The organism is Rhodocaloribacter sp., assembly GCF_056451265.1.
In genome coordinates, this window is record NZ_JBWOPL010000119.1 from 1 (window position 1) to 47,259 (window position 47,259).

At 65.2% G+C, this 47,259-nt stretch carries 41 protein-coding genes and 1 pseudogene; 31 read left to right on the top strand and 11 right to left on the bottom strand.

Annotated elements, in window-relative coordinates; translation table 11 throughout:
• The 6 genes from AC1HIY_RS17250 to AC1HIY_RS17275 form a co-directional block, all read left to right on the top strand.
• The coding region (locus AC1HIY_RS17250; RefSeq protein ID WP_479578039.1) for a sulfotransferase domain-containing protein at window positions 1–900 on the top strand (900 nt) is incomplete at its 5' end.
• A gap of 30 nt (window positions 901–930) precedes the next feature.
• Complete coding sequence (locus tag AC1HIY_RS17255) at window positions 931–2,220, top strand: glycosyltransferase family 4 protein (RefSeq protein ID WP_479578040.1); 1,290 nt, start codon at window positions 931–933, stop codon at window positions 2,218–2,220.
• A gap of 148 nt (window positions 2,221–2,368) precedes the next feature.
• Entirely contained in the window at window positions 2,369–3,379 is a 1,011-nt protein-coding gene (locus AC1HIY_RS17260) for an NAD-dependent epimerase/dehydratase family protein (RefSeq protein ID WP_479578041.1), read from the top strand.
• A gap of 62 nt (window positions 3,380–3,441) precedes the next feature.
• The gene (locus AC1HIY_RS17265) at window positions 3,442–4,851 is read left to right on the top strand and encodes a sugar transferase (protein ID WP_479578042.1); all 1,410 of its coding nucleotides are present in this window, start codon (window positions 3,442–3,444) and stop codon (window positions 4,849–4,851) included.
• A 91-nt stretch (window positions 4,852–4,942) separates the two neighbouring features.
• Window positions 4,943–5,878 carry a class I SAM-dependent methyltransferase gene (locus AC1HIY_RS17270; protein ID WP_479578043.1) on the top strand — a complete coding sequence of 312 codons (936 nt, stop codon included), beginning with the start codon at window positions 4,943–4,945 and terminating at the stop codon, window positions 5,876–5,878.
• A gap of 159 nt (window positions 5,879–6,037) precedes the next feature.
• A complete protein-coding gene (locus AC1HIY_RS17275) occupies window positions 6,038–7,033 on the top strand; it encodes an NAD-dependent epimerase/dehydratase family protein (protein WP_479578044.1) in 996 nt (331 codons plus the stop codon).
• Window positions 7,034–7,091: 58 nt separating this feature from the next.
• Here AC1HIY_RS17275 and AC1HIY_RS17280 read toward each other — a convergent pair whose 3' ends face one another.
• The 3 genes from AC1HIY_RS17280 to AC1HIY_RS17290 form a co-directional block, all read right to left on the bottom strand.
• A complete protein-coding gene (locus AC1HIY_RS17280; RefSeq protein ID WP_479578045.1) occupies window positions 7,092–8,270 on the bottom strand; it encodes a nucleotidyltransferase domain-containing protein in 1,179 nt (392 codons plus the stop codon).
• A complete protein-coding gene (locus tag AC1HIY_RS17285; RefSeq protein ID WP_479578046.1) occupies window positions 8,254–9,156 on the bottom strand; it encodes a hypothetical protein in 903 nt (300 codons plus the stop codon). Before AC1HIY_RS17285 ends, AC1HIY_RS17280 begins: the two co-directional genes overlap by 17 nt.
• Window positions 9,157–9,241: 85 nt before the next feature.
• A complete protein-coding gene (locus AC1HIY_RS17290; protein ID WP_479578047.1) occupies window positions 9,242–9,433 on the bottom strand; it encodes a hypothetical protein in 192 nt (63 codons plus the stop codon).
• A 466-nt stretch (window positions 9,434–9,899) separates the two neighbouring features.
• Here AC1HIY_RS17290 and xrtX point away from each other — a divergent pair, with 466 nt between their 5' ends.
• Window positions 9,900–10,454, top strand: a complete 555-nt coding sequence (gene xrtX, locus AC1HIY_RS17295; protein WP_479578048.1) for an exosortase X — start codon at window positions 9,900–9,902, stop codon at window positions 10,452–10,454.
• Window positions 10,451–10,972, top strand: a complete 522-nt coding sequence (locus AC1HIY_RS17300) for a hypothetical protein (protein ID WP_479578049.1) — start codon at window positions 10,451–10,453, stop codon at window positions 10,970–10,972. The genes xrtX and AC1HIY_RS17300 overlap by 4 nt, the downstream gene beginning before the upstream one ends.
• 2 nt (window positions 10,973–10,974) lie before the next feature.
• Here the strand turns inward: AC1HIY_RS17300 and xseB are convergent, their stop codons facing one another.
• A complete protein-coding gene (gene xseB / locus AC1HIY_RS17305) occupies window positions 10,975–11,190 on the bottom strand; it encodes an exodeoxyribonuclease VII small subunit (protein ID WP_479578050.1) in 216 nt (71 codons plus the stop codon).
• A gap of 210 nt (window positions 11,191–11,400) precedes the next feature.
• Here xseB and AC1HIY_RS17310 point away from each other — a divergent pair, with 210 nt between their 5' ends.
• Window positions 11,401–12,177 carry an SDR family NAD(P)-dependent oxidoreductase gene (locus AC1HIY_RS17310; protein ID WP_479578051.1) on the top strand — a complete coding sequence of 259 codons (777 nt, stop codon included), beginning with the start codon at window positions 11,401–11,403 and terminating at the stop codon, window positions 12,175–12,177.
• A 9-nt stretch (window positions 12,178–12,186) separates the two neighbouring features.
• Here AC1HIY_RS17310 and AC1HIY_RS17315 read toward each other — a convergent pair whose 3' ends face one another.
• Window positions 12,187–13,245, bottom strand: coding sequence for a YjbQ family protein (locus AC1HIY_RS17315; RefSeq protein ID WP_479578052.1), 1,059 nt, complete (start codon window positions 13,243–13,245; stop codon window positions 12,187–12,189).
• A 202-nt stretch (window positions 13,246–13,447) separates the two neighbouring features.
• On the bottom strand, window positions 13,448–14,662 hold the full coding sequence (gene xseA, locus AC1HIY_RS17320) for an exodeoxyribonuclease VII large subunit (protein ID WP_479578053.1): 1,215 nt from the start codon (window positions 14,660–14,662) through the stop codon (window positions 13,448–13,450).
• A 445-nt stretch (window positions 14,663–15,107) separates the two neighbouring features.
• On the opposite strand from xseA, the gene AC1HIY_RS17325 reads away from it, so the two are divergent.
• The 5 genes from AC1HIY_RS17325 (at window position 15,108) to AC1HIY_RS17345 (ending at window position 22,034) form a co-directional block, all read left to right on the top strand.
• Complete coding sequence (locus AC1HIY_RS17325; protein ID WP_479578054.1) at window positions 15,108–18,029, top strand: SusC/RagA family TonB-linked outer membrane protein; 2,922 nt, start codon at window positions 15,108–15,110, stop codon at window positions 18,027–18,029.
• Between the two features lie 17 nt (window positions 18,030–18,046).
• Window positions 18,047–19,402, top strand: coding sequence for a RagB/SusD family nutrient uptake outer membrane protein (locus AC1HIY_RS17330; RefSeq protein WP_479578055.1), 1,356 nt, complete (start codon window positions 18,047–18,049; stop codon window positions 19,400–19,402).
• Window positions 19,403–19,681: 279 nt separating this feature from the next.
• Window positions 19,682–20,233 (top strand): low molecular weight protein-tyrosine-phosphatase, encoded by a 552-nt coding sequence (locus AC1HIY_RS17335; protein ID WP_479578057.1) that lies wholly within the window; start codon window positions 19,682–19,684, stop codon window positions 20,231–20,233.
• Window positions 20,230–21,105, top strand: a complete 876-nt coding sequence (locus AC1HIY_RS17340) for a fructosamine kinase family protein (protein WP_479578058.1) — start codon at window positions 20,230–20,232, stop codon at window positions 21,103–21,105. Before AC1HIY_RS17335 ends, AC1HIY_RS17340 begins: the two co-directional genes overlap by 4 nt.
• A 113-nt stretch (window positions 21,106–21,218) precedes the next feature.
• A complete protein-coding gene (locus AC1HIY_RS17345; RefSeq protein ID WP_479578059.1) occupies window positions 21,219–22,034 on the top strand; it encodes a carbon-nitrogen hydrolase family protein in 816 nt (271 codons plus the stop codon).
• Window positions 22,035–22,041: 7 nt separating this feature from the next.
• Here the strand turns inward: AC1HIY_RS17345 and AC1HIY_RS17350 are convergent, their stop codons facing one another.
• Window positions 22,042–22,722, bottom strand: coding sequence for an HAD hydrolase-like protein (locus AC1HIY_RS17350; protein WP_479578060.1), 681 nt, complete (start codon window positions 22,720–22,722; stop codon window positions 22,042–22,044).
• A gap of 291 nt (window positions 22,723–23,013) precedes the next feature.
• On the opposite strand from AC1HIY_RS17350, the gene polA reads away from it, so the two are divergent.
• From polA to AC1HIY_RS17375, 5 genes are all read left to right on the top strand, one after another.
• Window positions 23,014–25,812, top strand: coding sequence for a DNA polymerase I (polA, locus tag AC1HIY_RS17355; RefSeq protein ID WP_479578061.1), 2,799 nt, complete (start codon window positions 23,014–23,016; stop codon window positions 25,810–25,812).
• Window positions 25,813–26,041: 229 nt separating this feature from the next.
• Window positions 26,042–27,037 (top strand): acyl-ACP desaturase, encoded by a 996-nt coding sequence (locus tag AC1HIY_RS17360; protein WP_479578062.1) that lies wholly within the window; start codon window positions 26,042–26,044, stop codon window positions 27,035–27,037.
• Between the two features lie 93 nt (window positions 27,038–27,130).
• Complete coding sequence (gene crcB, locus AC1HIY_RS17365) at window positions 27,131–27,526, top strand: fluoride efflux transporter CrcB (protein ID WP_479578063.1); 396 nt, start codon at window positions 27,131–27,133, stop codon at window positions 27,524–27,526.
• A gap of 11 nt (window positions 27,527–27,537) precedes the next feature.
• Window positions 27,538–27,879: a DUF190 domain-containing protein gene (locus AC1HIY_RS17370; protein ID WP_479578064.1), complete on the top strand. Its 342-nt coding sequence runs from the start codon at window positions 27,538–27,540 to the stop codon at window positions 27,877–27,879.
• Window positions 27,876–28,913, top strand: a complete 1,038-nt coding sequence (locus AC1HIY_RS17375) for a hypothetical protein (protein ID WP_479578065.1) — start codon at window positions 27,876–27,878, stop codon at window positions 28,911–28,913. The genes AC1HIY_RS17370 and AC1HIY_RS17375 overlap by 4 nt, the downstream gene beginning before the upstream one ends.
• Window positions 28,914–28,928: 15 nt before the next feature.
• On the opposite strand, the gene AC1HIY_RS17380 is transcribed toward AC1HIY_RS17375, so the two are convergent.
• Complete coding sequence (locus tag AC1HIY_RS17380) at window positions 28,929–29,207, bottom strand: NifU N-terminal domain-containing protein (RefSeq protein ID WP_479578066.1); 279 nt, start codon at window positions 29,205–29,207, stop codon at window positions 28,929–28,931.
• A gap of 172 nt (window positions 29,208–29,379) precedes the next feature.
• Here AC1HIY_RS17380 and AC1HIY_RS17385 point away from each other — a divergent pair, with 172 nt between their 5' ends.
• The 12 genes from AC1HIY_RS17385 to AC1HIY_RS17440 all read left to right on the top strand — a co-directional run bounded on the left by AC1HIY_RS17385 (window position 29,380) and on the right by AC1HIY_RS17440 (window position 43,506).
• Entirely contained in the window at window positions 29,380–29,835 is a 456-nt protein-coding gene (locus tag AC1HIY_RS17385; RefSeq protein ID WP_479578067.1) for a phage holin family protein, read from the top strand.
• A 5-nt stretch (window positions 29,836–29,840) separates the two neighbouring features.
• Window positions 29,841–30,365, top strand: a complete 525-nt coding sequence (locus tag AC1HIY_RS17390; RefSeq protein WP_479578068.1) for a hypothetical protein — start codon at window positions 29,841–29,843, stop codon at window positions 30,363–30,365.
• A 108-nt stretch (window positions 30,366–30,473) separates the two neighbouring features.
• Entirely contained in the window at window positions 30,474–31,139 is a 666-nt protein-coding gene (locus tag AC1HIY_RS17395; RefSeq protein WP_479578069.1) for an adenylate kinase, read from the top strand.
• Window positions 31,136–32,146, top strand: coding sequence for a polyprenyl synthetase family protein (locus AC1HIY_RS17400; RefSeq protein WP_479578070.1), 1,011 nt, complete (start codon window positions 31,136–31,138; stop codon window positions 32,144–32,146). The genes AC1HIY_RS17395 and AC1HIY_RS17400 overlap by 4 nt, the downstream gene beginning before the upstream one ends.
• Before the next feature lie 156 nt (window positions 32,147–32,302).
• Window positions 32,303–32,572 (top strand): HPr family phosphocarrier protein, encoded by a 270-nt coding sequence (locus tag AC1HIY_RS17405; RefSeq protein WP_479578071.1) that lies wholly within the window; start codon window positions 32,303–32,305, stop codon window positions 32,570–32,572.
• Between the two features lie 29 nt (window positions 32,573–32,601).
• Window positions 32,602–34,485 carry a phosphoenolpyruvate--protein phosphotransferase gene (gene ptsP, locus AC1HIY_RS17410; RefSeq protein ID WP_479578072.1) on the top strand — a complete coding sequence of 628 codons (1,884 nt, stop codon included), beginning with the start codon at window positions 32,602–32,604 and terminating at the stop codon, window positions 34,483–34,485.
• Between the two features lie 163 nt (window positions 34,486–34,648).
• Window positions 34,649–36,946, top strand: a complete 2,298-nt coding sequence (locus tag AC1HIY_RS17415; protein WP_479578073.1) for a rhodanese-like domain-containing protein — start codon at window positions 34,649–34,651, stop codon at window positions 36,944–36,946.
• Window positions 36,947–37,236: 290 nt separating this feature from the next.
• Entirely contained in the window at window positions 37,237–40,197 is a 2,961-nt protein-coding gene (locus tag AC1HIY_RS17420) for a BamA/TamA family outer membrane protein (RefSeq protein WP_479578074.1), read from the top strand.
• Between the two features lie 19 nt (window positions 40,198–40,216).
• Entirely contained in the window at window positions 40,217–41,422 is a 1,206-nt protein-coding gene (locus AC1HIY_RS17425) for a PQQ-binding-like beta-propeller repeat protein (RefSeq protein ID WP_479578075.1), read from the top strand.
• A 77-nt stretch (window positions 41,423–41,499) separates the two neighbouring features.
• Window positions 41,500–42,285, top strand: a complete 786-nt coding sequence (locus tag AC1HIY_RS17430) for a PEGA domain-containing protein (protein ID WP_479578076.1) — start codon at window positions 41,500–41,502, stop codon at window positions 42,283–42,285.
• A gap of 169 nt (window positions 42,286–42,454) precedes the next feature.
• Window positions 42,455–42,922, top strand: coding sequence for a GatB/YqeY domain-containing protein (locus AC1HIY_RS17435; RefSeq protein WP_479578077.1), 468 nt, complete (start codon window positions 42,455–42,457; stop codon window positions 42,920–42,922).
• Between the two features lie 41 nt (window positions 42,923–42,963).
• The gene (locus tag AC1HIY_RS17440) at window positions 42,964–43,506 is read left to right on the top strand and encodes a CvpA family protein (protein ID WP_479578078.1); all 543 of its coding nucleotides are present in this window, start codon (window positions 42,964–42,966) and stop codon (window positions 43,504–43,506) included.
• Window positions 43,507–43,522: 16 nt separating this feature from the next.
• On the opposite strand, the gene AC1HIY_RS17445 is transcribed toward AC1HIY_RS17440, so the two are convergent.
• The 3 genes and pseudogenes from AC1HIY_RS17445 to AC1HIY_RS17455 all read right to left on the bottom strand — a co-directional run.
• Window positions 43,523–44,833, bottom strand: coding sequence for an NAD(P)-binding domain-containing protein (locus AC1HIY_RS17445; RefSeq protein ID WP_479578080.1), 1,311 nt, complete (start codon window positions 44,831–44,833; stop codon window positions 43,523–43,525).
• On the bottom strand, window positions 44,833–46,416 hold the full coding sequence (locus tag AC1HIY_RS17450) for a hypothetical protein (RefSeq protein ID WP_479578079.1): 1,584 nt from the start codon (window positions 46,414–46,416) through the stop codon (window positions 44,833–44,835). The genes AC1HIY_RS17445 and AC1HIY_RS17450 overlap by 1 nt, the downstream gene beginning before the upstream one ends.
• A 19-nt stretch (window positions 46,417–46,435) precedes the next feature.
• Window positions 46,436–47,259: pseudogene (locus AC1HIY_RS17455) on the bottom strand (hypothetical protein); the annotation flags it as partial.

Consider the following 47,259-nt stretch of genomic DNA (forward strand, 5'->3'; position numbering starts at 1 on the left):
GACAAAGCCAGGATCAAAGATCTCTCACGTGCCTATCTGCCGCCGGCTGCCGCGCGATTCCTTCGGCGCGCAACGTGCCGTGTGGACTACCGGCGGCAGATGCGCCGGTGCCGGGCGGCGTTCCTTCGCTATGGCGACCGGTATCCGCATCCGCTCCTGTTCGTGGCCGGGCTGCCGAAGAGCGGGACGACCTGGCTCAAGAAGATGCTCTCGAGCTATCCCGGCTTCCACGAAGTGATCGTGCCGGAGGCGACGCTGTATGAACTCGACACCGGGGGCAGTCACGACTTCGAGTTTCCCGACGACCTCTTCGAGCGCTTCGAAGGTCGGATGGCGGTGTTGAAGATGCATGCCCACGGCTCGCCGCACAATGCGCGGTTGCTTCGCGAGGCCGGTCTGCCCCACGTGGTGCTCTATCGCGACCTTCGGGACGTCGCCGTCAGCCACTATTTCTACGTGCGTCGAACGCCGTGGCACCCCGAGCATGCCCGGTATAGGCCGCTATCCGTCGAGGAAGGGCTGATGACCTTCGCGGAAACGCTGCTCCCCGCTTTCGTCGCCTGGGTGCGCTCGTGGCACGAGCACGGGGCCGGGGAGCGGCGACTCATCATCCGCTATGAAGACCTGGTGGCCGACACCGCGGGCGTCTTCGCAAACGTGGCGGCGCATTTCGGCCTCGACCACGCGCCCGAGACGATCCACGCCATCGTGGACGCACACCGCTTCGACCGCATGAGCGGCGGGCGGAGCGCCGGCACGCCGGACGCCGGGAGCTTTTTCCGCAAAGGCGTGGCGGGCGACTGGCGGAATCACTTCACCGAGCCCGTCAAAGCAGCCTTCAAGGAGCGGGGAGGCGATTTCTGGGTCGCTTTTGCGTACGAAAATGATGCGAACTGGTAAGGGCAACCCGCTGAAAGCACGGACGCGCGTATGGAGGGAGTGTTGAAGAAGCAGGCGAAACCGAGCGTGCGTTTCGTGGCGTTGCGGTACTATCCGAGCGTGCGCGCCACGGCGCAACATCTCGCGGATCTGGCCGAGGGGCTCGCGAGGAGGGGCTATGCGGTGGAGGTGCTCTGCGGCGCGGAGGACGACGTGCCGGGCGCGCCGAGACTGCCGAAGACGCAGGTGCACAACGGCGTCCGGATCCGCCGCGTGCGAACGACGGGCTTCAACCGCGCTTCGACCCTCGGGCGCGCCGTCAACACGCTGTCCTTTTACTGGAGCATCTTCTTCGCGCTCGTCCTGGGCCCGAGGTGCGATATGCTCGTCACCCTCACGGCTCCGCCCATGGTCAGCCTCATGGGCGCGTGTGCCCGGAAACTGCGCGGGCAACGCTTCGGCGTCTGGTCGCTCGACCTGCACCCCGAAGCCGAGATCGCCGTCGGCATGTTGCGGGAAGAGGGAGCGGCGGCGCGTTTCCTCCGGCGGATCGATCGGTTCATTCTCCGGCAGGCGGATTTCGTCGTCGACCTGGGACGGTGTATGCGGCAACGCCTGCTCGACAAAGGCGTGCGTGTCGAGCAACTGACGACCATCCCCGTCTGGAGCAAAAAAGAGGACATCGAGCCGGTTCCGCCCGAAGCGAACCCGCTCCCGGACCGGCTCGGCCTGCGCGATCGGTTCGTCGTGATGTATTCCGGCAACGCGGGCGTGCTCCATCGCTTCGAGGAGGTGCTGGAGGCGGTGCGCCGCCTGCGGGACCATCCGGAGATCGCGTTCCTGTTCGTGGGCGGGGGCGTGCGGCGGAAAGAGATCGAGGCTTTCGCGGAGAAGCACGCGCTTCCCAATTTCCGGTACCTGGACTATTTTCCCCGGGATCAGATCAAATACTCGCTGTCGATGGCCGACGTGCACCTGATCACGCTCAAGACCCGCGCGGCGGGCATCGCGGTGCCGAGCAAGCTCTACGGAGCGATGGCGGCGGCGAAACCGCTCATCATGGTCGGGCCCGAGGCTTCGGAGATCTCTCTGACGATCCGAGAGGTCGGTTGCGGCTACGTGATCGACCCCGAGCGCGTGGCGGACCCGGCGACGGCGCTGGAAGAAGCGATCCTGTCGCTGGTCGAGGATCGCGCGCGCGGCGAAGCGATGGGCGCGCGGGGGCGCGAGGCGTTCCTCCGGCAGTATGAGTGTGAGGTCGCCGTCGATCAGTGGAAAGCGCTCCTCGACGGGCTGCTCGTGTCTCGGGATACGCCGAAACCCGTGACCGCGGAGCGGTAGTGAAAAAAATGCGGGGAGATCAACACAGAAAAACCGATTCTCTTATTCGGTTCGAAATGCTATATTCGGCAGACAACTCTACTTTTCTCATGATGCACTCAGGCCCCGGAAGAAGGATGAGGGGCAGGGGCCGATTTCCTGGATTCACATGAAGTGGTTGATTACCGGCGGTTGCGGTTTCATTGGCATAAACCTGATCGACCGGCTCATGGCCGAGGGCGGTCACACGATCCGCGTGGTCGACAACCTTTCGGTCGGGAGCCGCGAGGACCTGGCCTCGGTGTGCGCCTTCGAAGCGCGCGCGGCGGAAGCCCTCGGCTCCCCGTCTGAGGCGCCGGATTCGGTCGAGCTGGTCGTTGGCGACATCCTCGACGAGCGGCTGGCGCTCGCGGCGGCTCGCGGCTTCGACGTGATCGTGCACCTCGCGGCGAACACGGGGGTGGCGCCCTCAGTCGAGGATCCCCGCGCCGATGCTCTGAACAACGTGTTCGGGACGCTGAATTACCTGGAGGCGGCGCGGCACGGGGGCGTTCGGCGCTTCGTGTTCGCTTCCAGCGGCGCGCCCGTCGGGGAGTGTGAGCCGCCGATCCACGAGGAACTCGCCCCGCATCCCGTCTCGCCGTACGGTGCGAGCAAGCTGGCGGGGGAAGGCTACTGTTCCGCGTACGCCCGCACCTTCGGCGTGGAGACCGTGGCGCTGCGCTTCGGGAACGTCTACGGCCCTCGGTCCTCGCACAAAAGCAGCGTCGTGGCCAGGTTCATCCGCCGCGCTCTCGACGGCGAACCCCTGGAGATCTACGGCGACGGGAGGCAGACGCGGGACTTCATCTTTGTGGAAGACCTGACCCGCGCCATCCGTCTGGCCGGCGAGCGGGAGGGCATCGGCGGGGAGGTGTTCCAGATCGCCACCAGCGCCGAGACGACGGTGAACGAACTCGTCGAAAAGCTCGTGCCGGTGCTGGAAGGCTTCGGGGTTCGGGGCGTCCGCGTCGATCACGGGCCGAAGCGCCTCGGGGACGTTATGCGCAATTTTTCAGATACCTCCAAGGCCAAAACGGCGCTGGGCTGGCAGGCGGAAGTCTCGTTGCCGGAAGGCCTGGCGAAAACGACGCAATGGTTCATGGAGCATTACCGACCCGTCCCGCACGCGGCCGGATAGTGGACCGGACGCCGTCATAAACTTGCGAATCGCAGCATGAACATAGATCGAATGGAAGAACGATGAAAACGTGGGCAACGAGCATACTGAAGCGGCGTCAGTTCGAATTGCTCCTCGGAGACGTTCTCATTTTCATCGTCAGCTTTGCCGGAGCGGTGCTGATTCGGTATGCCCAGGTTGATCTGTCTTTCGCCGAGTTCATCGGGCGCTCGTCGATCTGGATCGTCGCTCCGTTCATGTTGGTGCTCTATCTCGGCGCGTTCTACGTGCTGAACCTGTACAGCCTTCGCCCGGAGATCACCGCGTTCCGCCGGTTCTTCTTCATCCTCGGAGCCGCCGGGATCGTGTTGCTTTCGACGGCCGCCGTCATGTTCATCGCCGGGGGATATCCCATCGGGCGCGTCATCCTGATCATGCAGGCGCCGCTGATGGTGCTCGGCGCGTTTCTCTGGCGCAGTTATTTTTTCCGGAAGATCCTCCCGGTTCAGCGGCAGCGGCGTCTGGCCGTTATCGGCGTCGATGCGGCCGTGGGCGGGCTCGTCGAAGAGCTGGACTCGTTGCCGGTCCGCGAGTATGAGATCGCGCGGGTGTGGCAGGACGCCGCCGAGGCGCACCGGGGTTCGGGCGACGGCGCTCCGGGCGCGGCGACCCTGCCGTTGCACAGCCTGGACGCCGCGATGCGGGAGGTGGAGGCCGACGTGCTCGTCTGCTCCATCGACCGCAACACGCCGGAGGATCTCCTCTACGAGGCCCTTTGGCTCCGGCAGGACGGCGTGCAGGTGTACGACCTGCCCTCGTTCTTCAGTCAGTACTCGGGCCGCATCCCCGTCTCCACCATCGACACGTTCTGGGTGCTTCAGACGGTCAAGCATAACCGTCCGGGGACGGCGTCCGAGCGCATCCGGCGCGTCATCGACCTGACGGTGGGCACGCTCGGCTGTCTCCTCGCCGCCCCGATCATGCTGGCGACGGCTCTGGCCATCAAACTCGACTCGAAGGGGCCGGTGCTCTTCAAACAGGAACGCCTCGGCCTGCACGAAAAACCCTTCGTGCTGTACAAGTTTCGCTCGATGCGCCCGGACGCCGAAAAGCTCACCGGGCCCAAGTGGGCCGAGGAGGACGACCCCCGCATCACCCGCGTCGGGCGCTTTCTCCGGAAGAGTCGTCTCGATGAACTGCCGCAGCTCTACAACATCCTCAAGGGCGACATGACCATCGTCGGGACCCGCCCCATTCGAAGACATTTTGCCGACATTCTCGAAAAAGAGATCCCGTACTACCGGCTTCGTTTCAGCATCAAGCCCGGACTCACGGGCTGGCCCCAGGTGCAGCACGACTATGCGGGAACCGTCGAGGGACAGATCCGCAAGTTCGAGTACGAGCTCTTCTATCTCGCCAATCGCTCGCTGGTGCTCGATCTTTATATCATTCTCAAAACCGTCCAGGTGATGCTCTTCGGGCGCGGGCAATGAAGCCTCGCGAGAGGCGGGTCGCGGCGCCGCTACGCAGGATCAGGCGCACCCGCTGCTCCACCCCGGGGATTCCGAAAACCGATCGTATCCTATGTCCAGGTTCGCGCGAACACTCAAGAACAAGAGCAAGGGGATGCTGCGGAAGGTGTTTGAACTCGGCCAGTATGCCGGTGTCGATATCTTGCCCCGTCGCTTCTATTCCGAGATTCCCGTCATTCACCGGCTGAGGAAAACGGAGCACTGGAAGAAGCCGTATAGTATGATCGGCGTGGCGGGGACGGACGTGGATCGCCAGATGGATTTCGTCCGGGATTGTTGTTCGGCAGAACTCGTGCGGCATCAGCAGGAAATCGATGTGCACGGGGAGGCGTGCCGCAGGAACGGGGCGGGGGGATTCGGGCCCATCGAAGCCGACTTCCTCTTTTGCTTCGTGGCCAGGCGCCGGCCCCGGAACATCCTTCAGATCGGTTGCGGCGTTTCGACGGCCGTCTGTCTGATGGCTGCCGAGTGGGCGGGCTATCAGCCCGAGATCACTTGCATCGAGCCATATCCGAACGCTTTTTTACGAAGCGCTGCCGAAGAAGGGAAAATCGAGTTGATCCCGGAGAAAATAGAGTTGCTCGACCTGGACGTGGGCGCTTTGATGGGGGAGGGAGATCTGTTCTTTGTGGACTCGACGCATACGCTGGGGCCTGCGGGAGAAGTAAGCCGCATCATTCTGGAGATGTTGCCCCGCCTTGGCGGAGGCGTATGGGTGCACTTCCACGACATTACGTTCCCCTACGACTACTCGCCGAAGATTCTGACGTCCGCCCTGAACTTCTGGCATGAGAGCATCCTGCTCCATGCTTTTCTGGCGTACAACCCTCATTTCGACATCGCCGCTTCGATGTCGATGTTGCATTATGAACGCGCGAAAGAGCTCGGGGCCTGTCTGCCTAACTATCGGCCTCAGGGCAACGAGTTCGGGCTACCGACGACCCCGGGGCATTTCCCGACCTCCACGTATCTGCGAAAAGTCGACTAAGGGCGCCTGCCCCGTGAATCCTCAAAGGATCTCTTGATTTTCCGAAAAGGGCTTCGTAGCTATCCGTTTCGACAAAACGACCCATTTTCTCTCGCCGAGAGCGTTATTCCATCTGATAAACCTTTTTCGTACCACAGAACACAACCGGAGGACAATTTCATGCCATCAGAGCAAAGAGTGTTGGTGACGGGGGCCGGTGGCTTTATCGGTCATCACCTGGTGTCTTATCTGAAAAAGAAAGGCTACTGGGTGCGCGGCGTCGATATCAAAATGCCCGAATTTGGAGAGACCGAGGCGGACGAGTTCGAACTGCTCGACCTGCGCCGGTGGGACAACTGCCTGCAGGCCACGCGCGGCGTGGATCAGGTCTACGCGCTGGCCGCCGACATGGGCGGGATGGGCTTCATCTCGAAGTACCACGCGCAGATTCTCCACAACAACATCCTGATCAACACGCATACGCTGGAGGCGGCCCGCCTCAACGGCGTCAAGAAGTATCTCTACACGTCGTCGGCGTGCGTGTATCCGGAGTACAAGCAGACCGACGCCGACGTGAAGCCGCTCAAGGAAGAGGACGTCTTCCCGGCTCAGCCGCAGGATGCCTACGGCTGGGAGAAGCTCGTCACGGAGCAGATGTGTCTGCACTACCATGACGCCTACGGCATGGACACGCGCATCGTGCGGTTCCACAACATCTTCGGTCCGCTCGGCACGTGGGAAGGCGGGCGCGAGAAAGCCCCGGCGGCGCTCTGCCGAAAGGTCGCCTTCGCCAAGTTCACCGGCGACCCCGTGATCGAGATCTGGGGCGACGGCGAGCAGACCCGCTCCTTCTGCCACGTCGACGACTGCCTCGAAGGCATCTACCGCCTCATGCAGTCCGACTTCCACGACCCGATCAACCTCGGGCAGGATCGCATGGTCACGATCAACCAGCTGGCCGACATCATCGCGGAAGCTGCAGGGGTCGAGATCGAGAAGAAGCACGTCGAAGGCCCGCAGGGCGTGCGCGGACGGAACTCGGACAACACCTTGCTCCGCGAGGTGCTCGGCTGGGAGCCGGAAATCTCGCTCGAAGAGGGGCTGGCGGAAACGTATCGGTGGATCGAAGCGCAGGTGCGCGAGAAGTATTTCGCCGACGAGCCGGTGGCGGCCTGACCGCTCCGCACGTTTTTGCGCGACGCTTTGAACCGGCGTTGAGGAAGCCTCCCGGCCCTCAACGCCGGTTTTTTTTCGGAGCCCGGACGAGGCGGCGGACGAGGAGGACGACGAGCCGGAACGGGCGGAGGAGCGGGGCGAGGAAGCCGAGACGCCCGGGAAAGCGGGCGGCGTCCTTCGGCGTGGGCGCGAAGGCCAGACGGGCGGCGAAGAAGAGCTTCTCCCGGGGGGGTTCCCGAAGACGAAGCAGGAAAAGCGGAAGCTCCGGCGGCGGATCGCACGGCTCGGTGAAGAGGCGGCGACGGACCATCGCGGCGAGGCGGGGGAGGGTGCGGTCCGCGTCGAGGCGGGCGCGGACCTCCGGCGGCAGGGGAGCGTCGAGGAGGTCGCGGGCGAGGGCGAGCCCGAGAAGCACCGGGCGGCGGATGCCCCACGTCTCCGCGTTCGAAAAAAGCGCCTCCCATCCGACCGCTTCGCCGCGAACGACCTCGGCGACGTCGACGATCCACTTCAGCCGCACCCACTGGTTGTGCGCCCCGTGGAGCGACAGGACGGCGAGGCGGTCTTCGGGGCCGAGCGCGGCGACGGTCCGGCGGGCGAACGTCGTCTCGCGGAGGCGAGACCACAGGGGGGCGAGGGAAAACTTCCGCCACCCGTCGCTCGCCGAGACGACGCGCCACTGGACTTCGAGAAGGACGCCGGGATCGCGCTCGAACCGGTATTCCCGGCCCCTCGCGAGGGCGGCGGCTTCGTCGAGGCCGGAAGCTTCGGGGACGAACCGGAACCCGTGATCCGTGAGCAAGGCGCGGGCGCGGGGCGCATCCTCGGGATGGATGAGTACGTCGAGGTCGGAGAACGGGCGGAGGGCCAGGTTCCCGTAGACCGTGGCGGCGAGCACCGGGCCTTTGTACGGGAGCGCGGGGAGACCCTCGCGGCCGAAGAGGTCGAGCACGTCGAGCAGGACGCCGGCGAGCATGAGGTTGTGCCGGGCGATGCGCGCGGCGAGGCGGTGGAAGGTCTCGCGGACCGGTCGCGGGACGACGTCGAGGGCTCCAAGGTGTTCGCGCAGGAGGGGAAGCACGCCGTGGTGCGCCGCCGCCCCGATCAGTCGTTCCCAGTCCGGCTGCCGGTCTGCGAGGCGGCCGATTGCCTCGAAGGCCCGGGGGGAGAGGCGGGTGCGCGCGCAGGCGAGAAGGAGTGCGTCCTCCGGTGAGAGGGCGTCAGCGGCGGGCGGCATGGCGGAGGTCGTCTTCGATGAGGTCGAGCAGGCGCGGCAACTGGTCGAACGAGGCGCCGCGCACGAGCCGTCGCGCGGGGATGCGGCGCGCGAGCGCGCCGCTCTGCTCGAAGTGACGGGCTTCGTCGCCGGTGATGCGGAGCGATCGGGGCAGGTGCGCGTGGCGGATCAGTTCGACCAGGGCGTCGGCGGGCGCGAGCGGCGCGAGCGACGGGGCCCGGCCCGGTTCGAGCGCGTAGACCGCGAGGAGCCGCTGTGCGCGCGCCGCCACACGGGTCTCGACGGGATGGATGCGCTTGTCGAAGCCGGGATGGGCGCGCGGGAGATCGCCGGGCGGCCGGTCCAGGGCTTCGGCGGCATCGGGCCAGAGCTTGAGACGGGGCAGGCCGGGACGGAGCGTCACCACCGGGCCGGAGAGGTCGAGCGCGGCCACGTCGTCGCTCATGAAGCGGAAACCTCGCCGGTGAAGCGCCGCCGTCAGCGTCGATTTGCCCGCCCCCGACGCTCCGAGAAAGACCGCCGCGCCCGCTTCGGTGGCGACCGCGTTCCCGTGCAAGGTCAGCAGGCCGCGCCGCCGCAAAAAAAGCCCGAGCACGGACCCGACGAGCATCCGCCGAACCGCCGCCGGCGAAGCGCCGGGAACGGGGGCCACGGTGATGCGGTCCGCCTCGATGAGGAATGCGCCGAGGTCGGGGAAGCGGAGGCAGAGGTGCGTGTCCGTCACGCGGAAGGCCGTCTGCTCCCGGCCGGACATGCCCGATTCCGCATCCACCGGGCCCATGCGGAGACACAGGTCGGCGTGGGCGGGCGCCGCTTCGAGCAAGGGGAGTTCGGGGACGGGAAAATGCGAGCGGATGCTCAGGCCGTAAGCAGTATAATCGTGCACCGAAGGCGCCGGAGGATCGTGCGGAGACGGGAACGCAAGCGCCCGGAGGCTCCCGCGTCGGGAAAAAGGGAGATCGTGCGCGGCGCTAAATCGTGCGTGAACCGAAAAGGTCGCCGTATTTCGCAGTCGTCAGATCGCCGTACTCGGCCTTCGTGATCGTCGCCACGTCGCCGAGGTGGACGAGCCGGGGCGTGTGGTACGGCAGCTTCGAACCGGCGGAAACGGACGTTTCAGAACCGGGAAAGAGGTTTTTCTCGCTTGAATCGTGATTCGACATATCGTGTGCTCAGAAGTATGGAGGCGCGGGATGGCCGGCGAAAAAATGCGTGCGTGGCGGCGCCCCTCGAGAATTTTGCCGGACCAATCGTATCCGAGAAACTAATGCGCCGGGTCAAATTGTACAAGCCTCCCGACGAATTGGTTCATGGAGGGGGGGCGCGAGGGCCTCGCCGCCCGCCGTCCGGTCGTCCGCTCTCGGACGGGATCGGGAGAGGGCGCGTCGCCGACGACGAAGGGTTGCCTTGTCCCGCGGGAGAGGCAGCGTCGGTCCCTCTGCCGGATGCCGGGGACCTGAGCCCCGGGGCGCCGGGACGGCCGCAAGAACGCCCCGGACAGGCGACCCCGTTCGTTTCCATTCCGCTGCGAAAAGAAGTCCTCCCCGGCTCCATCGGGAAGAACATGGCGTCTGCTTTTTGAAAAATGGATGGTCTTCAATAACATGGAGCCCCGTCACAGGAACGTCTATGCGCGCATTTTTTCGACATCACCGGGCGATCGTCCTCTTCGTTGCGAAGATGCTGGCGGCGTATGCGGTGTGGTTTGCGCTGTATGACCTCTGGCTTTTGCCCGACGGACGCCTCGACGAAGCGCTCTCGCTCCACGCGGCTTCGGCGAGCCGGAGTTTGCTCGTGTGGCTCGGCTATGAGGCCAGCGTCTTCGGGCGCGTGGTGTGGATGGACGGAACCGCCGGGATCGAGGTGGTCAACGGGTGCAACGGGCTGGCCGTGATCGGGCTGTTTCTGGGCTTCGTGCTGGCGTTTCCGGGAGAGACTCGGCGGCGGCTCGCGTTCCTTCCTCTCGGCATCCTCACACTCTACCTCGTCAACGTGGGGCGTCTGGCCTTTCTGGTGCTCGTTCAGCATTATCGCCCCGAGTGGTTCGACCTCGTGCATCAGTTCGCCGCCACGGGCATCTATTACGTGGTCGTGTTCGGCCTGTGGGCGGCGTGGACGCATTTCGGCGCCGCGAAAGGGGCGGCGCGTCCGGAGACGGCGCGCATGACGGCGGTCCGGGCATGAGGCGGCTGCCGTCGTGGCTCGCGGGTGCGGCGGGTGCGCTCGCGTTCCTGGCCGTGTACTTCGGCGCGTGGCAGCCCGTGCGCGTGTGGCTGGCGCAGTCGGTGGCGGCCCCGGCGCTCGCTTCGGTGCAAACGGACCGCTCCCGGCGCTTCACGCTCGACGCCGGGCGTCATCCCCGTTCGGTCTACGTGCTCGACGCGAACGATCCGGCGGGGGAGGCGCGCGCGGTGTTTCATGCCCCGGCCGGCCGCGCCTTTCTGATCGCCGCACTCGCGCTCATCGCGCTCTTCCCGTTTCGCCCGTACTGGCTGTATCTCTGGGGCCTTCACCTCGCGCTCGGCGCGCTCTCATTCGCCGCCCTGCTTGCGGGCATCGGGTGGTCGGAGGCGGGCCTGGTCCTGCACACCTTCCTCGACCGCTACGTGACGCTCGCTGTGAGCATGGCCGCGCCGCTCGTCGCCTGGCCGGGCTTTCGTCGTCGGATCGGACGCGGAGGGGAAGGCCGTGGAGCGCGGTGAGGCTATTCGAGCGCGAGCTCCTGGACCCGAAGCTCGGCCGCGTCGAGGCGCTGGAGACAGTGCCGGGCGAGGAGGACCCCCTCCTCATAGAGCTGGAGCGACGCTTCGAGGTCGGGCGGATCTTGTTCGAGGACCTCGACGATCTCTTCGAGGCGGCGGACGGCCTGCTCGAAGGTCAGGTCTTCGGGAAGTTCGGGGGAGGCGGTTGATTCGGGCATGAGAGGAGCGGGTTGAGCGATCCGACGAAGGAACGGGGGAGAGGGCGCCGACTCAAGATAACGACGACGCGCTCAAAGTTTACGCGAAGATCGGAACGCGGGGTGGAAAAAGTCGCATCCGGTGAGTAGTTCCGATGTCTGGGGGGAAGGCCATCGACCAACGAACGGATGAACATGCTAATTTTTAACTTTTTAACGGGCTGACGCATTATGGATCTGAAGATAAAGGACAAGGTGGCTCTCGTGACGGGAGCGAGCCGGGGCATCGGGAAGCGCATCGCGGCGGGGCTGGCTGCCGAAGGGTGCCGTGTGGCGATCTGTGCGCGCGGGGAGGAAGCGCTTCGGGAGACGGCCGCCGAGATCGAAGCCGCCGGCGGGCAGGCGCTCGCCGTTCCGCTCGACGTCGCCGCCCCGGGAGCGGCGGAGCGGCTCGTGGAGGCGACCCTTCAGCGATGGGGACGGTTGGACATTCTCGTGGGCAACGTGGGCGGCAACCGGCGCAAACCGTTCGTCGAGACGACCGACGAGGACTGGGACGCCATCCTGGAGGTGAACCTGAAGGCGCACGTCCGCACGGCGCGCGCCGCCGTGCCGCACCTGCAAGCCGCCGGCAGCGGAGCCATCGTCTTCATCGCCTCCATCTTCGGTCGCGAAGCGGGCGGGCCGGGGCTCACCATCTACAACGCCACGAAGTCGGCCCTCATCAGCCTGGCGAAGATCATGGCGCTCGAACTTGCGCCCTCGAACATCCGCGTCAACACGGTCGCGCCCGGCTCGATCCGCTTTCCCGGCGGAAGCTGGGACCGCCGGTGCAAGGAAGACCCCGAGGGCATGGCGGCCTTCATTGCGCAAAACCTGCCGATGGGACGCTTCGGGACGGCGGAAGAGGTGGCCGACGTGGTGACGTTCCTCGTGTCCGAACGCGCGAGCTGGGTCTCGGGCGCGTGCATCAACGTGGACGGCGTGCAGTCGCGATCGCTGATCTGAACGGCGCCGCTATTCGAACCGGACGAACGTGGCGATGACGCGCCGCCGCTCGGCCTCCGCCTTGTGCCATTGCACGAGGATGGGACTCTGATACGTGCCCTGCACGATGGTCCCTTTGCCGGGCTCCTCGCGGTCGGTGACGAGCAGGCTCACGTTGCGTTTCATCCGGAGGAACCGCGAAGCCGGATAGCGGAGAAACTTGTCGATGATGCGTTCGAGGAGCGATTCGCTCAGCCCCATCGCGTCGATGAACTCGTTGACGAGGTGCACGAGGTCGTATTTTGCGTAGTTCTTCGCTTTCGAGGGGATCGAACGGGGATCGAGGAGCATGTTGCGGCCCTTCTCGGCCATGAAGCGCACGGGGTTGCGCAGCACTTCGGCGAGGTCGTGCCGCATGAGGAGCGTCTCGTACTCGTTGACCGTCAGCCCCGTGTGCCGCTCCTCGGGCGCGAGCCGGATGTCGATGCGCCCCTTCTCGATGCCGAGTGCGACGAGCCGCTCCTGCATCTGTTCATAGAGCCCGAGGCGCGCATCCCGGAAGTTGATCGAGTCGATGGGGTGGTTGGAGACGGGGATCTCGAACGACGTTTGCCCTGCGACGACCTCCCGGTTGAAGCCGATGACCGTCGTGCGCCGGCGCCGATGAGCCTCCCCGTTGGTGCCGTCGAGGTCGATGAAGTAGACCGGGCGTCCGGGCTTGTGGGTATACGTGACGCAGCTTTCGAGGCCGGATCCGATGAAGGTGAGGTGGGAATCTCCGTTGCGGGGTTCGTTCCGGCGCTGCTCCTCGCTCAGTTCCGAGCGGAGGTGCATCTGGTCGTGGTAGTAATCGGCGTTCGGGGGGAAGAGGCGCTGGAACGAGCGGACGTAGGCCTGGATCGCTTCGAGGTCGTGGTTGAGGCGTTCGCAGAGACCCTGTTCGAGATAGCCCGCCGTCGTGTGGTAGGAACAATAGAACGCTTTCGAGAAGGGATCGAGCAGGTCGCCGGTGCGTCGGGAGACGTCGATGATGGAGAAGCGGGCTTCCGGGGTCAGTTCGAGCGTGTGTTCGGAAGGGGAAGGCGTCATGGAAGAAAGGTCGTCGGACGACACTCAATGAATAGGGGACGAGGGCGAGAAGCTCATTCCTTATTTCAGCCTCGGCGTAATAGTCGCCTCATACAACGCCGGATGGCGAGGCGCGTTTCTGAATATCGAGTGAGGAATCGTAAAAAGCAACGCTCCGTCCCGGAAGGGCTTTTTTGAGGAGAAAAGCGCGTTTCGGGAACGGCTATTCCTCGATGACGGCCGCGCGTTCGCCGTCGTGGAAATGGAGCGTGACCGCGTCGCCCGCGTGAAGAGCGTGGGCCGAAGAGACGGCCATGCCGTCGCGGCGGACGAGGGCGTAGCCCTGTCGGAGGGGGCGGTGCGGGTCGAGGAGGGCCAGGCGGGCCGCCAGCGCCTCGACGTGCCGCCGTCGCTGCTCGGTGAGACGGGGCGGGCAGCGGTGGAGCCGCGCGAGGAGATCGTCGAGGCGCTGGCGGTGCTGTTGGAGCCGGTCGAGGGGACGGTTGAAAGCGTGCGAGCGGGTCCGGTGCGCGATCCATTGCCGCCGCTCGGTGATCCGCCGGAGCAGCGCCTCGCGCATCGCGGCGTGAAGCCCCCGGATCTCGTCGGCGACCTCTCGGCGGTCGGGCACGGCGATCTCCGCAGCCATCGACGGCGTGGCCGCCCGCACGTCGGCAACGAAGTCGGCGATGGTCACGTCCGTCTCGTGGCCCACGGCGCTGATGACGGGGATGTCCGAAGCGAAAAGGGCCCGGGCGACGACCTCTTCGTTGAAAGCCCAGAGGTCTTCCGCCGAGCCGCCGCCCCGGCCCACGATGAGCACGTCGGCACGGAACGGATCGCCGGGCGCCGCGGCGTTGAACGTCTCGACGGCCTCGGCGATCATCGCTGCCGCGCCGTGGCCCTGCACCTGCACCGGACACACCAGCACCCGCACGACCGGAAAGCGGCGCTCCAGGATCGAGAGGATGTCGTGAAGCGCCGCGCCGGCGCCCGACGTGATGATGCCGACCGTCTCGGGATAGCGGGGGAGCGGCTGCTTCCGGGCGGCATCGAAGAGGCCCTCGGCCGCGAGACGGCGCTTGCGTTCCTCAAAGGCTTTCTGAAGCGCGCCCTCGCCCGCGAGCTCCATCGCGTGGACGCTCATCTGAAGGTCGCCGCGCACCTCGTAGACCGTCACCTCACCCCGCACCCGGACGAGCATCCCGTCTTCCGGCCGGAAGAACACCGAACGGGCCCGCGCGCGCCACATCACGCAGCGAATCTGGGCCTCCCGGTCCTTCAGGGTGAAGTAGCAGTGCCCGGAGGCCGCCTGCTTGAAGTTGGAGAGTTCCCCCTCCACCCACACCTCGCGGAAATGCGATCGGACGAGGTCCTTGACGCGGCTGACCAGATCGATGACCCTGAGAATTGTTCTCGTTCCGGAGGACGGTTCCATAGCGAAAAAGAAGGGAAGGGGGCGCGGGAGGCCGTACGGATAAATAAAAAAGTCGGGGCGCCGGAAGGCTGAAACGTTTCAGGATGCTTGAAAAGAATCCCGTTCTTTCGCATGTTGGCGACGCATACCCCATTCATGGGGGCGTTCGTACCGCTCAAGGGAGGCTCTGTGCCATTGAGCAGGTACAAACGAAAGAAACGCTTTTCTTCGGCTTTTTTCTATACGCGACCCTATCTTCTACGTTCACCGGCGGCAGGAGCCCTGCAAAGGCGGGGGCTTCACGCCGGTTTGCGTATCGGAGCCGGGAGGTCCCTCCTCACCAGTCGACATGTATCTACGGCATGCCTTCTTCTACGCCTCCTCTCTGAGATGCATCGGAGCGCACACGTGGGCTTCGGCGCCTGGCCACGCTTGCCTATCACCACTCACACAAACTCAAAAAACGATGAGCTACAGGGACATGTATTCCCGGCTGGGAATGTGGCTGATCCTGGCGGTGTTCACCGCCGGGATTGCGCATGCCCAGACCGTCACGGGGACGGTGACCGCAAAGGACAACAACGACCCGATTCCCGGCGTCAACGTGTCGGTCAAAGGCACCACCATCGGCACCACGACCGATGTGGACGGCCGCTATTCGATCGAGCTTCCACCGGACAACCGAACGCTCGTCTTCTCCTTCATCGGGTTCCGCACGCTGGAGGCCGATGTGCCGCCCGGGCAGAACACGCTCGACGTGCAGATGGAAGAGGATGTGCTCGGGCTCGACGAGGTCGTCGTGACCGGGCTGGCGACGAGCGTCAAGCGCGCCAACCTGGCCAACGCCGTCGGAACGATCTCGTCGAAGGACCTCGTGCCGGCGCCTGCGCAGACGCTCGAACGGGCGCTCAGCGGCAAGATTGCGGGCCTGAGCATCAGCCAGAACACCGGCGCGCCCGGCGGCGGCATCAACGTGAACCTGCGCGGCACCTCCACCATCACCGGCTCGACGCAACCGCTCTACGTGATCGACGGCGTCATCGTCGACAACTCGGCGATACAGTCCGGCCTCGACCTCGTCACGGCGGCCACCGGCGCCGGGAGCTCCACCCCGCAGGGCCAACCGACGAACCGCATCGCGGACATCAATCCGAACGACATCGAGAGCATCGAGGTGCTCAAGGGCGCCAGCGCGGCGGCCATCTACGGCTCGAAGGCGACCAACGGCGTGGTGATCATCACCACCAAAAGAGGCACGCGCGGGCGCACGACGCTCAACGTGACGCAACAGGTCGGCTTCACCCATATCCTGCACAAGATCGGCACACGGCAATTCACGCCGGAGACCGCCGAGGCGCTCGTCCCGGGCGGGGCGCAACTGCTCCAGCAGAACGGCCAACTCGATTACGAAGACCTCCTCTACGGCGAGACCGGCCTGCTCAGCGAGACAACCGCCAACCTCTCGGGCGGCGACAAGGACACCCGCTATTACGTGGGCGTGCTGGCGCAAACCGAAGACGGCATCGTCAAGAACACCGGGTACGACAAGTATTCGGGACGGGTCAACGTCGAACAGCGCTTCGGGAAGCGACTCAAGGTCAACGTGAACACCCAGCTCGTGCGGAGCCGCTCGGACCGGAGCATCACCGGCAACGAGAACCAGGGCGCGACGACGCTCGGCTTCGCCTATGCCTTCACGCCGCCCTTCATCGACCTGCGCCCCGGTCCGGACGGCAAGTTCCCGCCGGGACCCGCAGGCTCGAATCCCTTGCACACGATCGAGGTGCTGAAGAACCGGGAGACGGTCAACCGGGGGATCGCCTCCTTGAATCTCACCTACAACCTCTTCCGCGCCGAGAACCAGAACCTCGACTTCGTCGTGCAGGGCGGAGGCGATTTCTATTCCGCCGAGCACAAGGTGGTCTCTCCTCCGGAGCTTCAGTTCGAGAAGGCGAAAGACCTGCCGGGCGTCTCCATCGCCGGAGAAACGACGAGCCTGAGCACGAACCTGTACCTCAACCTCGTGCATTTCTACAGCACCCCGTCGAACGTCACGTTCAGCACGACGGGCGGTTATCAGTACGAGACCCGCAACTTCAACAACGTGCTCGTTCAGGCCCAGGGGCTGGTGGTCACCCAGGAAAACATCGACCAGTCGTCGAGCCTCAATGGCTTCCAGACGCGCTTGATCCAGCGGGAACGGGGCGTCTTCTTCCAGGAAGAGGTCAACATTCAGGAGAAGTACTTCCTCACGGCAGGATTCCGCGCCGACGCCAGCAGCCGCATCGGGGACACGAGCAAGTTCTTCTTCTACCCCAAAGCCGCCGCTTCCGTGCGCCTCTCGGCGTTCGACTTCTGGAAGAGCGATTTCTTCCGGGAATTGAAGCTGCGCGCGGCCTTCGGGCGGACGGGCAACCTGCCGCTGGCGCGGGCGAAGTTCACCTCGCTCCAGGCCGAGAACATCGCGGGGCTGGGCGGGGTGCTCGTGCCCACGCTGGAGGGGAACCCGAACATCGACCCCGAGATCACGCAGGAGTTCGAAGCCGGCCTCGACGCCACGTTCTGGCAGGACAAGGCCACGCTCGAGTTCACCTACTACACGCAGGATATCACGGATCTCATTCTCCAGAACAACCTCCCGCCGTCCTCCGGCTTCTCGAACCAGTTCATCAACGCGGGCGACATGTCCACGCAGGGCATCGAGCTCAGCCTCGGCCTGACGCCGGTGCGCTCGTCGAAGTTCAGCTGGACCTCGCGCGTGAACTTCTTCAAGTCGTGGTCGGAGATCACGAAGCTCGAGGTCGACCCGTTTGAGACGGGCGGGTTTGCGCTGAGTCTGGGACAGTTCCAGATCGAAAAAGGCAAATCGCCGACGACGATCGTCGGGCTCGACGAGGCCGGCAACAAGGTCAAGTTCGGCGATGAAAACCCCGACTTCCAGCTCGGCTGGGTCAACGACGTCACCTACGGCAACTTCTCGCTGAGCTTCCTCTGGGACTGGAAGCAGGGCGGCGACGTGATCAACCTGGGGCTCTTCCTGACGGACCTCGGCGGCATCTCGCCGGATCTGGACACGCCGGAAGGACAGGCCCGCGCCGCCGGAAAAGGCGGCACCGGACGCTACGTCGAGGATGGAACCTACCTGAAGCTGCGCGAGGCGAGCCTCACCTACAATTTCTCGCGCGAGCAGGTCCAGCGCTGGTTCGGCGGGCAGGTGCAGAACCTGAGCGTGGGGGTTTCAGGACGCAACCTGATCATGATCACCGACTACTCCGGCTACGATCCGGAGGTGAGCCAGTTCGGCAACCTCGCCATCGGGCGTTCGGTGGACGTGCTTCCGTTCCCGTCCTCCCGGTTCTTCTATTTCAAAGTTTCCCTCGGATTTTAACCCTGGAGGCATAGATCATGAATCCTATCCAACCATCTTTCCAGACCCGCCGGCGTTCTTCGCTCGGTGCGTTCGGCCTCTTGCTGAGCACACTGGCGTTCGTCGCCGTGGCGGGGTGCGACAGCCTCGACGTGGCGGATCCCAACGCGCCCAGCCCGGACGCGGTCAGTATCCAGAGCCTGGTCTCGGGCGTCGAAGGCGCCATGCGGGCCGACATGAACGTGTACCTGCAGGTGACGGGCATCTTCGGGCGTGAGGCGTATTACTTCGAGCCCGCCGACCCGCGCTATACGGGCGAGCTGTTCACCGGCCCGCTCGATCCGGGCGGCTTTCTGCTGACCCGGCCCTGGCGCTCGCGCTATCGCACCATCCGCAACGCCACCATCCTCCTCGACCGCGCCGATGAACTCCAGGGCGCCGAACGCGCCGGGGTGGAGGGCTTCGCCAAAGCCATCATCGGCTATCAGCTCCTGCTGAACCTGAACTACCTCGACGACAACGGCATCAAGATCGAGTTCTCGGAAGACGTCGCCACGCCTTTCGTGGGCAAACAGCAGGCGTACGCCGAGATCGAGCGCTACTTCAACGAGTCCCTGAGCGCACTGAGCAATGCGGGCGGGGCGTTTTCGTTCAGCCTCACCTCCGAGGGCTTCGGAGGCTTCGACACCCCGGCTACCTTTGCGCAGTTCGTGCGAGGGCTCCAGGCGCGGGTGGCGCTCTATCAGGAGAAGTGGCAGGCGGCCCTCGATGCGCTCAGCGGCTCGTTCGTCGACGCCGATGCGCCGATGGACCTCGGCGTCTATCACGCCTACAGCACCGGCTCGGGCGATCGCCTCAACCCGGTCTTCGAAGTGCCGACGGCCCCCTCGGTGAAGCTCCGCGCCCACCCGGACGTGAAGACCTTCGCCGAGCCCGGCGATCAACGCTACCTCTCGAAGGTGCTCGACCGCAGCGACGACCCGGACTTCAACCCGAGTCCTCCGGCGGCCAACGGCCTCGTGAGCCCGCTCGTGATCACCCTCGCCCAGAGCTCGACGGACCGCTTCCCGATCATGAGGAACGAAGAACTGTTGCTGATCCGCGCCGAGGCCAACTTCCGCCTGGGCAATATGGCCGCCGCCGAAGCCGACGTCAATGCCGTGCGCGCCGCCGCCGGCCTCGCGCCGGTGACGCTCTCGCCCGATACGGCCCTCGATCAGATCCTTCACGAGCGGATGTACTCGCTCCTCGTCGAAGGACACCGGTGGATCGACCTCCGCCGCACGGGACGGCTCGGCACGCTGCCCACCGATCAGGTCGGGACCCCGCCGCAACCCGGCAAAATCTTCGACAAGTGGCCCCGGCCCATCGATGAAATCCCCGAAGGGGGGTGATCGACACGGCGCGGTTGAGCCGCTCGAAAGCAGACGATTACCGAAAGACGGGCTCTCTCTTCATCGAGGGAGCCCGTCGCTTTTGGCGAGCGTTCGCGAAAAAAATGTCAGAAGCGTCGGACCGTGGCACAAACCGGAGACTGTCCCGTATCTGAGGCGCACACTTTCTTTCGCGAGGGCCGGGTTCGTGCGCGAGGCTCCCTCTTCCGGGGGGCCGCCGCCTGCCGCCGCCACTTTTCTCCGGGAAACGGCCCCCGCTCCATGCCAGCGGTTCGATGAATGACTCCCTCTCCCGAAAAAATCAAAGTTCTCTTCGTCTGTCTCGGGAATATCTGCCGCAGCCCTCTGGCGGAAGGCGTTTTTCGCCACACGGTGGAGGAACGGGGCATGGCCCGGCATTTCGAGATCGACTCGGCCGGCACGGGCAGCTGGCACGTCGGCGAACCGCCGGACCGGCGCATGAGCGCGACGGCCCGGCGGCACGGCGTCTCCCTCGACGGCCAGCGCGCCCGGCAGTTCTCCCGCCGAGACCTCGCGCAGTGCGATCACATCTTCGTCATGGACAAGGACAACCTCCAGGACGTGCTCTTCCTCGATCACGACGGATCGCTCGGGCACAAGGTGCGGCTCTTCCGGGAGTTCGACCCCGAACCGGGCGACTTTCAGGTTCCGGACCCGTATTACGGAGGACCGCAGGGTTTCGAGAAGGTGTTTCAGATCGTCAAGCGCACCTCGCAGAAGCTGCTCGAAGCGCTCGCGGATGAATATGACCTGGATCGGAAAAACGACTCCGGTGCGCGGCCGGAGCGGACGGACCCGAAGGACGAATGACGCTCCCCGCTCTCCTCACCGAAGCGCTTCAAGCCCGGCTCTCCACCCCCCTGCGCGCGTGTGTGCCCGTGGGCGGCGGATGCATCGCGCGGGCGTGCCGGCTGGAAACCGACGCCGGGCGCTTCTTCCTGAAATGGGGGGATGCCGCGGTGGCGCGCACCTTTCGGGCCGAGGCGCGGGGACTGCAGGCGCTCCGGTCGGCCGGAAGCCCGCTCCGCGTGCCCGAGGTGCACGCGGCTGAGGAAGCGACGGCGGGCGGGCCGGGGTTTCTCCTCCTGGAATGGATCGAGGCCGGAGAGAAAGGGCCGCGATTCTGGGAACGCTTCGGACGCGGGCTTGCGGCCCTTCACGCGTGCACGGCCGAGCGCTTCGGCTTCGAGACGGACAACTTCATCGGGCGCACGCCGCAGCCAAACACGCCGATGGCGGAATGGCCCGCCTTCTTCCGCGCCCGCCGGCTCGAACCGCAGGCGGAGAGGGCCCGCGCCGCCGGTCGATGGCCCCGCGCGTGGGACGCTCCCTTCGACGCACTCTGCGCCCGTCTCGACGCGCTCCTGCCGCGCCGTCCGGCCCCGTCCCTGCTGCATGGCGACCTGTGGAGCGGCAACTTCATGGTCACGCGCGACGGCGCCGCCGCCCTCATCGACCCGGCCGTCTACTTCGGACACGCCGAGACCGACCTCGCCATGACGGAACTCTTCGGCGGCTTCGACCCCCGTTTCTATGACGCCTACGGCGAGGCTCGTCCCCTCGATGCCGGCTATGCCGAACGGAGGGACGTGTACCATCTGTATCACCTCCTCAACCATCTCAACCTCTTCGGCGAAGGCTATGCCGGATCCGTGGCGTCCGTCCTTCGCCGGTACGCGTGAGACGTGGAACCAACGCCGCCTTCGCGGGCTATCTTCTTCGTGAAAGGGTTTCCGGTGCACGTCGAAACATGGTCCTTATGAACTCGAACCCGGCACGTTGAGGCCACATGCTCATGAAGGAATCCTTGCGGGTCGCCTGCGTGCAATGCAATGCGGGCGCAGACCTCGACGCCGGCATCGCGGCGGCGGCGGCGATGACGCGTACGGCGGTGGAGCGGGGCGCGCAGTTCGTCGCTCTGCCGGAATACTTCAGCCAGCTCGACCTCCGGGCGGGGCGGCTGAACCTGACGGCGTATCCGGAGGCGGAGCATCCGGCCCTCGCGGCGTTTCGAACGCTCGCCTCCGAGCTCGGCGTGTGGATGCTCCTCGGCTCGCTCCCCATCGCGGCGGGCGACGGGCGGGCCTTCAACCGGAGCTTCCTCCTCGACGCCGAAGGCGAAGTCGTGGCGCGGTACGACAAGATTCACCTCTTCGACGTCGATCTTTCGGAGGGCGAGCGATACCGGGAATCCGACGTGATCGCGCCCGGCGACCGCGCGGTGACCGCCGAGACGCCGTGGGGGAGGGCGGGGCTCTCGATTTGCTATGACCTCCGCTTCCCGCATCTCTATCGCCGCCTGGCGAAGGACGGAGCGTCGATGCTCATGGTCCCGGCGGCCTTCACGCGAACGACCGGCCGGGCGCACTGGCATGTGCTCCTCCGCGCCCGCGCCATCGAGAACGGCGCTTTCGTGCTCGCGCCGGCGCAGTGCGGCGAGCACGGCGAGGGCGCCACGTACGGACACTCGCTCATCGTCGATCCGTGGGGGCGCGTGCTCGCCGACGGGGGAGAGGATCCCGGCGTCGTCATGGCCGAGATCGACCCCGGCGAAGTCGCGCGGGTGCGGGCGAAGATCCCGTCGCTGCGCCACGACCGCCCGTTCTCCTGAGCAAGCGTCAGTCGACGAGCGCGAGGAGAGGCGCCGGATCGCTGAGGTCCGGGAGGAGGAGGTCGGGGTGATGCGCGGCGAGTTCCTCGCACGAGAACCGTCCGGTGCAGACGCCGACCGAGAACGCGCCGATGCCGCGCCCGCAGTCGATGTCGTGCTCGGTGTCGCCGATGATGACGACGTCTTTCCCCGTGAACGTGCGTCCCGTGAGCGCCCGCGCCCGTTCGACGGCGAGCGCGGGGAGGCGGCGACGCTCAGCGTGGTCGCTCCCGAAAGCGCCGAAGGGGAAATATTGCGCCAACCCCACCGCTTCGAGCTTGAAATAGGCCATCGGCTTCATGTTGCCCGTGAGGAGGCCGAGGCGCACGTCCGGCATCGAGGCCAGGCGCGGGATGAGCCTGGCCACGCCGGGGAGCAACTCGAAGCGCTCGGGCGTGAGCACCGAGCGCATGTGGTTCATGTAGGCTTCGAGGATGCGTTCGAAGTCGCCGTCGTGCGTCTCCTCTTCGAGGCCGTGGCTTTCGAGGATTTCGCGAAGGATCTGCGGGTCCGTTTTCCCTGAGAAAGAGACGCCCGCCGTAGGCAGGGGCCGCCCGACGACCTCGGCAAGCGCGTCTTCGAGCGCGTGCCGTCCCACGTTGTGCGTCCGCAAGATCGTCCCGTCGATGTCGAAAAGAAAGAGCTTCATGAAGGGCGGTCTCGTGAATACGTTTGGACGTGTCGGAGGCGATGCCTCCCGGGGAGCGTTTCCGGGGGCAGCGTCCCTGCGCGCGCCGACCCGTGCGACGCGCGCTCGCGTTAAGATCCGCAGATTCCTGCGGCGAGCGGGCGGACGTTATTTCATTGGGCCGGGAAAGTTCATAGCTTCCGGCGGTTCGATCCCCGAAGATACGCGCCTCGGTCCCGGACGCCAACGGTTTTCGCACGCTTGTTCGGGCGCGAACGTGGCGGGGCGGCGCGCGCTCACTCCGACAGCACCATGACGAAGCAAAAGAACGGCGACGGCAAAACGTTGTATCTCCTCGACGCGATGGCGCTCGCCTACCGGGCGCACTTCGTGTTCATCAGCCGTCCGCTCATCAACTCGAAAGGACAGAACACCTCCGCCGCGTACGGCTTCACGGCGGCGCTCCTCCGGCTCATCGAGGAGCACGAGATCGAGCATATCGCCGTGGTCTTCGACGTGCTCGGGCCGGGCGGCACGTTTCGCGACGAGATGTACGAGCAATACAAGGCGCATCGCGAGCCTCCGCCCGAAGACCTCGTCGCCAACATCCCGATCATCAAAGAGATCGTCCGCGCGCTCGACATTCCCGTCATCGAGCGGGAAGGCGTCGAGGCCGACGACGTCATCGGAACGCTCGCCCGGCAGGCCGAAGCCGACGGCGCCGACGTGGTCATCGTCTCGCCCGACAAGGATTTTCAACAACTGCTCTCCGACCACATATCGATCTTCCGCCCCGCCTATCGGGGGGAGACGTTCGACCCGATCACCGTCGAGACGTTCCGAGAGAAGTACGGCGTCGAGCCGATGCAGTTCATCGACATCCTCGCGCTCATGGGCGACGCCTCGGACAACGTGCCCGGTGTGCCGGGCATCGGCGAGAAGACGGCGATGAAGCTCATCCGGCAATACGGAACGGTCGAGAACCTGCTCGAACACGTGGACGAGGTGAAGGGCAAACGCGCGCGGGAGGGGCTGATGCATCACGCCGAGGACGCCCTTCTGAGCAAGCGGCTCGTCACGATCAAGACCGACGTGGACGTGGGGTTGGACTGGCGCGCGCTGCACATGCGGGAGCCGAACCTCGCCCGGGTGCGGGCGCTCTTCCGTGAACTCGAGTTCAACACGTTGCTCAGCCGCGTCGAAAAGCTCTTCGGCGACAGGGAAGGCGGCGGTCAGGGCGACCTTTTCGGCGGCTCGGCTGCGCCGGTCGAAGCGGATGAATTGTCGTTCGACTTCGGCCCGTACGAGGCCGTGCGCCGGTACGACGTCGAGACGGCGGATTATGCGATCATCCGCAACCGCAAGGCGCTCGAGGCGCTCGTGGCCGAGATCCGCACGCAAGAGCGTCTGGCCGTCGATACGGAGACGACCTCCACCGATCAGATGTATGCCTCGCTCGTGGGCGTGTCCGTCTCCTGGGCGGCGGAGCAGGGGCGGTACGTGCCCACACCCTTGCCCGACGGCACGACGACCGAGGCGGTGCTCGAAGCGTTGAGGCCGTTGGCGCCGATCAAAAAAATCGGGCAAAACATCAAATACGACGTCGTCGTGCTGGCCCGCCACGGCCTCGAACTCGAGGGCCCGCTCTTCGACACGATGGTGGCGCACTACCTGATCAACCCCGAAGAGAGCCACAGCCTCGACGCCATTGCACGGCAGTATCTCAACTACCGGATGGTTCCCATCAGCGACCTCATCGGGACCGGCAAGAACCAGCTTTCCATGCGCGACGTGCCCCTCGACGAGGTGGGGCCGTACGCGTGCGAAGACGCCGACATCTCGTTTCAGCTCGCGGACGTCCTCGGCCAAAAGCTCGATGAACTCGGCCTCCGGGAGATCGCCGAGACGATGGAGTTTCCGCTCATCTACGTCCTCGCGGACATGGAGCGCACGGGCATCCGGGTGGACCCCGACGTGCTCCGCGAGATCTCGAAACAGCTCGAAAAAGAGCTCGTCGAACTCGAACGGCAGATCTACGAGCTGGCGGGGGAGCCGTTCAACATCGCCTCGCCGCAACAGCTCAGCGAGATCCTCTTCAAGAAACTCGACCTTCGCGTGGTCTCGAAGACCTCCACCGGCAAGTCCTCGACGAAAGAGAGCGTCCTTCAGGAACTGGCGACGGAGCATCCGTTGCCCGGCCTCATCCTCGACTGGCGGCAGCTCGCCAAGCTCAAGAGCACGTACGTCGACAGCCTCCCGAAGCTCATCCACCCGGAGACGGGACGCATCCACACGAATTTCAACCAGACCGTCACCGCCACGGGCCGACTCTCGTCCTCGAACCCGAACCTTCAGAACATCCCCGTGCGCTCCGAGCGCGGGCGGGAGATCCGGAAGGCCTTCGTGCCCGAGGAAGGGTGGAAGATGCTTTCCGCCGACTACGCGCAGATCGAGCTGCGCATCCTGGCTTCGCTCAGCGGCGACGAGGCGCTCAAGGAGGCCTTCCGCACGGGGCAAGACGTCCACACGGCGACGGCGGCCCGCGTCTTCGGCGTGCCGCCCGAGCAGGTCACGCGCGAGCAACGGCGGAAGGCGAAAATGGTCAACTATGGCATCCCGTACGGCGTCTCGGCCTTCGGCCTGGCGCAGCGGCTCCGGTGTTCGGTCAAAGAGGCGCAGGCGCTCATCGACCAGTACAAACGGTCGTTCCCCGGCGTGGCGCGATACCTGGCCCTGCAGGTGGAGCGCGCGCGGGAGAAAGGGTACGTCGAGACGCTTCTCGGGCGTCGCCGGTACGTGCCGGACATCCATTCGCGCAACCGCACCGTCCGTTCCTTCGCCGAGCGCGTGGCGGTGAACATGCCGATGCAGGGCACGCAGGCGGACATGATCAAGCTCGCCATGGTGCGGCTCCACGACCGCCTCGCCGCCGAGGGCCTGAAGAGCCGCATGCTCCTTCAGGTGCACGACGAACTCGTCTTCGAGGCGCCGCCCGCAGAGGTGGAGCGCCTCCGAAAGATCGTGACCCACGAAATGACGAATGCCCTCCCGCTCGACGTGCCCATCGAGGTGGACGTGGGGGTGGGGGACAACTGGCTCGACGCGCACTGATCCGCCCGGTCCGGCAACCTTTCGGAACCCGGGGGGTAAACCGTTAAGATTATGCGAAAGCGGTCTCCGGTTTAGGGATTGTCTTCCTGCAGAATTATATAGTTGTACGTAGGATCGCCACGATCTACGACGGCGTCAACAACTTCAGGCCCGCCACACATCCTTGACCCCCTCGCTCCATCCCGGAAGACGGGCGGTCTCCGTTTCTACCCCAACCCACCCCGTTATCATGGACGTGATCATACCCCCCGAGCATTCGGACGCTTATGAGCTCGAAGCCAAAACCGCCGTGCTCAAGGAGATCGAACCGGTCGTCGAAGAGATGATGACCGAGCACGTGAAAAAGCGCCGCCTCTGGTTTCCGAGCGACTTCCTGCCCTCCGACGAGAAAATGGACGAGGACGACGACCGCACGCTGAGCAAACTGCGCGAACGCGCGCGCGGCATCGCCGACTCGGTGCGCGTCTCCGTCGTGCTCAACCTGCTCACCGAGGAGGGGCTGCCCCACTTTCACCGCATCATCTCGCGCTACCTCGGAGACAAAAGCATCTGGGGTCGGTGGAACTTCCTCTGGACCGCCGAGGAGGACCGGCACGGCTGTGTGCTTCGGGACTATGCCCGCGACGCGCGTCTGTTCAAGTGGCGCGAAGTCGAGATGATGCAGTATGCTTATCAGGAAGCGGGCTTCACGCCCGAGTGGGACAAGGACCCGTATCGCGTGTTCGTCTACACCACGCTTCAGGAGCGCGCCACGCAGTTCTCGCACCGGAACACCGGGCGCGTCGTCGGGGAGGAAGAGCCGTTGCTCAAAGGCATCCTCGCAAGCGTGGCCGCCGACGAGGCAAAGCACTACACGTTTTACCGCAAGGTCTTCGAAGCCATCCTCGAAGTGGATCCGAACCGCGCGCTTCAGTCCGCGCTCGCCATCATGCCGAGCATCGAGATGCCCGGCATTTCGATGCCGAATTTCAAGGACATGGCCGACATCGTGCGGCGTACGGGCATCTACGGGCCGTGGGATTACAAGGCCATCGTCGAAGAGGCGATCGCGTACTGGAAGATCGACGTGCGCACGGGGCTGAACGAGGCCGGACGGAAAGCGCAGGAGAAGATCCTGGAGATCCCGAAGCGGCTTCAGCGGGTGGCCGAGTATATGGAGCGCCGGAGCCGGATCAAGTCCTTCCGCTTCGACTTCATCTACGGGCGCGAGTTCTCGATGGAATAGGCGGTAAGAGAACCGCTCTTCGTTCATGCCGGACGGTCTTCTCCCGGCGTCGTCTCCCGGCATCGAACCGGCTTCATTCGTGCGCGAGCGATTATGTCGAGCCTCGTCAAGTTCTCCCTGATTGCGGCGGGTGGGGCCGTCGGCGCGTTGCTACGTTACTTCGTCTCCGGGTGGGCGTATCGGTGGGCAGGGACGGGCTTTCCGTGGGGCACGCTGAGCGTGAACGTCCTCGGCTCATTCGTCATCGGCTTTCTCTGGGCGGCCTCGGAACGCACGCCTTTCGGGCCCCGGTGGACCCCCTTCGTCTTCATCGGCGTGCTCGGCGCGTTCACCACCTTTTCGACGTATGCCCTGGAAAGTCTGAACCTTGTCCGTGAGGGAGAACTCCGTCTCGCCGTCGTGAACCTTTTCGCGAGCAATGTGCTCGCGCTGCTCGCCGTGGCGCTTGGCTTTCTCAGTGCGCGTTATCTTTTCGCTCAACTCAGATAGGGTGCGTCGCCATGAAACTACCGGAAGAAGGCATCCTCCTCCGCATTTTCATCGGGGAGTCGGACACGCATCAGGGGCGCGCGCTCTATCACGAGATCGTGCGGAAGGCGCGGGAGTTGAACATGGCCGGGGCCACCGTCTTGCGGGGGATGGCCGGCTTCGGCGCGGCCAGCCGCATCCACACGTCGCGGCTGCTTCGTCTCTCCGAAGATCTGCCGGTCGTCATCGAGATCGTCGATACCGAGGAGCGGGTGCAGATGATTCTGCCGTTTCTCGACGAGACGGTCCGGGAAGGCCTGGTGACGATGGAGAAGGTGCGCATCATCAAGTATCGTCACGACGGCGGGGCATGAGCGAGGCGGAGCGAAGAACGGCCTTCATCGAGGCGGTGGCGGCGGCGGCGCTCGTCTGGCGCGATCCCGCGCATCCCGCGCGCGCCGAGGCGGTGGCGAGGACCCTCGAGGCGCCGAACCGATTCACCGAAGAGGCCCTCGCCTATGCCGTGAACGTGGAGATGCACCGACTGACGCCGGAGGCGCTCGGCGCGTGGCTCGGCGAACGCGTCGCTGCTCGCCCGGGCGCCGTCGGCGTGCTCCATGAGGGGCGCGTGCCGATGGGCGACCTCACCGAGGGGCTGGCGGTTGCGCTCATGGGGCATCGATGGCTCGGCGCGCTCCCGGAGACTTCGCCGCATCTCCTGCCCGCTTTCGTCGAAGAGGTGCGCCGGCACGCGCCGGACTTCCCCGCGCGTTTTCTCCCGGCCGAGGCGCTCGGGCGGGCGTCTCAAGCGCTCGTCACAGGGGGCGGCGACGAGGCGCGGGCCTGTGCGGCGGGCGAGATTCCACCGGAACGGTGTTTCCACCGCGCGGCGCGTTACTCCGTCGCGGTCCTCGACGGGCGGGAGAGCGAGGCCGAGCGGGAGGGACTCGCCGAAGACGCGCTGCTCCACGAGGGGCTCAGTCCCCGGAACGTGGCGATCCTCTTCGCTCCCCGCGAGACGCCGCCGGATCCGTACCTCGAAGCCTTCGCCCTCTTTCGGAGCGTCTTTCCGGCGCACCCCCGCACGCCCGGCGCGCTTCAGATGCAGAAAGCCATGCTCGAAGCCTTCGGCGCACCCCATGCCTATGGTGAGGGGCTGGTGTTTCTCATGAGCAAGGGCGCGCCGGAGCCGCAGGCGCCCGGGCATCTCCGGTGGTCTGAATACGACCGCCTCGATGAGGTGGGCCGGTGGCTCATCGACCACGCCGACGCGCTCGCATGCGTCGTCGCGCGGGCGGACGTGGCCGCAAGGCTCCCGGCCTCGCTCCCGTGGACGGCGCCCGGGCAGGCGCATCGACCCTCGCTCGACCCTTCGGACCCGCTTCTGGAGTTCCTCGCCGCTCTTTGAGCTTCCTCCGGGCGTTCACGCCGCCGGCTCGAAGTGGCGTTCGAGCGCCGCTTCGACGGCGGGGAGGATGGCGTCCCAGTCGGTCCCGGGAGCGATGGTGACGGTGAGAAACTGCGGGAGGATGAAGACGTTCACGACGCCCTCGATCTCGAAGAGCGCCGCGCCGAGCGGGTGGTCCGCCGCTGCTTCGGCGCCGGCGAACGAGCGCATCCCTTCGGCGATGAACGCGCCCCGGTCGGTCGTGATCTTGAGGCTGTTCGGGTTGGGCGTCCCATGAAAACGGAAGCTGGACATGCGCGGTGGGGTCGGGTGAAGGCGACTTCGAATGCACGGCATTTTAGCACGCGAGCGGAGCAATTTACGTGAAAAAATGAGTATTCTTTGCACGAGTTGATTTCGGAGCGGCACTATTGCAGGAGGGGGGGGTACGAAAACGCAACGAACGAACGAGAGCATCCCGGCCCAGATGGAGCATACCGATCCCAGACCCACGCTCAGCGACGGCGCGCCCGGCCCCGGGCATGCGCTGCCCGAAGGCGCGAACAAGGTCGAGCGACTCGCCCGAGAGACGCGCGGCCTGATCGACGACGTGAAGGACTGGGTCGATCTCAAGATTCAGCTCGTGCAGATCGAGATGGAGGAGCGGCTGGAGCGAAAGCTCAACCAGGCGCTCCTCGGCGTGATCCTCGCCGTGGTGGCTTTCCTGGCGCTCGTCTTTGGGCTGACCGCGCTCGCCCTCGGACTCGGCAGCTGGCTCGGGCATGATGCGTGGGGCTTTCTGGCCGTCACGGGGCTGCTCGCGCTCGTCGCGGTCGCGCTCCGCCTCCTGAAGCCGCGCATGGTGAAGATGCGGGACGAGGAGCCGCCCGCGAGGGACCGGACGCCTCCCGCCGCACCGGCCCTGACGAAGACGAAACCCTGATGCGCATGGAGAAGCCCCGGACGAAAGCCGAACTCGAAGCCCTGCTCGCGGGCAAAGACGCCTCCATTGCGCGTCGCCTCGACACCCTCAAGAGCGAGGTGGGTTCGGCCGGACACTCGGTGAAGAAGGTGCTCCGGCATCCGCTGCTGGCCGTCGGCGCGACGCTCACGGGCGGGCTTGCCGTAGGCTGGCTCCTCGGCGGCAAGCGCCGCCGGAAGGCGAAGGAGCAGGGCGAGAGCACGCTCGCCCGGGATTTCTATGAGATCGTGGCGAAAGACGCGGAGCGCCTGATGCGCCGGGGCCTCGCGCCGCGCGACGCCCTGCGTGAGGCGCTTCGGGCGCGCGCCCCCCTCGTGCTCGACCGCGGAGCCGACGAACAGCCGGGGCTCTTGCGCTCGCTCGTCTCCACGGCGGGCCGCATGTTCATCTCCATCGCGCTTCATAACGCCATGGAATCGGCGGTCGCGAAGTTCATGGGGGAGACGGGCGACGCCGACGCCGAGGCCGAGCGGGCTACGAAAGCTCCGTGAAGCTCCCGGCATCGTTTGTGCCCGAAAAACAGGATTGATAACTTGTCTTTCAAGGATCGCCCCCGGTAGGATGGCGGGGCCTCGATGAAAGCAAAGATATTTTCGATTATGCGAATAGCCTTGTTTGGCCCGCCGGGGGTAGGGAAAGGAACCCAGGCGCATCTGCTCTCGGAACGACGCGGTCTCCGACACATCTCGACCGGAGTGATGCTTCGTCAGGCCATGGCGGAGGGCACGCCGCTCGGGCGGGAAGCCGCCTCCTACGTCAATGACGGTAAACTGGTGCCCGGCCAGGTCGTCCGCAAACTCGCCGAAGCGGCCATTGCCGAGACGGGCTATGACGACTTCGTCCTCGACGGCTACCCGCGCACCGTCGAGCAGGCGCAGTGGCTCAACGAATTCCTGGAGGCGCACGAGGCCCCGCTCCATGCGGTCATCAGCATCGTGGTCCCCGACGAGGTCATCGTGGACCGGCTCTCGAAGCGCCGCGTCGACCGCGTCACCGGCGAAAATTACCATCTCGACTTCAAGCCCCCGCCGCCGGACCTCGACCCCGACCGCATCTTTCAGCGCCCCGACGACCGGCCCGAGGCCATCCGCAAACGGCTCGAGGTCTATCGCGCCGAGACGCTCCCCGTCGAGGAGATTTACGAGAACTGCGGCAAGCTCTACCGTGTGGACGGCGTGGGGACGATGGAGGAGGTGTACCGGCGCATCGAAGCCGTTCTCGAAAAAGTGTCCGGACCGGTCGAGTCGGGGCGCGTCCGGCCATGAGCGAACCCGTGACGTTGCCCTCCGCCGAGATCGATCACGGGGCGCGCGTGGCGGCCCTGCGCGACCGCGTCGACGCGGCCCTTGCGGCGCTGGAGATGGGTGCGGAGCCGCCGGAACTGTATGAGCCGGTGCGCTACGTGCTGGCCGGCGGCGGCAAGCGACTGCGCCCCGTGCTCCTGCTCCTCGCCGCCGAGATCTACGGCGCTGAGGTTGCGCGTGCGATGCCCGCCGCCCTCGCCGTCGAGGTGTTCCACAACTTCACGCTCGTCCACGACGACATCATGGACCACGCCGCAACCCGACGCGGGCGGGCCACGGTCCACGAGCGCTGGGATGAAGGCACGGCCATCCTCTGCGGCGATTACCTCATGGCGCTGGCCTACGACCTCCTGGCGCAGACCCGGACGCCGAGGTTCTCCGAGATGCACCGCGCGTTTCACCGCATGGTCGTCCGGCTGTGCGAGGGACAGGCCCTCGACGAAGCCTTCGAGACACGGGCCGAACTCACCGTCGCAGATTACCTCGACATGATCGACCGAAAAACCGGCGCGCTCCTCGAAGCCGTTCTCGACCTCGGCGCGCTCGTCGGCGATGCGCCGGAGACCGACCGAGCGGTCCTTCGGGCCGTGGGCCGGAACGTGGGCCGCGCCTTTCAGATACAGGACGACCTCCTCGACCTTACGGCCGACCATCAGGACTGGGGGAAGGTCATCGGCGGCGACCTCATGGAAGGGAAAAAGACGTACCTCCTTCTGCGCGCCCTCGAACGCGCCGAAGGCGAGGAACACGCGTGGTTCCGGCGGATCGTCGAGGCCGGCGGCTTGCCCGAAGGCGAGGTAGACGAGGCCCGCGCGCGCATGGAGCGCCTCGGCGTGCTCGACGACGCCCGCGCGGCGGTCCTGCGACACTCCGCCGACTCGCTGGAACGCCTGCAGACGCTCCCGCGCTCCCCCGCGCGCGAGACCCTGCACTGGCTCATCGACCGGATGCGGGCGCGGTTGCATTAGGGCGCATCCGAACGCGCGCATCGGGGGCGCATCTCCGTCGTCTTCCCCGACAATCCCCGGGCTTCCCCGCAGAGGCACTTCCTTTCGGCTGCCTCGATGTCTTATCTTGACGGCGGCGCCCCCTCCAAATATCTCCAACCAATCGAACACGCTCGGATGATCGTCTGCGAAGTCACCGTCACCAACCGCGCCGGGCTCCACACCCGCCCCGCCTCCATGATCGTGCGGACCGCGTCGAAGTTCGAATCCGATTTTTTCATCCAGAAAGACGGGTATGAGATCAACGGGAAAAGCATCATCGGGGTGATGACCCTCGCCGCCGAACAGGGGGCGAAGCTGACGCTCGTGTTTGAGGGCAAGGACGAGAAAGAAGCCTGTGAGGCGATGAAAGAGTTGTTTGAAAAAGGGTTCGGGGAAGTAAAATGAAAAGGCGCGCGCAAGCGTCGCGGCGAACTATGGATACTCAGTCGAAGGCAGGCATGGAGCAGCGGGCGCGCACAGCGACGCCGGAGATCACCCTCCAGAAGGAGGCGGAGGGGCTGCACGCGTCCCATGCCGAGGCGCGTGAGGGCGAACTCGTGCTCGATGGCATCGGCGTCTCGCCGGGGATCGCCATCGGGCCGGCGTATCTGTATGCCCGCGACACCTTCGAAGTGGAAGAGCGGCTCCTGTCCGACGACGAGGTGGAGGAGGAACTCGAACGCTTCGAAAAGGCCGTCGCCCGCAGCGAGCGCGACCTGAACAAGATCATCCTCGTCACCCGAGAAAAACTCGGCGAGGACAGCGCGGACATCTTCGAAGCGCAACTGCTCATGCTCCGCGACGAGGCGCTCTACAACGCCGTCGAGGAATACATCCGCCGCGAGAAGCGCAACGCCGACTATGCCGTGAAGGTGGTCATGGACAAGCACCGGCGGCAGATGGAGGCCAGCGGCAGCGAATACCTCCGCGAGCGCGCCAATGATCTGCTCGACATCGAGGAGCGCATCATCCGTCATCTGCTCCGAGGCAAAATCCTCTCGGCCATTGCCCGGGATTCCATCGTGGTCGCCGAGAACCTGACCGCCGCCGACGTGGTGCTTTTCAGCCGCCGGGGCATCCTCGGTTGCGCGCTCGACTTCGGCGGGCCCACGTCGCACGTCTCCATCATGGCGCGGGCGCTCGGGGTGCCGGCCGTCGTCAGCCTCCACAGCGTCACCAGAGACGTTGCCTCCGGCGATCAGATCGTCCTCGACGGCATTCGCGGGCGCGTCGTCATCCGTCCGACCGAGCAAACCCTCGCTGAATACCGCATCAGCCGGGAACGGTATCGACGGCTCATCCAGGAAGAGAAACAGCTCGTTCCGCTCCCGGCCGAGACGCTCGACGGCCATTGCCTTCATCTGCACGCCAACCTCGAATTGAATGAAGAGCTTGGTCAGTTGCAAGAGTACGGGGCGGAGGGCATCGGACTGGTGCGTACGGAAATCCTCTTTCTCGTGCGGGGCAGCACCGAGATCTCGGAAGAGAGCCAGTACGAGGTCTACCGGAAGATCGTCGAGGCGATGAATCCGGGCGTGACGACGTTCCGCGTGTTCGACCTCGGCGGCGACAAGCTCCTTCCGATGGCCCACCGGGAGCACAACCCGTTCCTCGGCTGGCGGGGCATCCGCGTATTGCTCGACCGCCCGGAGCTGCTTCGCCCGCAGCTTCGCGCCATCCTTCGGGCCGGGGCGCATGGCCCGTTGCGCATCCTGCTTCCGATGGTGACCAACATCAATGAACTGCGGACCTTCCGCACACACCTCATCGATGTCGAGCGCGAACTTCTGGAGAAAGGCGTTGAGATCCTCGCCAACCCGCCCGTCGGCGTGATGGTGGAGGTGCCGTCGGTCGCCCTGCAGGCAGATCCTTTTGCGCGCGAGTCCGACTTTTTCTCCATCGGCACGAACGATCTGACTCAGTACGTGCTCGCCGTGGATCGGGGCAACGACCTTGTGGCCGATCTGTACGAGGAGCTTCATCCGGCGGTGCTCATGCTGATCCGCCGCACGGTCGACGCCGCGCACCGACACGGCATTCCGGTGGGGTTGTGCGGTGAACTGGCCTCCAATCCCCGCGCCGTCCCGATCCTCGTGGGTCTCGGCATCGACGAACTGAGCGCCTCTCCGGTCTTCCTGCCCGGCATCAAACGCGTCATCCGCGCCATGAAGAAGACCGAGGGGGAAATGCTGGCGCGCATGGCGCTCGAAGCCCTGACGGCGGACGAGGTCCGAGAAAAGCTCGACCACTGGCTCGGCGAGCACGCCTGCGGCTTCACGTACTTCTTCGAGGGCAATCCGCGGCCGGGCGAGAAATAAGCTGGAAGGGTGATCTTTACCTCTCTGACGTTTGTCCGATACCGTAGGCGCATGCGTGGGAGGTCGCACGATAGATTTATGATCCATGGGGCGGGAGCCGTGCGATTTCCCGGGCGGTCGTTCACAGATTGGTGCGCATCGACGCAAACGCGGAGAAAGATTTATGGCTGGATATGCTTTTCCGGAATCACTCGTAGAGACGGCATGGGTAGAAGCGCATCTCTACGATCCCGACGTCCGTCTGATTGAAGTCGATGTGGACGTCACTTCGTACGTGCGCGGACATCTTCCGGGCGCCATCGCCTGGGACTGGAGCGCCGATCTGTCAGACCCCGTTCGGAGAGACATTCTTTCAAAGGCGGGTTTTGAGCGCTTGATGGGCGCCTCCGGCATCACCCGCGACACGCGCGTCATTCTGTATGGCGATCAGAGCAACTGGTTTGCGGCGTGGGCGCTGTGGCAGATGAAGATCTACGGTCATGAGCGTGTCTCTTTGATGAATGGGGGGACGCGGAAGTGGATCGCAGAGGGGCGTCCGCTCACGAAGGACGTGCCCCCGCGCCCCCCCGTCCGGTACACGGCCCGGGACGCCGACGTTTCCCTGCGCGCCCTGCTCAAAGAGGTGCAGGCGGCCTCCGAGTCGGGAAGCGCGACGCTCGTCGACGTGCGGACGCCGGAGGAGTTCTCCGGCAAGGTTCTCGCGCCGCTCGGCTTGCCGGAGACGTGCCAGCGCGGCGGACACATCCCCAACGCTCACAACGTGCCCTGGAGTGAGGTCTGTCATGAAGACGGAACCTTTAAAGACGCCGACGAACTCCGGGCGCTTTTAACACAAAAAGGCATCCCGCTGGATCGCCCGGCCATTGCCTATTGCCGAATCGGAGAACGCTCCGCCCACATGTGGTTCGTGCTCAAATATCTGGTGGGCATTTCGGAGGTGAAGCATTATGACGGCTCGTGGACCGAATGGGGCAATCTCGTCGGGGCCCCCATCGATCGGGAGAAGTTCCGCCACGTCCCGCATGCCCAGCCGAAAGTCGTGGCGGCCCGGGCGGCGTTTCAGCAGGTCGTCCCCGGCGACGGCCGGACGAAAAATTACACGCGACGACAGGACATCCTGGCGGGCTGGCCGGTGGAGATCGTCTCCTATGAGATGGGAGATCATCATTATTGCGACATATACAGCGTCTCGCCGGGCAACCGGCTGGGCGGCGGCGTCGGGACGAGCGCGCGCGAGGCCCGGGCGAAAGCCCGGGATCAGGCCTGGGAGCAACTCAGTGACCTCGGCAGGCGTCTCTCGGTCATGCTTGCCAATTTTCAGGATGCCTTTCTGGTCGTGGATGAGAACTGGAAACTGACCTATCTGAACGAGAAAAGCATCGCTCTGCTCGGGCAGAGCTATTCCGAGAGTCTGGGTCTCGATCTGTGGGATGCGTTGCCGGAATTCGCCGATAAACTACGGGAGCCCTTGACGCAAGCCCTCCGGGGTGACGGAAGGACAGATTTTGAAGTCTGTCTCCCGTCGAAAGAGCGATGGTTCAACGTTCGCACCTCTCCGGCGGGGGAGGGGCTGGCGATCTACCTGATCGACATCTCCGAGCGGAAGCAGGCGCAGACCAGGTTGGCCGTCATGAACCGGAAGCTCGAGGCCGAACTCCTCGAACGCAAACGCATCGAGCGCGATCTTCGAAAGGCCAAGCAGGAAGCCGAGGAGATGTCGCGGCTCAAATCGGCCTTCCTGAGCAACATGACCCACGAGATCCGCACGCCTCTGGCCGGCATTCTGGGGATCACGGCTATTCTTTCCGAAGAGATCTCGGACGAACTCCGAGAGTTCATCCACCTGATCGATAACAGCGGCAAGCGGCTTCTCGACACGCTCAACTCGGTGCTGGACCTCTCCCTGATCGAGTCCGGAAGCGTATCGCTCAACAAGGAGCCGGTGCGTGTGCTGGAGGTTGTGCAAGACAAGCTGGTTTTCCTGGAGCCGTTGGCTCATCGTAAAGGTCTCACGCTGGCGCTCGGGGAGGTCAGTGACGTCGAGGCCCTGCTCGACTACTCGGCGCTCGATCGCATCCTGAACCATCTCATCGGCAACGCGATCAAGTTTACGAGCGAGGGGGGGGTGAAACTGGATGTTTGCCCCGTAGCGGACCGGGTCCACATTCGCGTGCGGGACACCGGCATCGGCATCGGGCCGGAATTTCTGGCACACATGTTTGAGGCGTTCAAGCAGGAGAGCACGGGCATGGACCGCTCCTATGAGGGCAGCGGGCTGGGGCTGGCCATCGTCAAGCACCTCGTCGAACGGATGGACGGCACGATCACCGTGGAGACCACCCCCGGCAAGGGGACCGTGTTCACCGTTGCGTTCCCGCGCGTGCCGGAGAAGCGCTCGAAGCGCAAGGCGCGCCTCCGCTCGGTCTTCGGCACGAACCGGGAGCGCGACTCGGCGGGCTGAACCCGGATGCGCCGAGCCCGCCCGCGCGCCCTTCGTCCTTGCGCCGCCGTTCATCGGCGAAGCCCGCCCGGCGAGGGGCGTTTTTGGACGGAGCACCTCGGTTTGCCTTGGCTAAGGTGATCATTCCTCTTACCTTGTTCGACGGCGATCCCGAGGCGTTCGTGTTCGGTAAGGGACCGGGAGCGGAGGGAGGTCGCGGCAGGACGGGAAGGGCGCCCGGCGATACCGGGGGAGAGACGCGCCGCCGTCCCGTCGAGCAATGCGTTTCCACACATCGTCCGCGCTGCGTTATGGGATCACGACAGCTCTTCGGCCTGTTCATCGTCGCGCTGAGCCTGGCGGTCGTCGCGCCCGCGCACGGGCAATACGGCTATCACTTCGGGCGCAACAAGATTCAGTACGAGGATTTCGACTGGGAAGTGCTTCAGACCGAACACTTCGACGTCTATTTTTATCCGCAGATGCAGGCCCTGGCGCGGCAGGGAGCGTTCTTCGCCGAGGAAGTCTATAAGGAATTGCAAAACCGGTTCAACTTCTCGCTGAACCATCGCACGCCGATCATCTTCTATTCGTCCAACCTGCACTTCAAACAGACGAACACCACGCCGGGCTTCATCCCGGACGGCGTCGGCGGGTTCTTCGAGTTCCTCAAGGGTCGCGTCGTCATCCCCGCCAACGGCAACATCCATCAGTTCCGGAAAGTCATCCGGCACGAACTCGTCCACGTCTTCACGTTCAACAAAATCCTCCGCGTGCTCCGGGATCACCGGAGGCCGCCGGATCGGTTCGTGCCGCTATGGTTCACCGAGGGGCTGGCCGAGTACTGGTCGGGGCCGCCCGATCATCAGCACGAGATGGTCATCCGGGACGCGCTCTTTGCCAACTATCTCGTCCCGCTCGAAGACATGTTCCGCATCTACGGGACCTTCGTCATGTACAAGGAGGGCGAGTCTATTTTCCGGTTCATCTCCGAGGTCTACGGCGAGGAGAAGATCCTCCGGCTCATCGACAACATCTGGATGGATCACGACTTCTCGAAGGTGATGGCCTACACCTTGAAGGAGAACTTCCACGTCATCTCGAAGAAATGGCAGGACTGGCTCAAGGAGCAATATTATCCGGCGCTCGAGGACGTCGAGATTCCGTCGATCATCGCCGGGGGGATCGCGGCGGAGGGCTTCAACGCCAAGCCCGAGTTTTTCCGGTTCGAAGACGGAACCCGGAAGGTCTATTTCGTCGGGAATCGCACGGGGTACACGAACGTGTATGCGACGCCGGTCGATTCCCTGTACCGGCCCGTCGGCGATCCGGAGGTGGTGGTGCGGGGAGAGCGCAACGACCGCTTCGAGGCGTTTCATCTGCTCGAAAGCCGCATCAGCGTCTCGGCCGACGGCAAGCTTGCCTTCGTGACGCAGAGCGGCGGGCGCGACGTCGTGCACGTCTACGACCTCGTGCGCGACCGGCTGCTCCAAACGTATGCCTTCGACGACCTCGTGGCCATCTATTCGCCTTCGTGGAGCCCGGACGGATCGAAGCTCGTCTTCTCCTCCATCGACCGGAGCGGCTACAGTGATCTGTACGTCTACCACGTGGCGCGCGACGCCCTGCAGCGGCTCACCGACGACGCCTATGACGAGCGCGACCCGGCGTGGGGACCCGACGGCAAGCGTATCGCTTTCTCTTCGGATCGCACCTCGGAAGGCCGCTTCGGCTTTTACAACCTGTTCACCTATGACCTCGACACGGGGCAGGTGCGCTATGTGACCTTCGGCAAGCGCCGGGACTTCTCGCCGCGCTGGAGCCCGGACGGCGCCCACCTCGTCTTCACGAGCACCCGCCTCGACAGCACGGGGCACTTCGGTCCGATCGACCTCTGGGTGGCGGACATGACGCCGACCCTCGGCGAGACCCCCGCCGTCGCTTCGACGTCCGCGCCGGTGGACGAGGCGGCGCTTCGGCCCTCGACCTCCCGCACCCTCCGACGCCTGACGAGCCTCTCGACCGCCGCCTTCGACCCCGTATGGACCGAAGACGGGCGCATCGTCTTTACGAGCTTCGAGGGGCTGAGCTTTACCATCCGGAACCTCGCCGGCGTCGACTCGCTTATCGCCTCCCCGAAGGAGGTCGAGGACGTGGACCTCGCGCAGACCGGAGAGACGTGGGCCTTCGCCCACCTCGACGTCGGCGTCAACGGCGTCAAAACCGTTCCCTACAAGAAACGTTACAAGCTCGACCTCGCGCAGGGCGTCGTCAGCCAGAGCCCGGTGCTCGGCACGACCGGAGGCGCGGTGCTGGCCTTCTCGGACATGCTCGGCGACGACCACCTCTTTCTCACCCTGCTCAACACCGGAACCACGCAACGCGATTTCCTCCGGAGTCTGAGCTTCTCCGTGGCCCGCTTTCAACTCCACCGCCGGGCCAACATCGGATACGGCCTCTATCGCTTCAGCGGACGCCGGTACGACATCACCGACCCCGACGCGCCCGCCGAATTCCCATTCGTCTACGAGACGATCTATGGCGGCTTCGGCTCGATCAGCTATCCCCTCTCGAAGTTTCGCCGCGTCGAGTTCAGCACCTCGATGAACTGGGACCACAAGGAGATCGACGTGAGAAACATCGACCGGGACGCGCTTTTGCTCTCGAACGCCGTCTCCCTCGTGCACGACAATGCTCTCTATTACATGAACGGCCCCATCGACGGGTGGCGCGGCCGGCTGACGCTCGCCTATACGACCGACGTGCTCTATTCGAACGTGAGCTATTTCAGCGTCATCGCCGACGTGCGGCACTATCTCCGGCTCGGCTCGCAGGTGACCTTCGCCTCGTGGTTCATGGGGCGCATCAACCAGGGACGCGAGGCGCGGCTCTTCGTCCTCGGCGGGAGCTGGGACCTGCGCGGCTTTCCCTTCCTCGACGTGCGGGGCTCGAAGATGTGGTTCACCTCACAGGAACTCCGCTTCCCGATCGTGAACGCGCCCTCGATCCTTCTGCCGATCCTCGAACCGTTCGGCATCCGAAGCCTGCGCGGGGCGCTCTTCTTCGACGCCGCACACGCCTGGAACGACGGCTACAACGACAAGATACCCGCGATCTTCGCCGGCGAGACGCTCGGCTCGGCCGGCATCGGCTTCCGGCTGAACCTCTTCGGAGGCCTCGTGCTTCGATACGACATCGGCTATCGCTATCGGGATGGCTTCAAGGTGCGGGAGAAAAAGTTCAAACAGTTTTTCTTCGGATTCGATTTTTAGAACGGTGCGCAGCGTGAGAATGCATACGAACGGCTCGGGCAGGCATCGGGACGGACGGGGGCGGCTCCGGCTCGCCGCGCTCGCGCTGGCGCTCGGCCTCGCCGGATGCACCGTGCTTCGGCTGGAACACGCGAAGGTGGTGGATGCGGACGACTGGCTCACGGAAGGGGACTCGCCCCGCCGGGAAAACCGGGCCGACGTGACGCTGGATCCGCCGCTCGAAGAGGCGTGGACCGTGAATGCCGGCGCGGGCTTCGGTCCGGTCTCGCCCTTGATCCTCGGCGAGACCGTGCTCGCGGCAACGCGGAAGGGCGAGGTCGTCGCGATGCACCGGAGCGACGGGAAGAAGCTGGGGACCCAGGGCTTCGGCGACGTGATCGAAGGGTCTCCGGTCATCGCCGGAGGGGTGCTCTTCGTGCCCGTGGCCTGGGGGAAGCAGACGCTCCGCGCGTACGATCTCGTCGCGGCCAAAGAGCGGTGGGCGCGCCGAGACCTGCCGCCCATCGAGGCGGGCTTGCTCCTGCTCGACGACGTCCTCATCGCCGTGGACGTCGAGAGCAAGGCGCACGCCGTCGCCGTCAAAACGGGGGAAGAGCTCTGGTCGGCCACGCTCGATGAGCGCGCTTCCGTCCTCGCCACGCCGGTGGTGAGCCGGGCCGGACACGTCCTCGTGGCCGACGACCGGGGGCGCGTGGCGGCGCTGCGCCCGGAGGACGGCGCGCCGGTGTGGACGCGCGACCTCGACGCGCCCGTGGAGGCGACGCCGACGACGGACGGGCATACGCTCTTCCTGGCCACCACCCGCGCGCGCCTCTTTGCCCTCGACGCCGACCGGGGCGCCGTGCGCTGGGTCTTCGAGGTCCCCGACCCGACGGTGCGCCTGGCCGCCCCCGCCATCTCCGGCGACGACCTCGTCTTCGGCGGCTCCGACGGCGTGCTCCGCGCCCTCGACCCCGCCACCGGCGCGCTCCGGTGGACGTTCGAAGCGCCGGACGCGATCACGGCGCCTCCGCTCATCACCCGAAATACCGTGTACGTCGGGACGATGGGGCGGTGGCTCTATGCCGTGGATCGGAGCACGGGCGAAAAGCGGTGGGAGCACCGCCTCAAGGGACGGGTCAAGTCGCCCATGGCCGCCCGTGACGGCATCCTCGTAGTGCTCACCGAGCCGCACGAGGTCTACCTCTTCCGCCCCGCAAAGAAGGCCCTGGCGGCGGGAAAATGAGCAGCCCTTCGATCTTTTTCGCCTGAAAACACCCCGCAAAGAACGATCGTAGTTTGTCACCCAGCCCGGGACTCCCCATGCGTCGAGCGTCAACGATCCTCCTTCTGTTCCTCTCGTTCGGGACGAGCGTGAGCTTCGGGCAGTCCGGCGCCGTGCTCCAGCTCGAGACGAACGACCCGCACGCGATGGTTTTTGCGGACTCGGTGTGGCTCGGTCCGGCTTCGAAGGCCGTCTTCGTGCTCCCGGAGGGCGCCCGTGTGCTCCGCCTCGTGCCCCCGGCGGTGGACGCATGGAGCATCGAGACGGTCCATGCTCCGCTCGGCGCCCTCGCACCCGGCGACACGCTCGCGCTCCGACTGTCGTTCCCCTACTATTATCGCGTCGAGTCCATCCCCTTCGGCGCTTCCGTGTACTTCGTCTCCGAGCAGGGGCGGGTAACGCTCGGCCAGACGCCGCTGACCTATCGCTCGGACGACCCGCTGACCGGCGAGCTCCTCATCGAAAAGCCGGGGTACGAGACTGCCCGCGTCGAAGCCGGAGCGAAGGTGTGGAACCGATACGTCTTTGCCCTCGCGCCCGTCGCGCCGTCTTCGCGCGAGGACGCTTCGCCCGAGCTCTCGTGGCGGCCGCCGAAGCCTCGGCGCGCGTGGATCGACTACGTCGCCGTCGGGACGGCGGTGGCGGCCGGCGCGCTGGCCGTGCATTTCAAGACGAAGGCCGATCATCGCTTCGATCGCTATCGGGAGACCGGCGACCCGTCGCTCCGTCCCACCATCGAGCGCTTCGACACGTACTCCGGCATTGCGCTGGGCGTCAGTCAGGTCGGTCTCGGGGTCTTCGCCATCCGGCTGATTTTCCGGTGAACGATGCTTCGCCGCCGGAGAAGGCTTGTGCGTTTCGCAAGGCGGCGCTCCGATGCGCCCTTCCGGGGTAATATTTTTCGAACGAAGGACGCGTTCGCGGTTTCGTTCTTCGGGGCGGACGTTTACCTTGCCCGGTAAAGGTCCACCTCACGAAGAACGGTCACGCCCCATGTCGCTCAAAGAAAAGCTTGCCGAAGACCTGAAGGCCGCCATGCGGTCCCGGGATGCCGTCCGTCTGCGCACCATCCGATCGCTCCGGGCGGCGCTCATGGAGCGGGAGATCGCCGAGCGAAGCGGCGGAGCAGCCGTGCTGACGGAGGAGCAGGAGCTTGCCGTCGTGCAAAAACAGGCCAAACAGCGGCGGGACGCCCTCGAACAGTATGAACAGGCGGGGCGTGAGGACCTCGCCGCGAAGGAGCGGGAAGAACTGGAGGTCTTGAAGGACTACCTGCCCCGGCAACTCGACGAGGGGGAGGTCCGTACGGTCGTGCAGCGGGTCATTGCCGAGACGGGCGCGTCCTCGCCCCGGGATATGGGCAAGGTGATGGGCCTCGCCATGAAACAGCTTCGCGGGAAAGCCGACGGGCGCATGGTGCAGGCGGTGGCACGCGAGTTGCTTTCGGAGAAAGCGGGCTGAAGCCCCGCGCGATCGCTCCCTTCCATCCTCTTTGAGACGTCATGAACATCCTCGACCTCGTGATCCTCTTCGCCCTCGCCGCAGGCGTCGTGCATGGCTTCTCGACGGGACTGATCCGGCAGGTCGCGAGCATCGTCGGGCTGGCGCTGGCATTCATCCTCGCGGTTCAACTGATGGGGACGGTGGGGCAGATGGCCTCGAACAGCCTCGGACTCTCGGAAAACGTCGGGCCGCTGGTGGGTTTCGTGCTCGTCTTCCTGGCGGTGCAGGTGGCCGTCTTTGCGCTGGCGAAAATGGCCGAAGGGCTCATCGGCGCACTCCGCCTCTCGACGGTGAACCGGGCCCTCGGCGGCGCGCTCGGTGCGCTCAAGGCCGCGCTCGCGCTGAGCGTCCTTTTCCTCGTGCTCAGCTACGCCGATCTTCCGGGCGAAGAGCTCGCGCGCGACTCCACGTTGTACGTGCCCGTGGCCGGAGTCCTGCCGCAGACGTGGGACTACGTCTCGGAGAGGTTTCCGAAGGTGGAACGGCTCTCGGACCGGTTCGGGCAGCGCCTCCGCACGGCGATTCCCGACGGTATGCCGTAAGCGCCTCGATGCGCGCTCAAGGCGTCCCGAATTTGGTGTCGATCCGGATGCCGCACTGCTTGAGGAAACCCGTCGGGAGCACGCCGCCCGCGAAGATGAACACGTAATCGTTCGGCAACGCGTGGACGCCGCCGTTCCGATAGCGCACCTCGTCGGGACGAATCTCGAGCAGGGTCGTCTTCCACAGCACTTCGATTTTCTTTTGTGCGACCGCTTCCTCGATGCGCTGCAGGTTGTCCGGTTTGATGCGTGAGAAGTGGTCGCGCCGGTAAGAGATCGCGACGTCGTTTCCGGGCTGATCGGCGAGGGCGAGCGCGGCCTCCACGGCGGAATCGCCGCCGCCGACGACGACGATGCGGTCGCCCTGATAGGCTTCCGGCTCGCGCAGGGCATAGGCGACCTTCGGCAGGTCTTCGCCCGGGATCCCTAGTTTGCGCGGCACGCCCCGCCTTCCGATGGCGAGCACCACGCGCCGGGTCTTGTACAGGCCGCGGTCGGAAGTGACGAGGAAGCAGGCGTCTTCGGTCGGCAAGAGTTCCGTGACCGTCTCGCCGGTCTGTACTTCGAGGCCGGATTGTGCGATGATGTCCTGCCACAATGCGATCAGGTCCTCTTTCAGAATCTCTCTGCGCCTGATCACCCCGTAGCCGGGAACGTTCAGCGGCCGGGTCATGACCAGTTTTTTGCGCGGGTAATACCGCACCGTTCCGCCTACGTCTTCTTTCTCGAGCGTGCGGAAGCGAAGGCCGTGGTGCAGGCAGGCGAGCGAGGCCGAGAGTCCCGCCGGTCCACAGCCGACGATGAGCACGTCGAGCGCGTCGTCCGGGGTGGGGCGTTTCTCTCGAACGATGCCGTCGATGCACTGACGTCCCTGCTCGAATGCATTGCGAATCAGCCCCATCCCGCCGAGCTCGCCGATGATGTAGATGCCGGGCACGTTGGTTTCGAAGTTTTCCCGTATGCGGGGGATCTCGACGCCGCGTTTCTCGGTGCCGAAGACGAGCTGGATGGCTTCGACGGGGCACGAGCGCTCACACAGCCCGTGGCCGATGCACCGGGCGGGGCTGATCGGTCGCGCCTGCCCGCTCAGCAGGCCGAGAACGTCTTTCTCCGGGCACGCCTGCACGCAGTTGCCGATGCCGATGCACGTGTTGGGATCGACGATGGGGTGCAGGGTTGCCGGTTCGTTCAGTCCGTACTTGTGCGCCACCGCCTCGGCTTCTCGGGCGGCATGCTCCATCCGTTTCTTCTTGAGATAGAACGGGAGCATGGCCGCCGCGAACAGCCCCGCGCCAAGGATCCATATGATGAGCACGTCGATATCCATCACAAACGCATCCAGAGGCTGGTGTACAGGCTGGTGCTCGTGAGGTTTTTTCCGAACTGGGTTCGGGCCTGAATGCCGGCGAAAAAACGCTGGTAGAGCGGAAAATTGAGCGAGAGCGTGATCGTGTGCGAGGACAGCCGGGTGGTTCCGGAGTCGTTCCGGTAGCGCGAGAAGAGCAGGCGTGAACGCAGGCGTCCGAACGTGCGGCTGAGGCCGCCGGAGACGTACAGGGTAGCGGCGGAATCCCGGCTCCAATAGCTGGCAGAGGCGCTTACGCCCAGCCCCAGCAGCCCGATGCGCGCGAGGTTGAGGTAGGAGGAGTAGGTGTAGTTGGGCGAGGCGCCCCGAACGCGGTTGCCGCTCACGTTCAGTCCCATCGTGCCGCCGGAGAACGTTATCATCAGTCCCAGGTTGCCCTGGTCACGGCGGAGGCCGAAGGGGTTCCCTGTGCGCGTCGGCACGTACGGTCGGCGGAGAAAATACCGCCCCGTGGCGAGGAGGTGGCGCGTGATCGGGATCGAAGCGCGGAGCTGCAGACGGCTGATCTCCCATGCGCCGGTCGTCGGGTGGCGGTCCACCTGCAGGTTCTGGCTCAGCCGCAAGCGATCCCATCGAAACGATTGTGACCAGCCGAAAAAAGTGTGGGTGTCGTAGTCGTTTTGAGGGCGCACCTGGTGGAACGAAGTCTCGGCCTCATAGCGCACGGCGCCTTTTCGATATTGATAATCCAGGAAAACAGTGGCTTTCGGACGTTCCGAGGAGAATTGTTCATCGGCGCGAACCGGCTCGAAACCGGCGGCAAAACCACCCCCGAATCCATCCTCTCCGAATCGAACGAGGAGGCCGTCCCAGTATCCGCTAAAGTTCTCGAAAGGATCGTAGAAGCGCCCGGCCTTGAACCGAACCGCGTCGTACGCGCGCTCGATGCTGGCCTGATAGATCCGAAACGAACGGAGATTGCCCACCGTGCTATTGACGCTCGAACGCTGGGAGACGCGCGTGTTGACGTTGACGCGAAGTCCGCCCGGCAGATTGGAAATCGAGGCCCGGAGGCCGGCCGTCGGCGTCAGGAAGGTGCGGTCGCGGGAGACGAGGCTGTTGGCCTGATAGCGCGTCGAGGATCGCAGGGTGTTCATCTCCATGAAGAGCCGCCCGTTGATCCGGACGCGCCGCCGGGACGCCGGCCGCCTTCGCCTCGAAGCCGTCGTTCGGGACATGATGGAGGTGCGAGCCTCCTGGGCCGATGTTTCGCCTGCCTCGGTTTTCGCCTCGGGCCGAAGCGTTCTGTGGGGGGTGAAAATGATGACGAACGTCTCACCACGCGTGACGGGGAAAGAGGCCCCGGCAAAGGTGACGACCGACTTCGCTCGAGAACTGCTGATCACCCGCCAGAAGCCTGCTTGCCCGGTCTCAAGCATCACCTGGAGCGTGTCTCCCGGCGCAAGTCCTTCTCCGGTCCCCGCATCGAGGTATACATTGGGGCCGGCAATGTACTGGACCGTCACGTTCACGCGCTTCTCCTGGCCGTATGTGGCCGTGCAGAGCACACAACCAAGCGCGATCAACATAAGGCGTCGTTTCATGGATGTCTCCTCCCCATCATTAATCCTTCCCGTCCGGATGGCATGCGTAACACTGTAGACTGTCGTACACGTAGCCTCTGACCTCCCGGTGCTCATCGTCCATTTTGGACCGGTTGTGCTCGTGGCACGTCAGACACGAAAAGACCTGATAATCGTTGGAATCCGTATGGCACGTCTGACAGCTATCCCATTTATTTTTGTGCTTGCCGGAAAAGATGGGGAAATAGTCGCTGTCGTGGTTGAAATCGGCGTCCCATGAGTCGGTGGAGTGGCAGGTGGGGCAGGTGGTGGGGAAACCCGAGCCGGCGTGCTCGCGGTCGTAGTCGCTCTGGTGGCAGGCGACGCAGTCGTTCTCGTCGGCAGGGTCGAAGAGCAGGTCGAGTCCCGGCAGGGCGTGGCAGCTCTCGCAGGCGAGCGGGGCGTGTGCACCGACGAGGTCGAAGCCGTTCGAGGCGGCGGCGTGGTCGAAGTCCTCGGCGTCCCAGGAGTCGGTGGAGTGGCAGGTGAGGCAGGTGGTGGGGAAGCCCGATCCGGCGTGCTCGCGGTCGTAGTCGCTCTGGTGGCAGGCGACGCAATTATCCGGATCCGTAGTCGGGAAGATGGGCTCCAGACCAGGCATGAGGTGACAGCTCGAACATTGCGTTTCCGCGTGCGCACCGACGAGGTCGAAGCCGTTCGAGGCGACGGCGTGATCGAAATCGGCTCCAATCCATCCAAGCGTGGTGTGGCACTGTTCGCAGTCGGTGGGGAAGCCCAGCGCCCGGTGGTCGATCGACTGCGCGCCGTCATAGTCCGCTTCATGACAGGCGATGCAGGCCGTGTCCATGAGCGTGAAGGCGCCGC

What these genes read in the sequence shown, in the direction of transcription:
- AC1HIY_RS17255 (WP_479578040.1), top strand. Translation starts at nt 931, where the DNA reads ATGGAGGGAGTGTTGAAGAAGCAGGCGAAACCGAGCGTGCGTTTCGTG.
- AC1HIY_RS17260 (WP_479578041.1), top strand. Translation starts at nt 2,369, where the DNA reads ATGAAGTGGTTGATTACCGGCGGTTGCGGTTTCATTGGCATAAACCTG.
- AC1HIY_RS17265 (WP_479578042.1), top strand. Translation starts at nt 3,442, where the DNA reads ATGAAAACGTGGGCAACGAGCATACTGAAGCGGCGTCAGTTCGAATTG.
- AC1HIY_RS17270 (WP_479578043.1), top strand. Translation starts at nt 4,943, where the DNA reads ATGTCCAGGTTCGCGCGAACACTCAAGAACAAGAGCAAGGGGATGCTG.
- AC1HIY_RS17275 (WP_479578044.1), top strand. Translation starts at nt 6,038, where the DNA reads ATGCCATCAGAGCAAAGAGTGTTGGTGACGGGGGCCGGTGGCTTTATC.
- AC1HIY_RS17280 (WP_479578045.1), bottom strand. Translation starts at nt 8,270, where the DNA reads ATGCCGCCCGCCGCTGACGCCCTCTCACCGGAGGACGCACTCCTTCTC.
- AC1HIY_RS17290 (WP_479578047.1), bottom strand. Translation starts at nt 9,433, where the DNA reads ATGTCGAATCACGATTCAAGCGAGAAAAACCTCTTTCCCGGTTCTGAA.
- xrtX (WP_479578048.1), top strand. Translation starts at nt 9,900, where the DNA reads ATGCGCGCATTTTTTCGACATCACCGGGCGATCGTCCTCTTCGTTGCG.
- AC1HIY_RS17300 (WP_479578049.1), top strand. Translation starts at nt 10,451, where the DNA reads ATGAGGCGGCTGCCGTCGTGGCTCGCGGGTGCGGCGGGTGCGCTCGCG.
- xseB (WP_479578050.1), bottom strand. Translation starts at nt 11,190, where the DNA reads ATGCCCGAATCAACCGCCTCCCCCGAACTTCCCGAAGACCTGACCTTC.
- AC1HIY_RS17310 (WP_479578051.1), top strand. Translation starts at nt 11,401, where the DNA reads ATGGATCTGAAGATAAAGGACAAGGTGGCTCTCGTGACGGGAGCGAGC.
- AC1HIY_RS17315 (WP_479578052.1), bottom strand. Translation starts at nt 13,245, where the DNA reads ATGACGCCTTCCCCTTCCGAACACACGCTCGAACTGACCCCGGAAGCC.
- xseA (WP_479578053.1), bottom strand. Translation starts at nt 14,662, where the DNA reads ATGGAACCGTCCTCCGGAACGAGAACAATTCTCAGGGTCATCGATCTG.
- AC1HIY_RS17325 (WP_479578054.1), top strand. Translation starts at nt 15,108, where the DNA reads ATGAGCTACAGGGACATGTATTCCCGGCTGGGAATGTGGCTGATCCTG.
- AC1HIY_RS17330 (WP_479578055.1), top strand. Translation starts at nt 18,047, where the DNA reads ATGAATCCTATCCAACCATCTTTCCAGACCCGCCGGCGTTCTTCGCTC.
- AC1HIY_RS17335 (WP_479578057.1), top strand. Translation starts at nt 19,682, where the DNA reads ATGACTCCCTCTCCCGAAAAAATCAAAGTTCTCTTCGTCTGTCTCGGG.
- AC1HIY_RS17340 (WP_479578058.1), top strand. Translation starts at nt 20,230, where the DNA reads ATGACGCTCCCCGCTCTCCTCACCGAAGCGCTTCAAGCCCGGCTCTCC.
- AC1HIY_RS17345 (WP_479578059.1), top strand. Translation starts at nt 21,219, where the DNA reads ATGAAGGAATCCTTGCGGGTCGCCTGCGTGCAATGCAATGCGGGCGCA.
- AC1HIY_RS17350 (WP_479578060.1), bottom strand. Translation starts at nt 22,722, where the DNA reads ATGAAGCTCTTTCTTTTCGACATCGACGGGACGATCTTGCGGACGCAC.
- polA (WP_479578061.1), top strand. Translation starts at nt 23,014, where the DNA reads ATGACGAAGCAAAAGAACGGCGACGGCAAAACGTTGTATCTCCTCGAC.
- AC1HIY_RS17360 (WP_479578062.1), top strand. Translation starts at nt 26,042, where the DNA reads ATGGACGTGATCATACCCCCCGAGCATTCGGACGCTTATGAGCTCGAA.
- crcB (WP_479578063.1), top strand. Translation starts at nt 27,131, where the DNA reads ATGTCGAGCCTCGTCAAGTTCTCCCTGATTGCGGCGGGTGGGGCCGTC.
- AC1HIY_RS17370 (WP_479578064.1), top strand. Translation starts at nt 27,538, where the DNA reads ATGAAACTACCGGAAGAAGGCATCCTCCTCCGCATTTTCATCGGGGAG.
- AC1HIY_RS17375 (WP_479578065.1), top strand. Translation starts at nt 27,876, where the DNA reads ATGAGCGAGGCGGAGCGAAGAACGGCCTTCATCGAGGCGGTGGCGGCG.
- AC1HIY_RS17380 (WP_479578066.1), bottom strand. Translation starts at nt 29,207, where the DNA reads ATGTCCAGCTTCCGTTTTCATGGGACGCCCAACCCGAACAGCCTCAAG.
- AC1HIY_RS17385 (WP_479578067.1), top strand. Translation starts at nt 29,380, where the DNA reads ATGGAGCATACCGATCCCAGACCCACGCTCAGCGACGGCGCGCCCGGC.
- AC1HIY_RS17390 (WP_479578068.1), top strand. Translation starts at nt 29,841, where the DNA reads ATGGAGAAGCCCCGGACGAAAGCCGAACTCGAAGCCCTGCTCGCGGGC.
- AC1HIY_RS17395 (WP_479578069.1), top strand. Translation starts at nt 30,474, where the DNA reads ATGCGAATAGCCTTGTTTGGCCCGCCGGGGGTAGGGAAAGGAACCCAG.
- AC1HIY_RS17400 (WP_479578070.1), top strand. Translation starts at nt 31,136, where the DNA reads ATGAGCGAACCCGTGACGTTGCCCTCCGCCGAGATCGATCACGGGGCG.
- AC1HIY_RS17405 (WP_479578071.1), top strand. Translation starts at nt 32,303, where the DNA reads ATGATCGTCTGCGAAGTCACCGTCACCAACCGCGCCGGGCTCCACACC.
- ptsP (WP_479578072.1), top strand. Translation starts at nt 32,602, where the DNA reads ATGGATACTCAGTCGAAGGCAGGCATGGAGCAGCGGGCGCGCACAGCG.
- AC1HIY_RS17415 (WP_479578073.1), top strand. Translation starts at nt 34,649, where the DNA reads ATGGCTGGATATGCTTTTCCGGAATCACTCGTAGAGACGGCATGGGTA.
- AC1HIY_RS17420 (WP_479578074.1), top strand. Translation starts at nt 37,237, where the DNA reads ATGGGATCACGACAGCTCTTCGGCCTGTTCATCGTCGCGCTGAGCCTG.
- AC1HIY_RS17425 (WP_479578075.1), top strand. Translation starts at nt 40,217, where the DNA reads ATGCATACGAACGGCTCGGGCAGGCATCGGGACGGACGGGGGCGGCTC.
- AC1HIY_RS17430 (WP_479578076.1), top strand. Translation starts at nt 41,500, where the DNA reads ATGCGTCGAGCGTCAACGATCCTCCTTCTGTTCCTCTCGTTCGGGACG.
- AC1HIY_RS17435 (WP_479578077.1), top strand. Translation starts at nt 42,455, where the DNA reads ATGTCGCTCAAAGAAAAGCTTGCCGAAGACCTGAAGGCCGCCATGCGG.
- AC1HIY_RS17440 (WP_479578078.1), top strand. Translation starts at nt 42,964, where the DNA reads ATGAACATCCTCGACCTCGTGATCCTCTTCGCCCTCGCCGCAGGCGTC.
- AC1HIY_RS17445 (WP_479578080.1), bottom strand. Translation starts at nt 44,833, where the DNA reads ATGGATATCGACGTGCTCATCATATGGATCCTTGGCGCGGGGCTGTTC.
- AC1HIY_RS17450 (WP_479578079.1), bottom strand. Translation starts at nt 46,416, where the DNA reads ATGAAACGACGCCTTATGTTGATCGCGCTTGGTTGTGTGCTCTGCACG.